Consider the following 52775-nt stretch of genomic DNA (forward strand, 5'->3'; position numbering starts at 1 on the left):
GCCCTTCTTGATGGCGAGTTGGCGTTCATTGCTTGTCAGTCCGCCTTCGGGCCCGATGAGGATTGAGAGGCTGCTTTGGGGAGCATCGATCTGATGCAGGGTAAACCGGCTGCGGTGATCCAGTAAAATCGTCGTGGCACCCTCTATACTACTCAATGCGCTTCCATACTCCACCGGTTTGTCGACAACCGGTATGCGGCATCGCCCCGACTGCTCACAGGCATTGATAACGATACGCCTCCAATGTGCCTGTCGGCGGGTACTCTTTGTTTCATTCAGTTTGACGACACAGCGATCGGTCAAGACAGGTGTAATATGGTTGACACCGAGTTCGGTCGCCTTTTGTATTGCGAAGTCCATGCGTTCGCCTCGGGAGATGCCTAATATAAGGTGAATCGCCAAATTGCTTTTCGCTTCATGCTTGATTAGTTCGCCGATTGTGGCGGTTACCTTTTGTTTGCTGACCTGAGTGAGTGTTGCGCCATACTCCTCACCGTCGGTGTTAAACAGTGCGACATTGTCTCCGGCACGAAGTCTCAACACCTGGTTGATATGGTGTGACGGTTCTTCCTCGAGGGTAATCTGCAAACCATTCTGCAGGGGATGAGAAGTGAAGAATCGATGAATACGCATATTGCGATTGACCTACTTCAAAACAGAGTATGGAAAATGACCGCTAATGAACGCACATCAGGGCACATTTAACACCAATGATATGACAGGTGTAGCCAACAATCAGATGTTACTTTCAAAATTATTGATTGCGAAGTTGTATTAGTTACGATCATCGGGATTCACTTTGTTGTGGCTATCTTGCTATTTCCTCGCTGCCTTCGGGATACTCGGCTTTCTGGATTGCCCGGGCAGCGAGGCGTTGGTCGATAAGATTCTTAACCATAATCAAGAGTCCCAGTCCGATGAATGCGCCGGGTGGAAGGATTGCGATCAGCATACCGGGGAAATTATCGATCTTGATGGTGAATCCCTGTGCGGCCTCGCCAAACATCAGATGCGCCTGATCGAACAGTGTGCCCTGCCCCACCAGTTCGCGCATACCGCCAAGTGTAACCAATACTAAGGTGAATCCGATACCGATACTTATACCGTCCACCAGTGAATGAGAGAGATTGTTTTTTGAAGCAAAAGCCTCTGCGCGACCGATGATGATGCAGTTGGTTACGATCAACGGAATGAAGATGCCGAGTATCTTGTGCAGCTCATGGAAATAGGCATTCATACTCAGTTCAGTGGCGGTGACGAATGAGGCGATTACCAGGACAAATACAGGTAGGCGTACTTCAGGGCGTACAAAGTTGCGTATCAGAGAAACTGTTGTATTGGAAGCAACCAGGACAGCTGTCGTTGCAAGTCCCAGGCCAAGGCCATTGATGGCTGTATTACTCACCGCAAGCAGGGGGCACAGGCCAAGCAGGGCGACGAGTGCCTGGTTGTTGTGCCACAACCCGTCAACGATGAGATTACGGTATTTTTGTTCAGCCATAGCTTATCCCTTATGCTCTATTGTTGGGGATCGATCGTAAAGCGCATCCTTGTTATCCCTTACATAAAGCAGTGTCTTCTTCACGGCCTGGACAATGGCGCGTGGTGTTACGGTAGCACCGGTGAACTGATCGAATACACCACCATCCCGTTTGACGCCCCATTTCTTCAATGGCGGATTGTGTAACGATTTACCGTTGAAACTGTATATCCAGTCTGAGCGCGATTCCTCAAGCTTGTCGCCCAGGCCGGGGGTCTCTTTATGGCTGATCACTCTTACGCCACCCAGCGTACCGTCGTATCGGACCGCCACCAGCAGTTTGATCGGTCCACTGTACCCGTTGGGTACGACAGTGTTCAGTACAACGGCCACCGGTTGTTCCTGTTTGCGGCCGCGATAGACAGTTGTCTCATCCCAGCCGAGAGAATCTTTTGCGCTGACTGTGATGACATCGGAGATCATATCGTTGTCAATGCTCTCAGACGGTACAAGTGCATGCAGCGAGCGTAGCAGGGCTTCGCGTTCGTTCAATTCGATGCGTTCTTTGGTAAATGCATGGGTCATGGTCACCAGCGAGGTGCCTAAAACCGCAAATGATGCAAGGATTGCGGCTGCAATCAGTATTGCATGTCGGTTATTCACGCCTCACCTCACCATGTCCGTAGGTTCGCGGGCGGGTATAGTAATCGATGGTCGGTGCTGCCATATTCATCAGCAGAACAGCAAAGGCCACGGCATCCGGATAGCCTCCCCAGGTGCGGATGACATAGACCAGCACTCCGATTGATGCGCCATAGATCAACTGACCGGTTCGAGTGGTGCAAGCGGTGACAGGATCAGTTGCGATAAAGAAGGCACCGAGAATGGCTCCGCCGCTGAAGACATGAAATAGTGGAAAGGGGAAGCTCTCTGCATCGAACAACCAGAAGATGGCCGCCATGCCGACCAATCCGCTGAGAAATGCCAGAGGTATATGCCAGGTGATTGTGCGCTTGTAGACCATCCAGATACCACCCATCAGGAACCAGTTGCCGATCCACTCCCAACCGAGACCGCCAAAATCACCCCACAAGGGATTCTGCCGGATCTCGCTGATCATGCGGTTGAGATCGAGATTGGTACGCATCTGGTCCAATGGAGTGGCCATGGTGATGGCATCCAGTGTTATCGTCTGAGGTAGTGCGCCGGTGAACTTGTATGCCAGGATTTGTGACAGATTGAGCTGCTGCTCCGCCAATATGAAAGGAGGCAGCCAGCTGGTCATCTCCACCGGATAGGAGATCAGCAACAGGACGTAGGCCGCCATGGCGGGATTGAAAGGGTTATAGCCCAAGCCGCCATACATCTGTTTAACCATAATGATGGCGAAGGCCATGCCAAGAATAACCAGCCACCAGGGCAGCAGCGGTGGGATGGCAACTGCAAAGAGCAGGGCGGTGACAACTGCGCTTAGATCCAACAGTACCGGTGTCACAGGGCGCTTGCGCAGTTTGATCACCAGGGCCTCGAATGCGGTTGCGGCGATGACAGCCAGTATCAAATTGATCAGCACGCCCCAGCCGAAGTAGAAGATCAGGGCAATAATCCCGGGTAAGAGCGCCAATACCACCTGCAGCATCACCTTATCTACCCTGTTGATGCGTTTGGTGTGGGGAGAGCTTGTAGTATGAAATTCCATTATTCGGAATGCTCCTTCTGTTGCTCCTTCTCCTCTCGGGCAACCAGGCGTCTCTTGTCCACAGCCTCGATCTGCGCCTGTTGGTCGGATGTCAGGTTATCGGTATTTTTGGGCCTGTGCTGTTGCCTGGCCTTTTTCTCGGCTGCGCGTTTCATGGCTGCTTCGATGGCAGCTTGTTTGGCATCCTTATCGCTGATTTCCTGTTTGGACGCTTCCCTCTTCTTCGCCGGCGGTTTACTCTTCAGGTCCTGTTTCTTTTTACGCAGCCTTGCTTTACGTTCTGCTTCCAGTCGCTCCAGGCGTGAGACCCGGAAATCGTGCCGCTGTTTGGCGTGCTCGGATTCACGGCGTTCCTGCTCCTGTGCCCAGCTCTCCGCCTTGGCATAACGATAGTACTGGACCAGCGGGATATGGGAAGGGCATACATGTGAGCAACAGCCGCATTCGATGCAGTCGAACAGGTTGTAATCCTGTGCCTGTTCCAGATCTTTGGCCCGGCTGTACCAATAGATCTGTTGCGGCAGCAGATTGGCTGGACAAACATCGGCACAGCGTCCGCAGCGGATGCATGCCCTGGCCGGTTGCGGTGGCGGACTCTCCTCTTCGCTTGGGCAAAGCAGACAGTTGGCGCCCTTGGTGATGGGGACCTGGTCAGTATTCAGATCAAACCCCATCATGGGGCCACCCAGAATCAATTGCTGCGGCTGTTGTTCGATATAGCCGCCGGCCTGGGCGATAAGATCCCCGGCAAGCATACCCAACGGGACTTCAAAGTTACCCGGCTCACCAATCCCCTCGCCGGTGATCGTCACGATACGGGAAATCAGCGGCCGGCCATCGAGCACTGCGTCTGCGATAGCTGCGGTAGTGGCGACATTATGGCAGATTACACCCACTTGGGCAGGAAGGCCGGAAGTGGGGACCTCGCGCCCGGTGAGGATTCGGATCAGCTGTTTCTCGCCGCCACTGGGATAGAGTGTGGGAATACGCACCACTTCGATATTCTCTTCATCCCGCAGCTCCTGAAACATCGCGAGAATCGCTTCGGGTTTGTTGTCTTCGATGGCGATCAGACACTCTTCGCTCTGCAGCATGTGCTGTAGAATACGTGTTCCCTCCATCACGCGACCTGCAAAGTCCCTCATCAGCCTGTCATCGCAGGTGATATAGGGTTCACACTCGGCGCCATTGATGATCAGGGTCTTGATGGGCTTACCCGGATTGAGTTTTATCGCGGATGGAAAGGTGGCGCCACCCATGCCCACGATACCCGACTCACGGATGCGTTGGCGTAACTCCCGAACATCCACAGATTTAAAATCGGTCATCGGTTCAGGTAGATCCACCCAGCTGTCATCGCCGTCGGGTTGGATGACGATACATTGACCGGTCAGCCCTGAAGGATGGGGGACAGCATGTTCGCCTATCGCAATGATCACACCTGAAGTGGGCGCATGCACCGGCGCGGAGACCGGGGCGTTAGAATTGGCAAGGATCTGTCCTTTGAGTACCCTCTCTCCGACGGTGACCAGGGATTGCGCCTGGACACCGATATGTTGCTGTAAAGGCAGCACCAATCGGCTGGGCAGTGTGGCCTGCTGCAACGGCCTATCCAAAGAGATCTCTTTTTTCTCCGGCAGGTGCAGGCCGCCATGAAATTGCCACAGCTTCCGGGTCTTGCCTTTTTTCGACTCAACATACACGGGATTCAGCCTGCCTTCCTGAGTAGGTCGGGAGTGGCAATCTCCTCCAGGCCGCTTTGTGGGAAGGGCCAGCGCCAATTACTCGTATTCAATGCGATCGGTTGCATCACGATGCAGTCGACAGGGCAGGGCGGCAGGCAGCGTTCGCAACCCGTGCACTCGTCAAAGATAACGACATGCATCTGTTTAGCGGCCCCGATAATTGCGTCTACCGGACAGGCCTGCAGGCAGAGGGTGCAACCGATGCACTCCTCCTCCTTGATCAGTGCGATGGATTTAGGTTTCTCCTGTGCAACAGTTTCATCCAGGGGCATGGGATCCCGCCCCAGGAGGTCGGCGAGTGCGACCATGGTGGTTTCTCCACCGGGGGGGCAAAGATTGATCTCCGCTTCGCCGCCGGCAATGGCCTCCGCATAGGGGCGGCATCCTGCAAAACCGCATTGACCGCATTGGGTCTGGGGTAACAGTTGTTCTATCTGATCGGTAATCGGATCTCCTTCCACATGAAACCGAATACTGGCATAACCAAGCAGAAGGCCGAACAGGGCGGCAAGGGTGGAAACAGTTAAGATGGCAACTAACATTGATACGTGATCCTTACGAGGCGACCAGTCCCGCGAAGCCCATAAAGGCCATCGACATCAAACCGGCGGTGATCAATGCGATCGCGTTTCCTTGCAGTGGTTCAGGGACATCCGCAACGGTAACCCGTTCACGAATACCGGCAAATAGTACCAGGACCAGTGAGAAGCCCACAGCGGCACCGAATCCGTAGAGTGCGGACTCAATAAAACCATGTTGCTCCTGGGTATTGAGCAGGGCCACACCAAGCACGGCACAGTTTGTGGTAATCAGTGGCAGGAAGATACCCAGCACCTGGTACAGCATGGGACTGGTTTTATGCATCACCATCTCGGTGAACTGGACCACAACCGCAATCACCAGGATAAAGGCGATGGTGCGGAGAAACTCCAAACCGAGGGGAATCAACAGATACTCGTTGACCAGATAGGAGCAGATAGCGGAGAGGGTGAGTACGAAGGTCGTGGCCAGCCCCATGCCGGTTGCCGTTTCCAGCTTGCGGGAGACTCCCATGAACGGACACAACCCCAGAAATTTCACCAGGACGAAGTTGTTCACCAGCACGGTGCTGATCAGGATAAGGGCGTACTCTTGCATAAAATAAACTGTCGATACGTGTTGGCGTAAGGATAAGCGGCTGTTTAATTGGTTACAACTCGTGTCTAATGGGTAATTTCACGATACTATGCGTGTCCCGGCCATTTACCGCATTGATATGCCGCAAATGGAGCGGTTTATGGCAAAAAAATAGTGTTTCAGGCCATATAGTCAGGCCTGAAACCCTCACGATAGGTGGGTATTTCAATATTTGAGATGTAGTCTTGGGTCAATATTACCTCGCCTGTCCGGAGTGACCAATAACAGGTGCCTGACAGAAAAACAGGCCATAACGAATAATTGAGGATGAGGAGTGAATATGAAATTAGAATCATTGGCGCTACATGCCGGTTATGAATCGGAACCCACTACCAAGGCAGCTGCGGTTCCCATCTATCAAACCACCTCTTATACATTTGACGACACCCAGCATGGTGCAGACTTGTTCGATCTTAAGGTGGTTGGCAACATCTACACGCGTATCATGAATCCCACTACGGCGGTGCTGGAGCAGCGTCTGACCGAGATGGAGGGTGGTATCGGCTCCTTGGCATTGGCGTCGGGAATGGCGGCCATTACCTATGCGATCCAATGTATCGCCAGCAGTGGTGATAATATCGTCAGTACCAGTCAGTTGTACGGTGGTACCTACAATCTCTTCGCGCATACCTTCCCACGTCAGGGAATTGAAGTGCGCATGGCCTCATTCGACGATTATGAGAAGCTCGAACAGCTGATTGACGACAAGACCCGGGCCCTGTTCTGCGAATCCATAGGCAATCCTGCGGGTAACGTGGTGGATCTGGACAGATTGGCCGAGATTGCCCATCGTCACGGCGTTCCTTTGATCGTGGATAACACGGTGGCCACCCCCTATCTCTGCCGTGCCTTCGATCACGGTGCCGATATCATCGTCCATTCGCTCACCAAATATATTGGCGGTCATGGCACCACGGTCGGCGGGGTGATCATCGATTCGGGTAAATTCGACTGGGTGGGAAACAAGGCACGTTTTCCTATGTTGAATGAGCCTGACCCCTCATACCACGGCGTCGTCTATACAGAGGCACTTGGCCCGGCTGCCTATATCGGTCGTTGCCGGGTGGTGCCGCTGCGCAATACCGGTGCCGCGCTCTCCCCGCACAGTGCGTTTCTGATCATGCAAGGCCTGGAAACCCTGGGATTGCGTATGGAACGGCACTGCGAAAACTCCCTCGCCGTGGCGGAATACCTGAAACAGCAGGCGCAGGTGAAGTGGGTCAACTATGCAGCCTTGCCGGAGAGTCCGCACTACGAACGCTGCCAAAAAGTCACCAAGGGACAGGCATCCGGCATCCTCAGCTTCGGTATCGAGGGAGGCCGTGAGGCAGGCGCCCGTTTCATCGATGCATTGCAGATGATCCTGCGCCTGGTCAATATCGGTGATGCCAAGTCCCTGGCATGCCACCCCGCCACAACCACCCATCGCCAATTGAGCGAAGAGGAGTTGGCAACGGCGGGGGTAAGCGCGGACATGGTACGCCTCTCCATCGGCATCGAACACGTGGACGACATCATCGCCGACATCAGTCAGGCATTGGAGGCGGCGAAGGGGTGAACTGGGGTTAACAGATCTCACTAGACAATCTAGCTAACCTCACTCACAACCAACAACCAGCTACAGGATATTAGTTTCTGTGACGTGATCATGTTGCCGCTAGTGGCTGGCAGGGAAGCCGGCTCAGGTGCCACCGTTCCGAAAGGTCACTTTCATAGCTGCCGTCATTCACGCCTCTTAGGCTTCTACTGCAAACGTCGAGGTTCAAAGTCCATTCCATCTTTCGCATTACATAGAATTCATATGAAAAAACCTTCATGTTGACCCTGTCACACCTGCTTTTTGCAGCATTAGGTTTTGCCATGGGTATCTACATGCTGCCAATCCTTACAGCACCTGAGGCACCCAGTGCCGAAGAGGTGGCGGCTGCACTATCGTGGCCATCATCAATCAGACGCTGTTCCTAATCCTGTCTAGTCTGTCAGGCCGGCGACAAGCTCCAATACCTGTTCCGGGGTAAACGGCTTTTCCAGGCAGGGTCGGGCAGTCTCCTTGAGAAATGGCGATATGTTTGCCGAAAGCGTGTCGCCGGTAATGAAAGCAGTGTGCGCAGCGAGATCGGAATAATCTTGACGCAAGATACGCCAGAGTGCCGAGCCGTCCATGTCCGGCATACGGATATCGCATAGCAGGATATCGCACTGGTGATTTTCAAGCCAGTCCAATGCCTCGCGGCCACTGCTGACCCGGGTTGCCATGAGTCCTGCCGATTCCAGAATCTCCTGTAAAAGCTCAGAAATTTCGCTTTCATCATCGACGATCAGGATGTGCTCCTGCAAGTTGCGGTGAGTTCCATCTGCACCAGGCCGCTCGATGACAGGTTTGTCGGAGAGCTTCAGGTCCAGCCACAACACAAAGAGTGCACCCTGTTCATTCTCTTCCAGACAGAGTTCACCACCGTGATCGCGGGCAATGCCTTGGCTAACCGAGAGGCCGATTCCAGTACCTATATCAGCTTCCTTGGTCGTGAAAAAGGGGTCAAAGATGCGCGGTTTGATTTCTTCGGCGATACCCGGACCATTGTCGCCGATTCGACAGAATAGGCGATCATCACGCTGTCCGGTTGTAATCCATATCCGACGTGGTGGTGAGCACTCTTCCAGTACGTGTTGTGCGTTTACGAGCAGGTTGATAATAATCTGTCCAATTTGATCGGCATCCATGAGTGATTCGGGCAGATCCTCATCCAGGTCCATCACCAGGGCGATGTCGGCGGTGCGTAACGCATAGGCCAGCAGATCAACTGCGCTGGTGACGATCTGGTTAAGGTTGGCATGGGTCATTTCCGGTGGTTTCTGCCGCGCCATGGAGAGGAAGGTACGTACGATGCGGCCGCAACGGTCCGCCGCCATGTTTATCTTCTGTACATCGGAACGGATTGCCTCGTCGCTGACCTTGGATTCGAGCAGTGCTGTCCGTCCCATCAGGATGGCCAGGGGATTGTTAAGTTCATGTGCCACGCTGGCGAGCAGCTCGCCCATTGCCGACAATTTTTCGCTCTGTCGCAACACTTCGCGTTGGCGTGCCAGTTCCTCGGCTATCCTTTTTTGCTCGGTGATGTCACGGGTTATCGACAAAAGGTGGGGTTGGCCGCGATAAGGTATTGGAATGCTGCGTGATTCCAGGTCGATCACCGTACCATCTTTGCGAATCGCGCGGATCTCCATACTAGACGCCTTATTGTCCAGCGCTTTAGTACGGTATCGGTTATAGGCATCCATCGAATCAGAATGGATGATTTCATGGAACGGTTTAGAGAAAAACTCTTGTTTGCTATAACCGGCCATGTGCCAGGCTGCCGGGTTGGCGTCAACCATTTGGCCAGTGCTGTCCCACAGGATTAACGCATCACTTGTGGCCTGGAATATGGAACGATATTGTTCTTCACTCGCCTGAAGCGCTGCCTCGGCTTCCTTACGCGCGGTGATCTCGCGTGTGAAGGCGAGGATGCGATCCTGTCCGCCGATTGACGCACGGCGCAGGTATACTTCATCCCAATGCAGGCTGCCATCTCTGTTTTTGCGGTGCCATTCGAAATGCAATTTCTCGCCATCGATCGCGCGCTCGATCAGGCGGGCTGCATCTTTAAGCGTATAGGGAGGCACCCCTGAGCTTAACTGGCCAACATCGATATTGCGCAGTTCCGCCTTACTATAACCATAGGTGCTGCAGGCGCGTTTATTGACGTCGAGGATGGCACCGGTTTCGATGTCGTGGACAAAGATGCAGGCTTCGGATGTCTCGAATATTTCCCGGTAGCTGATTTCGGATTCGCGGAGCTCGTTGTCGGTACGCTCGCGCTCAAGCTCGCTGGCGGCACGGCCTGAAAAGATCTTCAGCAAGGATTCGGTCAATGCCTGATTGCGCAGCGGTCGGCTGTCGAGAATTGCGAGCAGACCAAGGACCCGATCGGCGGAATCGAACAGAGGGATCGCGGCGTAACTATCGGCACCGATCTCGACCAGCAGCTCGTCTTCAGGAAACAGTTGCTGTATATCCCGGGAATAAAAACGGAATTTCTGGCCTATGACATTGTTGCAGGGACTGCCCTGCAGCGGGTAGGTGATGTTGTCCTGTATTTTTCCCTTAGCGTATAACGCACGCGTGCGGATGTGATCCTTGCCTTCCAGAACACCGATCAGGGCATAGTCGGTATTTGTTGCCTGTGACAGGTATGAGACCAGGGTATCGAACAAGTCTTTGCCATGCGCCTTGGAAATCCCAAGTGCGGACTGACGCAACGCTTCCTCAGCTCGCTTGCGCTCGGTGATATCAGTGGAAATACCGCAGACTGCATAAATATCGCCATTACTGTCATACAACGGAAACTTGTTGGAGATATAGGTATGCAAGCCGTCATCGAAGGTAACGGTCTCTTCAAATTCGAGTACCGTGTTACGTTCGATGACCTGCAGGTCATTGGCTCGAAATTCATCAGCTGTCTTTTGTGGAAAAACTTCGTGTAGCTTTTTACCCAAGACCTCTTGGGAGGAGGTGTCCAGTAGTCGCTCGAAGGGCTGGTTGACAAGGATGAAACGGTCCTCGACATCACGCACATAAACGACTGCAGACGAGTTATTCAAAATTTGTTGCAGGCGTTCTTCGCTTTCCCTGACCATCTGTAGTGCGCGATGATTTACCTTGAAAGTATTGGAAATGAGATCCGCCCATTTTTGCCACAGGCTGGGTAATGAAGGTTCTTGCGTTGTCGGGTTTGTCGAAGCGTCATGTATATATTCCACCAGGCTCAGCGCCGGTGCGATATAGTGCTTGCGTAAAATATTAATTGCAATAAACAGAGTTGCTATCAGGGTGGCGAGTATGACTGCATAGGGAAGTAAACGGGGAAACAACAGTGCCAACATTTCGTCATGACTGACCAGATAGATCAGAATCCATGGTGCATGACGGGTTTGCTGTATTACCAGAATATGGCCGTTAGTATCCCGATATTCTTGATCATCCTGTACATACTTCTGTTTCCATTGTTCGCCGAATACGTTGGGAAACAGCTCTGCTGCCGACATGATCGTATCGGGTGGTACACCGTTGGAATCCGCCAGTAACATCTGCTGTTTGTTTAATATCAACAAGCGACCAGCGGTGGGTTTCAAATTCTGCAGAAAACGTTCCAGGGTGATAAGTTTTACATCGGTGCCGACAATGCCGTGAAACTCATTATCAAGGTAGACAGGGGCACCCAGGGAGACCATTGCGCCCGTTCCGCCGGCATCGATATAGGGTGCGGTCCAGTAAGTTTTGCGCTCCGGGTTTTTTTGTGGTGTACCCGCCTGGTAGATTTCATATTCAAACCACTTGTCAATAGATTTCCGTAAAGAGGTTATGCCGCTGGCTGCGAGGATCTCTTCAGTACTGAACCAGGGATAAACTGCGACTGAATTCAATTGCGTGGAAAAGAAATAGGACCATTGAAAATAATCGGAGACATCATGTGTGAGCCTGGCCAGGGAGAAAAATTCCAATGCCTGGTCGATACTGACATCACCTATGCCTGTCTGACGAGGATCCTGGCCATTCCACACCAATTGACCGACAAATGCGCGCTTATCGTTTGGTACGCCATCCAAGGTGTAGGCGTCGAGTTGTCCGTTGAGCAATTTGGGCTTGAAGTGATTACGCAGATCACTGGGATAACTTGGTGGACTGGTAAGATAGTTTTCCGACCAGGCCTTTAATTGCAGTACGTGATCATTGGCCTGCTTGGCGATACCATCAAGTGCAAAGGCATAACTCGATGTGGTTTGTCTGAGGTTGGCAACCACCTGTGCTTGCTGGTCATGGTACTGGTTTGCTGCGAGTACGGTGATAATGATGAACAGTGGCAGGACAACGATGAACAAAGTCCGACGATAGCGTCCATATAGGCGTTTCACTGGAGCCTTTTCGCTGGATAAACTTGTCGTGTCCTGAATAGATTTATTTGGCGTATCCATTATTGAACGTACATGTAACCGACACCGCGAACGGTTTTGATCGTATCCGGTTTTTCCGGATTACGTTCGATTTTACGTCGTAGGCGCATGATGTGCAGATCTATGGAACGATCATACACATCCCAGTCGCGATGATGTGCGAGTTCCATGATTTGATCCCGGTTCAGGGCACGATTGGGATGTTTTGTGAATACACGCAACAGATCGAATTCCATTGCCGTGATAGGTACTTCACGTCCGGAAGCGTCGAACAGTTTGTGCATATCAAGGTCGAGTTCGCATACTCCAATCCGTATTCTGCCTTCTGCAATCTCGGTTGGGTCTGCTTTATGCCGGCGGCGGATCACACTCTTGACCCGGGCCAGTAGCTCGCGTAAATCGAAGGGTTTGGCGACATAGTCATCGGCTCCGATTTCGAGGCCAACAACACGGTCAACAACATCGGCGGCGGTCGTCAGCATAATGATGCCTACATTTGGGTGGGCGTCACGCAGCCAGCGTGCCAGTGATAACCCGTCCTCTCCAGGCATACGGATATCGAGAATGACAACAACTTCAGGGACTTTTTTTTCGAATAGCGGACGGGCCTGTTCGGCGCTGCAGGCACTGACTACCTTAAAGCCCTGCTGTCCGAAATACTCAAGCAGAATTTCGCAAATTTCAGGCTCGTCATCCACGACGAGCAAGGAGGCGCCTTCAGTCATGATGAACCCTGGTCATTATCTATTCCCGATTATGCAGAATTCCAACTCGACGGGATACTTGTTTGAAACAATTAAAACAAAAATAGCAGAGCGTTGAAGATACTGACAAACTCCGGGCTTTCGTCACCCTGAATCGCCCATAGATTATTTCCTTATATAGGCTGGCTTCCGATGGGAATAATTAACAGTAAATTATTGAATGCAAGAGAAGTTTTTTAAACATCGGATCTGATGTTGATGAGGCTGTCCCGGGTTGGACCGATCGATAATTTCATCATCATTTTTGTCAATCCTCTAACCATGGGGTGCTAGGTGTTTCATTTCTGTTTCTTTAACAGGAAACAATTTCTACAAATTGATTCATACCAAGAAATTCTTTTGAAACCTGACCCCGTTATTTTTCTATTCAAGTCATTTATCACGCCATTACAGGGAAAGCTCAAATGCATGGTGTCGGTCAACGTGCAGCCTTGCTGAATAAATTAAAATGGGTGTCACTGTCGCGCAAGGCGACCGTGCTGGCACTCCGGTATGCAGTATGGATCTTACTGCTATTCGGTGGGATAACCCTGTGGGCCGCAATGCAGTTGCCATCATTGCAGATTGATGTTTCACCGCGTTCACTGGCAACCGCCAATGACGACTCCATACTGTTATCTGATGAGTTTCAACAGGGCACCGAGAATATGGCTCTAGTTGCTATCGAGGATAGAGAGTTATTCACGGAAGAGAGCCTGTATACTGTCAACAGTATCATTCAAGAATTGCAAGGCCAACCGTTTGTAAAAAGGATAGAAAGTCTCTTCAATACACCTAATCCCCGGGTGGAAGGCGAAACAGTTCACACGGATCCATTCATTCACCGCATTGACCCGACTCCCGCGGAGATCGATCGGATTATTGGTGATGCCCGTGCAAACGCATTGGTATATCGAAACCTGCTATCTGACAACGGTGAAATGATGGTTCTCACTATTGAGTTGGATGCCGATGAGCTGAAACACGATTCTGCCCATCGGATTGCGACCGAGATCGAGAATCTCCTGGAACCTTATCAGGAAACCTTCGATAAGCTCTTTCAGCTTGGCATGCACTATATCGGGCAACAGGCGAGCAGGTCGATCCAGCAGGATTTCATATTGTTGATTCCACTTAGCCTGGTGCTGCTGTTTACGGTTCTGACGTTGATGTTTCGAAGTTCGATAATGGCATTACTGCCGATTTTAACTTCTATCATCAGCATCATCTGGTTCCTCGGTACCATGGCATTCCTTGGCATCCCGCTTACCATCATGACCTCAATGGTGCCGGTGTTGATTGTAATAATCGGTTCAACTGAGGATATACATCTTATTTATGAGTACCTGAAGGGACACGGTTCAGGTATTGGCGCAGGTGCTGCGATCCGATACATGGTGCGACGTCTGCGCTTGGCAGTCATGTTGACCTTCATTACCACCTATCTTGGTTTTGTGGCAATCGGTACGAGCCCCATTACCATGCTGCGTGAATTCGGCTGGTTGGCCTCAACAGGACTATTGGTCAATTTCCTTGTTACAGTCATCCTGCTTACCGTGATTTTAAAACTTTTTGGAGCCAGGATGACAAGAAACAAACAGGATCGGCACCCTGGGATGGCATTGTTTGAAAAGCTGAGTAATGCCTTATCGAAGTTGATTCTGAAACACAAGAATAAGCTGTTCGCAATCACATGTGTGGTATTGGCGGTGTCACTTTCGAATGGTTTGAATCTGAATTTCAATCATAACCTTCTCGACTATTTTTCTGACGGTTCAGAAGTGAAACAACGTATTGAGTCGCTGGAAGGCCACATGAATGGAACAGAAAACTTTATTATTGTCCTGGATGGACGCAGCGAGGGTACATTCAGCCAGCGTCGATACCTGGATGAGATTAGTAAAATCCAAACCTACGTTGAAACATCTGCTTTTTTCCACAACTCTGTGTCATTGGTCGATTATCTCGTGTTACTGAACCGTGTTATGAACGATGGGCATGGCAATGAACTGCCTCAGGACGATGATATAATCGAAGGCTTAACCAGCCTGGTCGATATGAAAGACATGCGCTCCGTGGTCGCGGAGGATTTCAGCCGCTCGGCGATTATCGTGCGCCACGGGATTGCGGCATCGGAGGAGGTGCACAGGGCGTTGGTGGAGCTGAAGACGTTTCTTGATGAACACATTGATCCAGTACTGGATGTATCCTTAGCTGGTTCAACGATCTCATCCTACGAAGCCCATCAAATTATGTCACAAAGTATGCTGATATCACTGGGGTTAATGTTGGTCGCCATTCTGGCAGTGGTGTCGCTGTTGTTTTCAAGCTATAAGATTGGGTTGGTCGCAACAGTCGCCAATGGATTTCCCATAGTTCTGCTATTTGGTGTGATGGGCTGCTGTGGTATAGAGATGGATGCTGCGACGTCGATGATCGCGGTTATTGCGCTCGGTATCTGTATCGATCACTCCATGCATTTCATGGTTTGTTATCGCTCTGCCTTGAGCGTGCAAAGAAACCCGGTATGGGCGGTGCGCTGTGCAATGAAACACAAAATCATCCCGATTACGACGGCCAGTCTGGCACTGTTTCTAGGACTGGGAGTGCTGGTTTTTTCCGGCTTTGAACCGATTGCCCGCTTTGGTATGTTGAGTGCGTTGGTAATCGTTGCAGCCTATTTTTCCAACCTGGTGATCATGCCTGCATTACTGCTCATGCGGACACCAGCTAAATATGCAGAGGCATGGTTGTACGCCATGGTCAGGCCGATCGGTGGATTGTTGTTGCTGCGAAGAATGGCTAAAAATCCACAGATCAATGCAAATGATTTTTGATTGATGGGTTGGCAGTTAAGCGGCCTCTCGAGACTGTATTACATAACCCGGCTTACCTTTACTTCACCCGCATCCCCGGTTGCGCCCCCTCGTCGGGATTGAGGATGTAGAGCTCCCTGCCGCCAGGTCCGGCCGCCAGCACCATGCCTTCGGAGACGCCGAAGCGCATCTTGCGAGGTGCCAGATTGGCCACCATCACGGTGAGCTTGCCTTCCAGATCCTTTGGAGCATAAGCCGACTTGATACCGGCGAAGACGTTGCGGGTTTCGCCGCCCAGGTCGAGGGTCAGCTGCAGCAGCTTGTCGGCCCCCTCAACGTGCTCTGCCTTGGCAATGCGCGCGATGCGCAGGTCGAGTTTGGCGAAGTCGTCGAACTGAATGGTATCGGCGATGGGGTCTGTGACCAGAGGAGAATCAGCTGCAGGTTTGGCCGTCTGGGCAGGTGCCTGTCCCGCCAGATCCTCTTTCGAGTGCTCCAGCATCGCTTCGATCTGCTTCGGATCGACCCGGGTCATCAGCGGTTTGAATTTGCCGATCTGATGTCCAGTCAATGGTGTTCTCAGCTGTTCCCAGGTCAAGGGCCCGATCTGCAGGAAGGCCTCCGCCATCTCGGCGGTGCCGGGCAGGATCGGTCGCAGATAGCCGATCAGCAGGCGGAAGAGGTTGAGGCCGTCGCTGCAGATGGCCTGCAACACCGCTTCCTTCCCTTCTTCTTTTGCCACCACCCAGGGTTTCTGTTCATCGATATATTGGTTGGCCCGGTCGGCCAAGGCCATGATCTCGCGTACGGCGCGGCTGAACTCCCGCTTCTCGTAGTGTTCGGCAATGACCTCGCCGGCGTTGACGAAGTCGTTGAACAGGGTTTGCTCGGTCACCTGATCCGCCAACTTGCCGTCAAACCTTTTGGTGATGAAGCCGGCACAGCGGCTGGCGATATTGACCACCTTGCCCACCAGATCGCTGTTGACCCGCTGGGCAAAGTCCTCCAGGTTGAGGTCGATGTCGTCCACACCGGAACCCAGCTTGGCGGCGAAGTAGTAGCGCAGGTATTCCGGATTGAGATGATCCAGGTAGGTGCGGGCCTTGATGAAGGTGCCGCGGGACTTGGACATCTTGGCCCCATCCACGGTGAGGAATCCGTGGGCATAGACGGCACTGGGGGTGCGGAAGCCCGCGCCGTGCAGCATCGCCGGCCAGAACAGGGTGTGGAAATAGATGATGTCCTTGCCGATGAAATGGTAGAGCTCGGTCTCGCTACCTTCTGTCCAGTATTCGTCGAAGTCGAGGCCTTCGGTCTTGTCGCAGAGGTTACGGAAGCTGGCCATGTAGCCGATGGGTGCGTCGAGCCAGACATAGAAGTACTTGCCCGGATGGTCGGGGATCTCGAAACCGAAGTAGGGAGCGTCACGGGATATATCCCACTCCTGCAGCCCGGCCTCGAACCACTCGCCCAGCTTGTTGGAGACTTCGCTCTGGACATGCCCGCCACCGGTCCACTCTTTCAGCATGCTTTCGAAGTCGGCCAGTTTGAAAAAGTAGTGGTCCGATTCGCGCTGCTCCGGTACCGCGCCGGAGATGGCTGAGACCGGGTTCTTCAGCTCTGCCGGTGAGTAGCTGGAGCCGCAGACTTCGCAGTTATCGCCATACTGGTCGTCGGCACCGCACTTGGGATTGGGACAAGTACCCTTGATGAAGCGGTCGGGTAGAAATATCTTCTCCACCGGGTCGTAGGCCTGGGTGATGGTGCGTTTGACGATATGGCCGCCATCCCGGTTGCGCTCGTAGATGGTGTTGGCGCAGTCCTGGTTCTCCGGTGAGTGGGTGGAGTGGTAGTTGTCGAAATCGACACGGAAGTCGGCGAAGTCGGCCTGGTGCTCCTTGGCCACTCTCGCGATCAGGGCCTCCGGCTCGATCCCCTCCTGACGGGCGCGCAGCATGATCGGCGTGCCGTGGGCGTCGTCGGCGCAGACGTAGGTACACTGATGCCCGCGCATTTTCTGAAAGCGCGACCAGATGTCGGTCTGGATGTACTCCACCAGATGGCCGATATGGATCGGACCGTTGGCGTAGGGCAGGGCGCTGGTGATCAGGATCTTGCGGGCTGTCTGGTTCATCTGGTTTCCAACTCGTCAGCGGGTCAGTTGTAAAACGAACAATTATCGCACAACAACCGGTTAAATAAACGTGCCATTGGTGGAACAGAGTGTTAACAGGCCCTAGGTAGACAAACCATTTGCGTTTATTCGCGTTCATTTGCGGACTTAAAAACCGATCTGCAATTCGCTACTGGTTAATGCTTTGTCCCTGCTGTTCGATACCGCTGAATACGGCTGTCACTGATCTATCATTCGACTGCAGTCAACTTCTCATCTCGCTGCAAATTATTCGTCATGTCAGTTCGTTATGCTTCCGGTATTTTTAACGTTTTGGAGGCATAGCAGTGCTGAATGTCGAGCAGGTTCTGACCGAACGTTTTCCCGGTTTTTTCAACAATAAACCACAGTTGTTGACCAAGCCGATGTTGACCCTGCTCCGGATGCTCTTCCACGAGCGGGAGATCAACCGCTTTCTGGAAGATCACCAGGGTCTACGCGGTCTTGATTTTATTGAAAAGGTACTGGAGTACTTCGACCTCGATTATCTGGTCTCAAACCGGGATCTGGAAAATATCCCACCTACCGGTCGTGTGGTGGTGGCGAATCATCCGTTAGGGGCGCTCGATGCCCTGAGTTTGATTTTGATGATCAGTCGGGTGCGTACCGATATTCGGGTAGTGGCCAACGATCTGCTCTCGGCCCTGGAACCGCTCGGTGATCTACTGCTTCCGGTGGACAATATGGGCGGCAGTTCCAGCCGCAAGGGTATCAAACAGGTCTATGAAGCCTTGGAGCGAGAGGAAATGGTCATTGTATTTCCAGCCGGCGAAGTCTCCCGGCTGCGTCCCAACGGTGTGCGGGATGTGCGCTGGAAAAACGGATTTCTCCAGTTTATCCGCCGTACCGAAGCCCCCATGCTACCGATTTTCATCGATGCCAAGAACTCCCCCCTGTTCTATGCCGTCTCTCTACTCTATAAGCCCATCGCCGCCCTCTTGCTGGTCGGCGAGATGTTCCACCAGCGTTCCAACACTATCGGCTTTAGGATCGGTGGGTTGGTGCCTGCCGCCCATCTCAATGTGGATGGAATCAGACCTAAGGCGCGGGTGCGTATGGTACGTAAACACTTCTATCGGGTGGCGCAGCGCAAACCGGGTATCTTCACCACCGAGCGCAGCATTGCCCATCCTGAGTCGCGACAAGCGTTGAAAAAAGAGCTGTCCAAAGGGCGGCTGCTGGGTGAGACCCGGGATGGAAAACAGATCGTTCTCATGGATTGGGAAATCGGCTCGGCCTTGATGCGTGAAATTGGCCGCTTAAGGGAACTGAGTTTTCGCAAGGTGGGCGAGGGTACGGGCAGGCGCCGGGATATCGACAAATATGATACCCACTATCGACACCTGGTACTTTGGGATGACAATGAACTGGAGGTTGTCGGATCGTACCGAATAGGCGAGGCTGGGCCGATCATCAACGATCGGGGAATGCAGGGGCTTTATACCACTTCGCTGTTTGATTTTGACGAGAGTTTCCAACCCTATGCGGAGCGGGCCATCGAACTGGGGCGCAGTTTTGTCCAGCCTCGTTATTGGGGTTCAAGGGCATTGGATTATCTGTGGCAGGGCCTGGGCAGCTACCTGCGTCACCATCCTGAGGTTCGCCACATGTATGGCCCTGTCAGTATCAGTGACCGCTATCCGAAGGCCGCACGAGACCTGATGGTGGTTTTCTACAAACACTACTTCGGATGTAAAAGTCGATTGGGCGAAGCAAAAATCCCCTATCAATTGGATAAGGCGTGTCAGGAGGAGTTCTCCCGGCACTTTTGCGGGGATGATTTGGAGAGGGATCTGCAGGAGCTTAAAAATCAGCTGGCGTTATACAACGTCACGATCCCAACCCTGTTCAAACAGTACACTGATCTGTGTGAACCGGGTGGTGTCTGCTTTCTCGATTTCGGTAAGGATCCCGATTTCGCCGGCTGTACCGATGGCATGATCCTGGTTTCCGTGGATAAGGTAAAATCGGCCAAGCGTAAACGCTATATCGGCGATTGATGTCAGTCTTGGTTGTCCGTCCCGTGTCAAGCAGCTATAGAAGCCGAACAGGATGCGCCTCTGTATCGCAATCAAAGGTGGTACATGCTTCTATGATGATATAGGCATCCATGGGCAAGCTGTCGACGATCTCGTCAATATCGAACCTGGTGTCATCGTCCTCGTCACCGCAGTACATCACCAGGTCGTTGCTGAAAAAGCACTCCTCGTCATTTCGTGTATCGTGGTCGCAGGATCCGAAGGCATCACAATTGGCGAACCCAAACTGAATGTCATTAGATTCGTCGAGATTACTGTTCACACTGAGAAAGAATCGGGCGGTATAGCCAAAGGCGCCGTTGTCGTCGACCTTCCAGATCAGATCGAACCTGCCGCCATTGATCGCCGGGTCGATGGATGCGCGGCCATCTTCCAGATCTTCGGTAGAGACGGAAACGTCAAACTCCTTAATATCGACATCATTATCATTGCCGCAGCTTACGACGATCAGGCTGATCAATGAGGTGAATAGTAGATTTTTAATCATAGTGAACCCTTCTTCCATGGACAGGCGGTAATGCCGCATAACTGTGAACTCGACCCCAGAAGCGGTTGATGCTTAGATGATATGACAATCGACGCATTAAGGGTACTCGATTATGGTGCACGGTTAATAGGTACAAAGACGCAGACTAATGATGCGCTGTTTTGCTGGATTCCTGTATCAATATATGCCATTTTGGACGTCTCCAGCTATGACGAAAAGTGGCCAGATCAGACTCCAATGCAAACCCGGTCTTTTCCTGACCATCCAAGAACAGGACCAGATCAAGCTGTTGCTTGTGTGTGTCGTAGTTCTGGTCGAACTGCTTCACGATCTCGTTGGCGGGTGTTGCAAGCCGTCCCAGGATCTCCACCACCGGCAGTGTCAGGCCGGCTTTTTCCCCATTGGCTTCATAGGCCTTATAGACCAGTTCAGTACAGACTAATTCCCTGTCGGTGATAAAATCAAAGTTGAAATCATAGGGTCTGCCGCTGTAGTGAAACGCCTGCAGGATCGCTTTCGCCTTGCCAAGTCTGCTGAGTCTCGGGCGTAGAACCGCCAGAGAGTCGGCGGCTGCGGAGTGTTCCAGCGAGGTGAAAACAACCCCTTCGCTGACGGCTTCGATTACCCGGACCAGAAAATTATTCTCCCGCATTCCGAGGCTCTCTGCGTAGGCCTCGGGATAGCGATGTTGGAGGAGTGCTTCGAACTCCCCACTGTCGACCCCTTGCTGGCGTACCCACGCCTTGATGTCGGCGGATTGAAAGTAGCGTTGACGTTGTTCAGGGGTGCCGATGAGGAGTGCGGCATGGGGCCAGAATCCTGGTAGTCCGATATTCGAGAGATACCATTCACGCCGTTCCAGTAAAATATCACCTGGTTCCAAACGGGATTGCAGGGATCTGACCTGTTCCAGTGTGATCAGTGACTGATGGGGTCTGCGAACGCGTACATCACCCATCCATTGGGAGATCCCTTTCTGAATCGGAAAAAGGGCCTTGAAGCTACTGTCCTTGACGATCTGGACCCCATTCTTGATCGTCTGCTTGATTCCCTTCCCCCTGCCATAGTCCCAGATCTTGGCCTGATCCCGCCGGATTCCCGGGTTCAGCCGGAACCCAGGCTCTTCGCCATGCAGGCGATAGGCAAGGGCAAGTCGGGCGAACTCCGTCGCAATGGCAATATTCAGGTAGTGGTATTTCACCTCTGCATAGGTGTCATGTTTGAGTCCAAGCTCAGGGATGGGCTCATTCAGCAGGGTGTGAAACTGAGCATTGCGCTCGGTTATCTGCAGAAAATCGAGCACATATCGATAGCGGGCCAGAAAAGCGGCATAGGCAATACGAAATGCCATTTTACGAACCCGTTCATCATGATGCTGTTCGTAGCCCGCGTAGGATTGACTGATCGAGTCTAGGATAATCAGGCGATCCAGAAAACTGATCCAGGTCGATAAGATCTTCTGCCGTTGCGCCCGATTGACGAGTCGATTGTCAGACGTCCTGGCAGGTGGGAATAGGTCACCGTTCAATCCCATGTAGCGGAGTGTGTCGGCCAGGCCGTTGCGTTGAATGAATACCACATCCCGGTCATTGATCAGTTGCTGTTGCAGGGATGTCTCAATGGAGGGTGAGGCCAAAGTCGCCTGGCCAACTGCGGATATGAGCAGTAAAAGGAGAATTGAACGATTCGGTTTTTTCACCCTTACACTCCTTGTGTTCGCATGCTGTGTGTCCTGCTCCGGTCAGACCAGAAACAGTAGTATCAGTCCACCTAAAATAAAGCGGTAAACGACAAAGGGCAACATACCGATTGTTTCGATAAAGCGCAGAAAGTAGTGGATGCAGAGATAGGCTGTGATAAAGGCAAGCCCGGCCCCCAGGCCCAGTGAGAGCCAATCGGCAGGTGTGTCACTGGACATCAGGTCCAGGGTCAGCAGTCCACCTGACAACAGGATGGTGGGAATCGAGATCAGGAATGAAAAGCGGGATGCGGCTCTGCGGCTCAGTCCGAGAAAAAGTCCGCCGGTAATGCTCGAACCGGAGCGGGAGGTACCGGGTATGATGGCCAGCGCCTGAAAGAGACCGATCACCAGTGCATCGAGCCAGCGGATATCATATTCATCCCGCTGACGCTTGCCGATGCGATCGGCAACCAGTAACAGGATGCCGAAAACAATGGTGGTAATGGCAATCACCAGGGGTGAGCGCAGATCGGTCTCCACCAGGGATTTCATCAGCAGACCGAACACCCCGACAGGCAGGGTGGCAATGATGATCATCCAGCCCAGGCGGGACTCTCTGGAACGGGCCGCGGGACTAAGCAAGGCACGGAAAAAGTCACTGCTTATGGAGACGACTTCGTGACGGAAATAGCCAACCACAGCGGCTAGAGTTCCAACGTGCACAGCCACATCGAAGGCAAGTCCCTGATCCGCATAATCGGTGACAACGGGTGCCAGGATCAGGTGAGCGGAGCTGGAAATCGGCAGAAATTCAGTCAATCCTTGCAATGCGGCAAGGGTGAATATCTGTATCAGTTCCATAACAGGAACGGCACCTGTCAGTTATTGGACCAGGGGGCATCCAGCTGTTTCCTCTCCCATGCAAGAGATGAGCTGGCAATGGTCGCAAGGTCATCGTAGCGTGGTGTCCAGCCCAGTACCTCGCGCACCTTTTCGGCCCCTGCCACCAGTTCCGGCGGGTCGCCCGCACGTCTCGCCGCCTCGATGATGTTAAGGGGTGATCCATTGGCGGTTTCCACTGATTTCAAAAGCTCACGCACAGAATAACCATGACCGTAACCGCAATTGAGGGTGGTCGATTCGCCGCCATTGCGCAGATATTGAAGGGCCTTGACGTGGGCATCCGCCAGATCTTCCACATGAATATAATCGCGTACCCCGGTGCCGTCCTTGGTGGGATAGTCCGTACCGAAGATGTAGACCGCCTCACGCTTGCCCACGGCGGCTTCACAGGCCACTTTGGTCAGCAGGGTCGCCTTCGGTGTCGACTGGCCGATCCGGCTCTCCAGGTCGCAGCCCGCCACGTTGAAATAACGTAGGGCGACATAACGCATATCGGAGGCGGCAGCAAGATCACGCAACATCATTTCGGACATCAGCTTCGAGGTGCCATAGGGATTGATCGGATTGGTGGGCGCCTCTTCGTAGGCGATACCCGATTCGGGTATGCCGTAAACCGCCGCCGTGGATGAAAAGACAAAATGCTTGACCCCGGCTTCGGCACAGCAGGCCAGCAGATTCCTGGTATTGCAGGTGTTGTTGGCGTAGTACTTGAGTGGATTTTCCACGGATTCGGGGACGATTGTGTGAGCGGCGAAATGCATGACCGTATCGATATCGTACTCATTGAGTATGTGATTCACCAGATCCGGGTCGCCTGTATTGCCGACGACCAGCTCGCCATGCAGAACGGCTTGGCGAAAGCCGGTGGAGAGATTGTCAAGGGTGACCAGCTTCTCACCGGCCTCACCCAGCTGACGGGCTGTGTGACTGCCGATATAACCCGCACCACCGGTAACGAGAATCCCTTTTTGTGACATTTGACACTCTCCTTAACTTATATTGAATGGCCGTTGCTAAAAATGAGGCACATGATAGCGGGGCTTGGGGGCGGAGTCATGTTTTGGGTGGTTGTGGTTAGCAGCCAGCAGTCAGCAGTCAGGGGGCAGGGGTGATCGGATTTTGAATAGCTTTCTGGTGTTGGCCGCCGTCTGCTCTGCGATCAGTTGCGGCTGTTGATTACGCAGTCGGGCGACCGTCTGCAGGATCTCGGGTAGGAAGGCAGGCTCGTTGCGTTCTCCCCGATGATGGCTGGCGGGCTGGTCGGGCGAGTCTGTTTCCAGCAGGATCGCATCCAGCGGCAGTGATTTGATCAGGCGGTGAAGCCGTTTGGCCCGTTCGTAGGTGATCGGTCCACCGAAGCTCAGATAGAACCCCATGTCGATCAGCCGGTGAGCCTGTTGTTCACTGCCGGAAAAGCTGTGCAGCATGCCTTGCAATCCTGCAAAGCGGCGCAGCGTGTTGATCACCTCTTCCACCGATCGCCGTGCATGGATGATTACCGGCAACCCCTGTTCCTCGGCGACCTGAAGCTGTTGTTCAAAATAGTGTTGCTGCAGTGCCGGTTGGGGATCCTCGATAAAGAAATCGAGACCGCATTCGCCGATCGCTACGGGGTGCTCCTGTTTAATCCAGTTCAGTAACAAGGTCAGGTGTTCATCGCGATGGTCGGAGAGATACATCGGGTGAAGGCCGTAGCTTGGATAGAGCTCGCTGTTCTGCTTACACAGCTGTTTTATTCTTGGCCACCATGCTGCCTTGATGGCAGGAATGATCTGTTCCAGGACGCCTGCGTTATGGGCGCGTTGCAGGGCCTGTTCTCGGTCAGCATCGAAGCTGACATCGTCAAAGTGGCTATGGGCATCGATCAACCGCGGGTGAATACCCATTGGTCTTCCTTGGAGAGTCGTTTGTTAAAACGGTAACCGTCCCAGTCGAAGCCCTCGATCTCCTGGGGATCCTGCAAACGGTTGTCGATGATATAACGACTCATCAATCCGCGGGCGCGCTTGGCGAACACGCCTATCATGCGATAGGCGCCGCTCTTTTTTTCCTTGAATTGCGGGGTGATGATACGGCCCTGAATCAGCTTTGGTTTGATCGATTTGAAATACTCGTTGGAGGCCAGGTTGATCAGGATGTCGTCACCCTGGGCCTTGAGATCCTTGTTGATGGCCTGCGTGATCTGTTCACCCCAGAAGGCGTATAGGTCCTTGCCTCGCTCGTTGGGCAGCTTGGTTCCCATTTCCAGGCGATAGGGTTGCATAAGATCGAGGGGGCGCAGCACGCCATACAATCCCGAGAGGATTCTCAGGTGACGTTGGGCGAATTTGAAGCCCTCTTTGTCTAATGTCTCGGCATCCAGTCCGCCGTAGACATCCCCCTTCATCGCCAGTGCCGCCTGTTTGGCATTTTTCAGGGTGAAGGGTGTCTTCCAGTCATGGTAACGATCGAAGTTGAGTTCCGATAACTTCATGCTGAGTTTCATCAATTCGGCCAGGTCCATGGCCGAGTAGTTTCGCAGGTTGTTGATCAAACTGCGCGACTGTTTGAGAAACGCGGGTTTGGTATGGGTTGTGGTAACCGGCGGTGACTCGTAATCGAGGGTTTTTGCGGGGGAGATCGTAATCAACATCTGACTCTACTACCTGGATCATGTTAACCCTTCAATGATCGCCAGTGTCGGGATCAATTACAACCGTTGTATACTCAGGGAAAACCCCGAAAGATTCGGGGCTACTGACGCTGATCTCCAGGGATAGGCAGTATCCTTATTGTCCCTGTCAGTCAGATACGATACCCATCCCATGCTAGGCTTGTGCTTCTGTACCCGTCTGACTTGGTCTACCATGATAAAAGCACAGTATAGATGTAAGGCTATAAACCGTCATGAGTGAGGAGATACTTCAGCGGCTATTGCAGGTGGTTCAGGAGCTGTATGCGGAAACCGCATCCTTGACGGAAAATGATAGTGAGCTGCAACTCTGGTACAACCGGGGTTATGCGGACGGCATGGTCGAGGCGATGCAAAAATTGGGTTACTCTGCTCCACTGGAGACCGCTGGTGTTGTCGTTGATAGGTCGTTGATTGCCGGCCACGAATTGCTGCCATGGGGAAAGGCCTACCGGCATGGGTTTGAAATGGGTGAAAAAGAGACTGGAGAGGTGCTGTAGCCAGGCCCTGTTGCCCCTGGAAAAGCGCCAATCGAGGCGCACCCCAAGGGCACTTCCTTCGGGGCGCAAGGAGAGAAGTTTGCTGATTCCAAATGAACATAGAAAAATCACACATCGCTCATTTTGCCTTGCCGGACGAAAAACCAGTCCCGGCAGAGCCGGTCGGTTGAGTGTTAACTGGTCCTTATGAAAGTCGTCTCATTCAATACCAACAGCATTCGTGTACGCGAGCATCAGTTGAGTCAGCTCAAGGCTGTCTATGATCCGGATATCATCGGCATCCAGGAGACCAAGGTGCAGGATGCGGACTTTCCTGTTGCGATGATCGACGGGCTTGGCTACAAGGCTGGATACCATGGCCAAAAGACCCACTATGGCGTGGCTTTGCTCTCCAAGGCAGACCCGATGCTCATTGCCAAGGGGTTTCCCGGGGATGATGAGGATGCCCAGCGCAGATTGATTGTCGGTCGCTACAATTCGCCCAAGGGTCGGCCCCTGACCGTGATCAACGGCTACTTTCCTCAGGGTGAGAATCGCTCTCACGAGGTCAAGTTTCCCGCCAAGCGTCGCTTCTATGCCGATCTTCTCGATTACCTGAAAAGCGAGCATGATCCCGACGAGGCGCTGTTGATTATCGGTGACATGAATGTGGCGCCGCTCGACAGCGACATAGGTATTGGTGAGGATAATGCCAGACGATGGCTGAAGACGGGTAAGTGCAGTTTTCTGCCGGAGGAGCGTGATTGGCTCAAGGCGCTGCAATCCTGGGGATTGCAGGATAGTTTTCGAACCCTCAAACCGGACGTGAGTGACCTTTTCAGCTGGTTCGATTATCGCAGCCGGGGATTTGAGCGTGAACCGAAAAGAGGGTTACGCATCGACCTGGTGTTGGCTACCTCCCCATTGATCGAGTGCTGTACCGATGTGGGTATCGCCTACGATGTCAGATCGATGGAGAAACCCTCAGATCACTGCCCCGTCTGGGCCGATTTCGATTATTGACACCTTAGGGCCAATTGGATTAGTGCAAACAGGCCCTAACCTTTGTATTCGGGTAAAGTCGATGCCAGAGGCCAGTCTGCGGTTTTACGAAGAGCTCAACGATTTTCTGCCACAAGCCTTGCGCAAGCGCTGCTTCACATATAGTTTCGACCAGCTGTTGAGTATCAAGCATTTGATAGAGAATCTTGGTGTACCCCACACCGAAGTGGAGGTGATTCTGGTCAATGGGGAGTCAGTCGATTTTACTTATGTGGTGCAACCGGATGACTGCATCAGCATCTATCCTGTGTTTGAGTCCATGGATATCACTCCCTTGCTGCATCTTCGATCCCGGGCGTTGCGCTCGCTTCGGTTTGTTGCCGATGCGCACTTGGGGAAGCTTGCACGATATCTGCGTCTACTCGGATTCGATTGCCTGTTTTTCAACGATGCCGGTGACAAGAACCTGGTCCGCATCTCGGTTGAACAGGGAAGGGTATTGTTGACCCGTGATCGGGATTTGCTGATGCATCGGCCCATTACCCATGGTTGTTTCATACATGCAACCGAACCGAAGCAGCAATTGGTGGAGCTAGTGCGGCGTTTGCAATTGGAAGGCATGTACAATCCTTTTACCCGCTGCATGGAGTGCAATGGTCAGATAGTGACAGCGGAAAAGTCGCGTATCGAGGATCAGCTGCCAGATCGCGTCCGTCGACACTATAATGATTTTTGGCGCTGTGATGAGTGTGGACGTATATATTGGAAAGGGAGTCACTACCGTGAAATGCAGGCATTCATCGGCTCCCTGGCCACTCCGCAAACGAAACAGTAGGAAATGACTGTGATGCCGCAATGGATAGTATTGATTCTACTCAGCCTCTCTTCTGCGCTACTTCCTGCCGAAGAGTTACACGACGGATGCCTGAAACGGGTCTTCATGCACTATTGCCTGGGGGAGAGTTTGGATCGGTTGTTGCAGCGGCGTCCGGTCGATATGGATCCCATCGTCAATGGCGACCGCGCCGGCATCATCTATACCAAGGGGCGTGAGCGGATCTATGTAATGGCCTTTCAAGGCCGTATCTACAAGGTGCTGAAGACCTACGAGCCTTCGAACCAGGTAACCCTGCAAAGGCTTCAACGTACGCTGAGCGAGAAGTATGGCAAGCATCGGGATATTAGTCATCTACCCAAGTATGCACGAAACATGGCGGGAAAAATCGGTGCCGTGCGCAGAGGTGAGGGGGAGCTCAGGTATCGCTGGCAGCTCCCTGCTTCGCCCTGGCGCGTCGAATTGACCTGGACCCGCAAATTGGGAATCTCCCTTGCCTATCTGGTGAACACACTGGACAGGCAGCAGCGTGAGGCCGATGAGAGCAGTCTCTGAATCCGATTCATTTGTGACACCGGCCAAAAAAACACATAGTCCTTACGCCGACACCGGGTACCGAGTGTTAAAACCATATATAATTTATGGACTTAAAAGGAAAGGATACAGGAATTAAAATCATGAAGCACTTATCGGTTAGTTTACTCAGTCTACTCCTTTCACTACTGCTGTTGCAGGGATGTGGCGGTGGCGGCGGTGGCGATAGCGACGGCCCCAACTCGTCAGGCGGTACGACCTACACTGGCTCGACCGCGGAAGCCACCATCGATGCATCGAATGCCAAGGACCTCGCCACAGGAGCGGCTTCAGGCACACAACAAGCGGTCGTATCGGATGCCTTGTCGGAAGTTGCGATGCGCCCACAGGAGACTCCCACATCAAAGCTTATGGATGTGGCTCCCAGGATTGCCCAATGGATAGACCGGCTGAGAAGTCCCAATGCCGCCAAAACGACCGACTTGACGGCGGAGATCTGTGATGCGGGCGGTCGCGCTATTGCGGATACCAATGAGGCCGAGACCGAAGGCAGCATAACCTTCACCAATTGCGCCCTGAGTGATATGGAGGGCGGTACATTGGTGGCCAACGGCTCAGTCACATTCAGCGCCAATACCGGTACCGACAGTTTGCGCATGGTTTTCAATGTCACTGTCACCTACATCGGTGATTCACAGGCAATCAACCTGACCCTTGCCTGCAGCAATATCTCCAGCGCCTCTGTGGCCTGCTCCATGACATCGGATTTCACCGGTATCGACGGCAGGGTCTATCGCGTGGAGGATCTATCGGTAAGCGGCAATGAGTTTTCCGGGTTCTATGTCAGTATGACCTTCTATGACCCGGATCACGGACGGGGCGATGTGACAACTTCCCAGCCACTCACCTACGATTGCGCGGAAGCCGTTCCCGGCAGTGGCATGCTTACCCTGAGTGGAGGCAGTGGCACCTTCGCAACGGCCAGTTTCGACAATTGCAGTGCATATACCGTTACCGTCGACGGAGTGGGCATAACCTATAACTGGTGAGTCGACAGAGAGTCGTCTGAACGCATCTTCGGTTGCGTTCAGATTCTCTTTCAGTTGATTTGACTCCACGGTTGGCAAGTGGCTTCCAAGCCTTGGGTAGTGCCTTGGAGCTGTAACAACTCCTCATCGATAGCGGTTATCAATACATCGACAATGCGGTTTTTCAAATCGACCCCGGCGGGTCCCTCTGCCGTTACTCGCAGATAGTTTGGTGTATAGCCTCCCCAGCCGTTCTCATCACCGCCTTCAATTAAAATCGGTAGGGTGCGGCCGAGATGGCTGCTCAAACTCCTTCGTTTCAATCGCTCACTCAGTTGGTGCAGTGCTTGGCTGCGTTGCCGTTTTATTTCCCGAGTGAGCGCTCCCGGCATGCTGGCCGCTTTGGTGCCCTGACGGGGTGAATAGGCGAAGATATGCAGGTCGCCGAAACCGACCTCTTCGACAAATTCGAGGGTATCCTGCCACTCCGCTTCGCTCTCGCCGGGGAAGCCGACGATGATATCGGTGGTGATATTGATATCCGGAACCTGCTCTCTGGCCTGATCGACCAGTCGGCGATACTCATCCCTGCGGCAGCGCCTGGCCATACGTCTCAATACACTGTCCGATCCACTCTGCAGAGGCAGGTGCAGATGGGGCATGAAGCGGGGATTGTCGAACAGACGCCAGAAATCTTCCGGGAGATCCCAGGGTTCGATGGAGCCGATACGCAGACGGGGGATATCCGTTTCCTGCAGAATCCGACGGATCAACTCGGGGATGGAGGCGTCGATGTCGGCGCCATACCCCCCGATATGGACCCCGGTCAGTACCGCTTCCTGAATCCCCTGGCTTTGCAGATGCCTGATCTCCGAAATGATCTCTGCGGCCGGGCGACTGCGTTCTTCACCTCTGGCCAGGGTGACGATGCAGAAGCTGCAGCGATAGCGACAACCGTCCTGGATTTTGATGAAGGCGCGCTGGCGTCCTCGGGAGAGCAGGCCGGTAGCGTCTGGTTCGGTGGCGCTCTGGGGCATCACCCAGAGATCGAGTCTTTCGCTGACTATCTCCACCAGACGCCCCTTGTCCCGGTTATTTACCACCAGGTCAACACCCTCGATTCCCGCCGCGGCATCGGGATTCAATGAGGCGTAGCAACCGCTGACCACCAGCCGGGCATGAGGATTTTGCCGGCAGCTGCGGCTTAACAGCTTACGCGATTTGCGTACCGCCTCTTCGGTCACGGCGCAGGTGTTGACTACAAGCAGGTCAGCCTCTTCCACCTGTTTTGTCATGGCATGGCCAAGGGCCTGAAAGTCGCGGCTCCAGGTCTCCATCTCCGCCTCGTTGAGACGGCAGCCCAATGTCATCAGGTGTATGCGCATGTGAGATCGGTCCAGAAGTCTATCTATGGGGTTTGACTGGTGGGCAAAGGTAATCTCTGCACTGCTCGGATGCAAGCACGGACTCAGGTTTTGAGTCACCGGATGGGGTATAGTTCTGTCATGGAATGGTTTACCCAAGCTTCGACCCTGCTGCAGGTCTTGCTGATCCTCGGATTCGTCTGCCTCATACTGTTGGGCTGGGTGCTCTATTGGCTGGCGCGGCTGCTCGATACCCAGCAGCGAGAACAGCGCGCCCGTATTCATCATCAGCAGTCGCTGCTGGAATCACTGCATGCGCAGGAGCGCCACTACACCCGGGAGCAGAGTGAATTGCGCGATCTGATGACCGAGCGGATCGCCCGTGGTACCTTGGCCCAGCAGCGCCTGCTGCACGGTATGCAACAGGCCCTGATGGATCGTTCGGACAGGCTCTATCAGGGTATGGAAAGACGCTATGGCGAGATGCAACAGCACCTCCCCGATGGTACGGGACGTCTGCGAATTGAACTGCTGGAACAGTTTGAAGGATTGAAAAAGGCGGTTACCGAGGGTCTCGGTGAGGGACGACTGCAGCAGCAGGAGAAGCTTGGCGAGCTGCGTGAATCCCTGGCGCAGTCTCTGGTGCGGCATCGCGAGGCCTTCGGCGAACGTCAGCTCGAAAGCATGCGACAGCAACATGAAACCCTGCAATCCGGGATGGGCGAGGTGCGTAAACAGGTGGCTGAGGCGTTGACCCAGCACGCTGATAATCTGGGAAAGAAGGTGCAGGGCTTGACAGAGTCAACTGACAATCGGCTCAAGGAGATAAGCGGCCAGGTGGAGAAACGCCTCAACGAAGGTTTTGAAAAGACCACGGAGACCTTCAATCAAGTACTCACACACCTGACCCGTATCGATGAGGCGCAGAAGAAAATCACAGAACTCTCCACCAATGTGGTCAGCCTGCAGGAAGTGCTTGCGGACAAACGTTCCCGTGGCGCCTTCGGTGAGGTGCAGCTGTCGGCGCTGGTACGCAATGTGATGCCGGAATCGGGTTTCGCCCTGCAACACACATTGAGCAATGGCCGGCGGGCGGACTGCGTGCTGTTTCTGCCCGATCCCACGGGCAATGTAGTGATCGATGCCAAGTTTCCACTGGAATCCTATCAGCGTATGCTGGATGACCAGCTGGCGGAAACTGAGCGTGTTCAGGCGCAACGGCAGTTCCGCAACGATATCAAAAAACACATGGAGGATATTGCATCCCGCTACATCATCCCAGGAGAGACGTCAGATGGAGCAGTGATGTTTATCCCTGCGGAGGCGGTATTCGCTGAGATCCATGCCCACTTCCCCGATCTGGTGGAGGAGGCGTTCCGCAAACGGGTCTGGCTGGTATCGCCGACCACCATGATGGCGATTCTCACCACCGCCCGCGCTGTACTCAAGGATGCGGCCACCCGAGAGCAGGTACATATCATCCAGGAGCATCTGCGCGCCCTGTCGAAGGATTTCGGTCGTTTTCAAAACCGTATGGATAACCTGGCGAGGCACATCGGCCAGGCCCACCAGGACGTCAGTGACGTCAATATCTCAGCACGCAAGATCACCAATCGCTTCGAGAAGATCGAGAAGGTCGAACTCGAGGAAGAGCAGAGCCCGGATCTGCCGGTGTTTCGCAAGGCTGCCCTATCCGACTCGGAGGATGACTAGTAATCCCTGGCCAAAAGAAAAGCTGCTGGAAAAGCTTTGAGTTTTTAGTGTTGAGTTTTGAGTTGCTTGGGCAACACTTACTAAAAACTAAATACGCCAGGAAGCCGCTGATGAAATGGTTGAGTAAAACGCGCAGTCCGGTAAGTTATTATTTTCAAATAGGTTGTTTCTTCCCCTGATCATCCAGGCAGACATAGGTGATCGTGGTGGTGAAGACACTCTCTTCCTTGCCGCTCTCCGGATCCTGGGCAAACACCTTGGCCAGGTATTGCACGGATGTCAGCCCTTTGTGGCTTTGTTGAATATCGAAGCGAAGAATGGTCCCTTTTCGCACACTGCGATGAAACTCCACGCGATCCATGCCGATGGTGACGAATCGTCGTCCGGGATAGTCATGAACCGCGGCTATCCAGGCGTATTCATCCACCCATTGCAGCAGATTACCGCCAAAGAGGTAGCCGTATTGGTTGAGATGTTGGGGTATGACCAGCTTATGGTTTTCCATCACATCTCCATCCCCGGAACATGCAGGCCGGGTGGTGGAGGCGTGGGTGAGTTCTGATGCATCAGCAGTCGCCAACCCTCTCCGGTTTTGCGGAAGATGTTGGTGGCGTAGACAGGTTGTGGCTCATCTTGCCCGGGGCTCTTCACCAGCTCCTCAATCAGGTGGATTGCAAGTTCGGGGGTTTCGATCCATGCCAGGTGTTTGGTCTGGATGTCTAGGTCAACATCACTTTGCATCAGTGGTTCCCAAACCTTTCTGATCGCATCTTTACCTCTTTGCGCCGTCATCATCGGCAGTAGACAGAGCACCTCTTCACTCTCCTCCCAAACTTGCATGAATGCCTGCAGATCCTTCTCTTCTATAGCGTCGTAGTAGGCGTCTTCGGCATCTTGCGGTGTCGTATATGGGCTGCTCATTGTTTTTCCTGTGTGGTGTCTGTCGCTCAGCACTTCAACCCCGGCTGAAAGCTGATCGGTCTGTAGATGCGGAATAGATGAATGATACTCATTGATGGAAATCATGGCGAGGGGCGGATGACGATGGTCGGATGTCGCCTGAAATGTGCTTCATTATTCTGTTATCCACCAATTTCGAACCTAGCCGAAAGACACCCCTCTGATATTGCCTGACGAAGTCTCCCCTCAGATTGATGTCGGCGGGAGGGGGTGTTTCTCTGATTCTGGGATTGTTGCACCGGCTATCCGACGCCCTCGTCGAAGCTATTCCCTAACTTCACAGCTTTCCGTATGATCTGGCCTCGCTTTCCAAGTCAGTGACCCGGAATCAGATAGGACAATATATGTCTGACACAATCGACCAAAGCCTTGAGGGAATTGAACAGGTTCCACTGAGCCAGTTTACCGAGCAGGCCTATCTCAACTACTCCATGTATGTGATTCTCGATCGCGCCCTGCCCAACATCGGCGACGGCCTGAAGCCGGTCCAGCGGCGTATCGTTTACGCCATGTCGGAATTGGGGCTGAGTGCCACGGCAAAGTTCAAGAAATCGGCCCGTACCGTGGGTGACGTGCTGGGTAAATTCCATCCCCATGGCGACACTGCATGTTACGAAGCGATGGTGTTGATGGCACAGGGCTTCTCCTATCGATACCCACTCGTCGACGGTCAGGGTAACTGGGGTTCAGCGGACGATCCCAAGTCGTTTGCGGCTATGCGTTACACCGAGTCGAGGCTGACCGCCTACGCCCAGCTGCTGCTTTCAGAACTTGGCCAAGGTACCGTGGAGTGGGTGCCGAATTTCGACGGCACCCTCAAAGAACCGTCGATCCTACCCGCCAGAGTACCTAACCTGCTGCTCAATGGCACATCCGGCATTGCAGTCGGTATGGCAACCGATATTCCACCCCACAATCTACGGGAGGTGGTAAGTGCCTGTATCCATCTGCTGGAGTCACCAAAGGCAAGTGTTGCTGAATTGATGATGCACATTCATGGGCCCGATTATCCCACTGAGGCCGAGATCATCACACCGGCGGATGAGCTGTTGAAGATCTATGAAAACGGCAGTGGTTCGATACGTATGCGTGCCCGATATGAACGAGAGAACGGTGATATCCTCATCACAGCCTTGCCGCATCAGGTCTCCGGCGCCAAAGTGCTGGAGCAGATTGCTTCCCAGATGCAGGCGAAAAAACTGCCGATGGTCGACGATCTGCGAGATGAGTCGGATCATGAGAATCCGACCCGCCTGCTCATCGTGCCACGCTCCAACCGGGTCGATGTGGAACGGGTTATGTCGCACCTTTTCGCGACGACCGATCTGGAAAGGACCTATCGGGTGAATATGAACCTGATCGGTATCGACGGACGACCGGCGGTCAAGGATCTTCGCTCCCTGCTCAAGGAGTGGTTGCAGTTTCGCACCGAAACAGTGCGCAGGCGCTTGCAGTATCGGTTGGACCAGGTGTTGGATCGTCTGCATATCCTAGAGGGCTTGATGATCGCTTACCTCAATATCGACGAGGTGATTGCCATTATCCGCCATGAAGAGAATCCCAAGGCCGAGTTGATAAGGAGATTTTCCCTCTCGGAGACTCAGGCAGAAGCGATTCTCAACCTGCGCCTGCGCCATCTGGCCAAGCTGGAAGAGATGAAGATTCGCGGTGAACAGGAGGAGTTGGAGCAGGAACGAAAGTCTCTGGAATTGACTCTCGGTTCCAACCAACGGCTGCGTACCCTGATTCGCAAGGAACTCAAGGCCGATGCTGAGCAATATGGGGATCAACGCCGCTCACCCATTGTTCAGCGTGAGTCGGCGGAGGCGCTGGCGGAGACTGATCTGACCCCGAGTGAGGCGGTTACCGTGGTGTTGTCCGAAAAGGGGTGGGCGCGTAGCGCCAAGGGCCATGAAATCGATCCGGCGACACTCAACTACCGGGCGGGTGACAACTTTTTGGCCGCTGCGCGTTTGCGCAGTAATCAACAGGCGGTATTTGTCGATTCCAACGGGCGTAGCTATTCACTGCTGGCCCATACCCTACCTTCCGCCCGCAGTCAGGGAGAACCCCTGACTGGCCGTCTCTCACCCGCTACCGGTGCGACTTTCATGGCCGTTGTCGGTGGCGATCCTGATGGGGAATATCTGCTCGCCTCCGATGCGGGGTATGGATTTCGGGTCAAATTATCCGATATGCTGGCCAAGAACAAATCCGGTAAGGCCCTGTTGTCGTTGCCGAAAGGGGCCCGGGTTCTGCAGCCTGGCGTCATATCGGACCATAGCCATGATAGAGTCGTGGCTATCTCCAATGAGGGCCGCATGCTGGTTTTCCCTCTCTCCGAACTGCCGCAACTCGCGCGTGGCAAGGGTAACAAGATTATCGGTATTCCCGCCAAGCGTGTGGCTTCGCGGGAGGAGTTCGTGGTCGCTCTGGCAGTGGTGCCCCAAGGTGCCAGCCTGACCGCCCATGCAGGCAAACGGTATATCGTACTCAAGCCGTCAGATCTGGATGGTTATCAAGGTGAGCGTGGGCGTCGGGGAGGTAAGCTTCCTCGTGGATTTCAACGTGTCGACAGGGTTGAGGTGAACAGCTAAGCGACACCCCCCCGCCGGTTTGGTGGAATCTGCCGCATAGGCTCAACGAGGCCGTCTGTTTGCATGATGGATAGATCGCACTAACGAAGTGGGACAGCATGATTTCAGGCCAGTGGTAATAGGCGGATAACGCTGTTTAGAAGCAATTGGCTTGGAGACTTCCTCCGTTCATCGTTATAATGGTCAGTTCACAGCAGGGCTATGGTGTTTTTTACCGCGTCCAAGCTGCAAGCGAAAGTGGCGGAATTGGTAGACGCGCTGGATTTAGGTTCCTGTGGGGCAACCCGTGAGAGTTCGAGTCTCTCCTTTCGCACCAGTTTTTTCCTCGTGATTGCCAATTGCAATTTCCAGGATATTTCCAGTTTTTACAAATATATAGTGACAGATCAAGGCTGTCAGGAGAAGAACCATGCAAGTTTCGGTGGAATCGGGTGAAGGGCTAGAGCGACGCGTTACGGTCGAATTGCCGGCTGAGCAGATCGAGGTGGAGGTCACCAAGCGTCTGAAGCAGATTGGTCGAACCGCCAAACTGGATGGCTTCCGTCCGGGAAAAGTACCTATGAATTTGTTACGCCGTAACTATGGTGGTCAGGTCCTGCAGGAGGTCTATGGTCAAATGATCGAGAGCAGCTACCAGGAGGCGATCCAGCAGGAGAAGCTGCAACCCGCGGGGATGCCGAAGATCGAGCCCAAAGAGAGCACCGAAGAGGGATTGTTCAGCTATGTGGCCACCCTGGAGGTCATGCCTGATATCAAATTGACCGAGCTCACGGGAGAGATCAAGCAGCCTGTTGCCGAGATCACCGCGCAGGATGTCGAGGATATGATCGAAAAACTGCGCAAACAGCGTGCTACCTGGAACAACGTAGACCGTGCCGCTGCTGAGGGTGATCAAGTGAAGATCAGCTTCAAGGGTTTGGTCGACGGGGAGGCGTTCGAGGGCGGCAGTGCCGAAAACGTGGATCTCGTGCTTGGTTCCAATCGGATGATCGAGGGCTTTGAGAGTGGTCTGGTGGGAATGGTCAAAGAGGAGAAACGCTCCATTGACCTGCAATTCCCCGAGGATTACCGGGTGGAAGAACTGGCGGGAAAACCGGTAACGTTCGAAGTCGAGGTGAATGAGGTTGCGGAAGAAGTGCTTCCCCAAGTCGATGATGATTTCGCCAAAGACTTTGGTGCCGGTGAAGGTGTGGATAAGCTGAAGGAAGATATCCAGGAAAACATGCGGCGTGAACTTTCACAGCGTGTCAAGGCTCGGATAAAGAGTCAGGCGATGGATCTTATTTTCGAGCAGAACAAGATCGACATTCCCAAGGCGCTGATCGAGGAGGAGATCGAGGCGCTGCGTAAACAGACTCGAGAGCAGATGGGACAGGGAGCCGGTAGTTTCGAATTGCCCCGTGAGATGTTTGAAGATCAGGCCAGGCGGCGTGTAACCCTGGGCCTGTTGATTGGTGAGATCATTAAACAAAACGAGATTCAGGTCGATAACGATCGTGTACGCCAGACAATTGAAGAGTATGCGGCCAGCTACGAGCAGCCGGAAGAGGTTGTCAAGTTCTACTATGGCAATCAACAACAATTGGCTTCGGTACAGAACGTGGTTTTGGAAGACCAGGTAGTCGACTGGGTCATGGAACAGGTGGAAGTAGTGGATGATGAGACCACATTCGCCGCGTTGACAGAGCAGGGTTGACCCTGAGGAAAAAGCAGCTATGAACGAACAGTTTTCATCAGGAATGCCGGATGCGCAAAACCTTGGTCTGGTACCGATTGTCATTGAGCAAACAGCCAGGGGCGAGCGCTCTTTCGATATCTACTCGAGGCTGCTCAAGGAGCGGGTTATCTTTCTGGTTGGGCCGGTCGAAGATCATATGGCCAATCTGGTTGTTGCCCAGCTACTGTTTCTAGAGTCGGAGAATCCTGACAAGGATATTCACCTCTATATCAATTCACCTGGAGGATCCGTCACTGCGGGCCTCTCTATCTACGATACCATGCAGTTTGTCCGTCCTGATGTCAGTACCATGTGTATCGGTCAGGCAGCCAGCATGGGGGCGTTGTTATTGGCGGGGGGCGCAAAGGGAAAGCGGTATTGCCTGCCAAATTCCCGTATGATGATCCACCAACCCCTGGGCGGTTTCCAGGGACAGGCGACAGATATAGAGATTCATGCGAAAGAGATTCTGTTGTTGCGGGAGCGTTTGAATTCTATCCTGGCCCATCATACCGGTCAGAGTCTGGAGAAGATCGGAGAGGACACCGAACGCGATAATTTTATGGGGGGCGAGGAGTCTGTAGCCTACGGCCTGATTGATTCCGTACTGAGCAATCGCGAAGGGGCGGCAGACTGAATAACCTGTCTCTGAAGGCGGTTACCGACTGTAACGCAGGCCTGATACACAGATCAGAGTTTCGTGACTCTGACCTTGCCATCTATGCGCAGTTAGATATGATTGAGTTAAAAGCAGGTTGATTTCGGTTCGAGGAGTGAGATATGGGCAGTGACAAGAGCGGAAAAGGCGACGACGGCAAGCTGCTGTATTGCTCCTTTTGCGGCAAAAGCCAGCATGAGGTACGCAAACTGATCGCCGGTCCTTCCGTCTTCATCTGTGACGAATGTGTCGAACTCTGCAACGACATTATCCGCGAGGAGATGCAGGACCCCGGGGAAGAGAGTATCAACAAGCTTCCCAAGCCTCACGAGATCAAAAAGACCCTGGATCAATATGTCATCGGCCAGCATCGGGCGAAGAAGGTGCTGTCCGTCGCGGTTTACAACCACTACAAACGACTCGATACCATCGGTAAAGAGAGTGATGTGGAGCTGGCCAAATCCAATATCCTGCTGATTGGGCCCACCGGATCGGGCAAAACCCTCCTGGCTGAGACACTCGCCAGGCTCCTGAATGTACCGTTCACGATTGCCGATGCGACCACTCTCACCGAGGCGGGCTATGTGGGCGAGGATGTGGAAAACATCATCCAAAAGCTGTTACAAAAGTGTGATTATGATGTGGAAAAGGCCCAAACAGGCATAGTCTACATTGATGAGATCGACAAGATTTCCCGAAAATCAGACAACCCCTCAATTACCCGGGATGTATCGGGTGAGGGCGTACAGCAGGCCCTGTTGAAACTGATCGAAGGCACGGTGGCCTCCGTACCCCCCCAAGGTGGGCGCAAGCACCCCCAGCAGGAGTTCCTGCAGGTCAACACCTCGAATATCCTGTTTATTGTCGGTGGCGCCTTCGCCGGATTGGAAAAGGTCATCAAAGATCGTTCCGAGAAAGGTGGTATCGGATTCTCCGCGGAAGTAAAGAGCAAGGACGACTCACGCTCCATCGGCGACATTATCGTCGATGTGGAACCCGAGGATCTGATCAAATATGGTCTGATTCCCGAATTCGTCGGTCGTCTGCCTGTTGTGGCCACGCTGCAGGAGCTTGATGAAGCCTCGTTGGTGAAGATCCTCACCGAACCGAAGAATGCCCTGACCAAGCAGTACAGCCGCCTGTTTGAGATGGAAGGCTGTGAGCTCGAGATCCGTGAAGACGCACTGCGCGCCATTGCCCGCAAAGCCATGCTTCGCAAGACAGGCGCACGGGGATTGCGCACCATCTTAGAACAAGTGCTGCTTGACACCATGTACGATCTTCCCTCAATGGACGAGGTGACGAAGGTCGTGGTGGATGAGGCAGTGATCGCCGGCGAGTCTGAACCGCTGATGATTTATGAAAACAGCGACAAGCAGATCGCCGCATCCGATTAGCATAACATCACATAAATAGTGGTCTGTCCTAGATGCGAAAGCCTGACCGGCCGGATTGACTGATAGATGCTGGTATGTTCTTGAATTCATAACATATCCATTGGGTAAATTCGTCACCAGAGGGTATATATCTGCGCTATTCATTGCATTGCAGGCTTGAAACATCCAGATTCCACCCTTATATATGTCCTTTATAGTGTTGATCCGAATAAATGGATGCGGATTGAACATAGTTACCCGCCAGTATCAAATCCCTGTACTGACTGTCATACCTGAGGTTGAAGGTTTTTAGGCAGAGAGACTGCCGAAATGAGGATAATTTAATGGGCCACGAGTACACAGATTCCATGAAGACGATCAGCCAGAATAATCTCGTACCGGTTTTACCGTTGCGCGATGTGGTCGTCTATCCCCATATGGTCATTCCTCTGTTTGTCGGCCGTGATAAGTCGATCCAGGCACTGGATTCGGCGATGCAGAGTAATAAGCAGATTCTGCTGGCAGCGCAAAAGAGCGCTGATGTGGATGATCCGGACGTAGTTGATATGTATGCAATCGGCACCCTGGCAAACATACTCCAACTACTTAAATTACCCGACGGTACTGTCAAGGTGCTCGTCGAAGGCGGAGAGAGAGCGCGTATCACCGAATTCGTAGATACGGATGAGTTCTTTACCGCCAGGCTTGAAACCCTGACTGACACGATCGATGTGGCGGGCCGTGAGAGCGAGGTATTGATGCGCTCGGCCACCAACCTGTTTGATCAGTATGTCAAGTTGAACAAAAAGGTGCCCCCGGAGGTGCTCACATCACTTTCGAGCATCGATGATCCCAGCCGTCTTGCAGATACTATCGCTGCGCATATGTCATTGAAGCTGGAAGAGAAACAACATGTTCTTGAGATGCCCAACGTACGCGAGCGCCTGGAACATCTGATGGGATTAATGGAGGGTGAAAACGATATCCTGCAGATGGAGAAACGGATCCGTGGCCGCGTAAAACGCCAGATGGAGAAAAATCAGCGCGAGTACTATCTGAATGAACAGATGAAGGCGATTCAGAAGGAGCTCGGCGAGATGGAGGATGCGCCGAACGAGATTGAGGATCTCACCAAAAAGATAGAATCCGTCGGTATGACCAAGGAGGCCAAGGAAAAGGCTGCCAATGAGTTGAACAAACTCAAGCTGATGTCCCCCATGTCTGCTGAAGCCACAGTGGTGCGTAACTATATCGATACTCTGGTCGGTCTGCCCTGGAAGAAACGGACCAAGATACGTAACGATATCGGTGCGGCCGATGCGGTGTTGAATGAGGACCACTACGGTCTGGAGAAGGTCAAGGAGCGTATCCTTGAGTATCTCGCGGTACAACAACGTGTACGAAAACTGAAAGGACCGATACTCTGTCTGGTGGGGCCTCCCGGTGTCGGTAAGACCTCCTTGGGTCAATCGATAGCTCGTGCCACCAATCGCAAATTCACCCGCATGGCCCTGGGCGGGGTAAGAGACGAGGCGGAAATTCGTGGACACAGGCGTACCTACATCGGCGCATTGCCCGGTAAAATCATCAACAATTTGAGTAAGGTCAAGACCCGTAATCCGCTGTTTCTCCTTGACGAGATAGACAAAATGGCGATGGATTTTAGGGGTGACCCGGCATCGGCCCTGCTGGAGGTGCTCGATCCGGAACAGAACCACACATTCAATGACCACTATCTCGAAGTCGACTTCGATCTGTCCGAGGTAATGTTCGTTGCGACCGCGAATACCTTGAACATCCCTCCGGCGTTACTCGATCGCATGGAAGTGATCAGGCTCTCCGGTTATACCGAAGATGAAAAGGTCAGTATTGCCGAACGCTATCTGGTGCGTAAGCAGATGGAAAATAACGGATTGAAGCCCGATGAACTCATCATCAGGGAGTCCGCGATACGCGATATCGTCCGTTACTACACACGTGAAGCGGGTGTGCGAAATCTGGAACGGGAGATTGCCAAGATATGCCGTAAAGTGGTGAAGGATATACTGCTGAAGAAACCAAAAGGCAAGATCACCGTTACCCCCAAGAAGCTTGAAGACTATTTGGGTGTTAAAAGATTCCGTTATGGCCGGGCGGACGAACACGATCAGGTCGGGCAGGTTACCGGACTGGCCTGGACCGAAGTGGGCGGTGAACTGCTGCGCATCGAGGCGGCATTGATGCCTGGTAAAGGCCGGCTCAGTCATACCGGTCAATTGGGTGAAATCATGCAGGAGTCCATTCAGGCAGCCATGACTGTTGTCAGGAGTCGTGCGGATTCTCTCGCATTAGAAGAGGATTTCCACCAAAAATGCGATGTTCATATCCACGTGCCCGAAGGTGCGACGCCGAAAGACGGCCCCAGCGCAGGTGTCGGTATGTGCACCAGTCTGGTATCCGCTTTGACAAAAATACCGGTTCGGGCGGATGTGGCAATGACGGGGGAAATCACCCTGAGAGGTGAGGTTTTACCGATCGGTGGACTCAAAGAGAAGCTGCTTGCCGCGCATCGCGGAGGTATCGCAACGGTTATCATTCCCGAAGAGAATGAACGAGATCTTGTTGATATACCGAAGAATATTAAACAAAATCTTGATATCAGGCCGGTTCGCTGGATCGATGAAGTGTTGCAGGTGGCACTCAAGGAGATGCCGCAACCGAAAGAGGGAAAGTCAGCGGATGCGACACCGACTAAGGGCGGACAACAGCAGGATGGCGACGAGGTCAAGAAACGGGGTGCGCCGACCAAGCACTAGTGTGATCCGAGATGCTATATCTCTGTCACAACAGTAACAAATGTTAAGAATTGGTCTTCTGAGTTGCTTGACAGGGTATCTGGCAGCCGGTATAAATTCTGGCGTTTCGGGCCCCAAGCGGGCCATTACATAACGCTTCTAAAGGCGGTAATTCCGCCAAGACCACCACAGGGGAAAATGATTAATGAATAAGGCCGAACTAATTGAGGCAATGGCGGAATCTGCGGACATTTCCAAAGCGGCTGCCGGGCGTGCGCTCGACGGTATGGTTGACGCAGTAACAAAAGCGATGAAAGAGGGTGATACGCTTTCGTTGGTAGGATTTGGCACCTTCTCAGTGAAGGAGCGGGCCGCTCGTGAAGGCCGCAATCCGCAAACTGGCGAGACGATTAAAATCAAGGCCTCAAGAATCCCGTCATTCAAGGCTGGTAAAGCATTGAAGGATGCAATAAACTAGCGCGCCTTCAGGTGAGGTATCTCTAACCGGTTGACGATATACCCCACTAGCAGGGTGCTTAGCTCAGCTGGGAGAGCATCGCCCTTACAAGGCGAGGGTCGCAGGTTCGATCCCTGCAGCACCCACCAACTCGGAGCGGTAGTTCAGTTGGTTAGAATACCGGCCTGTCACGCCGGGGGTCGCGGGTTCGAGTCCCGTCCGCTCCGCCAACTTAAGATGATAAACCATTGAAATATATGGTTTATGGTAACGACCACTGACGTTCTGCCCCTACTCTGTCACTAACTTAGCAGGGTTATGGGTGTATGAAAAGGTTTGACGAATGCCTGGCCTTGCACCTTCAGCTGAACGCTGAGGGGCAGTGGGAGGTGGTGTACCGGGAGCCAGGAGAGCGAGGCCCACACAAGGTATGCAAGTCTAACATGTTGATTGAAGCGCACTACAAACTGACGTTTGTTGAATTACGGGTTGTGCTGTTGGGTGTTGCCCAGCTGAATCCGCGTGAGCCCGTGCCCGATGAGATTGAGATCACGGCGGAGGAATACGCTAACACCTACCAGGTCACCGACGATAGAGCTTACCAATCGTTTACAGAGGCAGCTGGTCGGCTGCCTAAGCGCAAGCTAGAGGTGTTTGATAAAGCGGGTACGGGCAAGCGCATTTCTTGGCTTAAACCGAACACAACGGACGCTGAGCTTTACCCTAAAGGGAGCGGTGCCTTCAATTTATGTTTTTCTGACGAAGTGAAGGCCTATCTAGCGGGTCTAAGCCGCTGTTTTACGGTCTACGAGCTGGAAAAGATCGCGCCGCTAAACTCCTATTATTCCATGCGACTTTATGAGCAGCTCTGCCAGTGGCGCAGTACCGGCAAACTGGTAGTTACGCTGGAGGACTTCAGGGGCCGCCTGGGCCTTGAAGACAAATACTCGGAATTCTTCAATTTGAAGCAGCGTGCGATCGATGTCGCAGTCAAAGAACTGTGCGAGAAATCAGGGTTGAGGATCTCCTGGGAGGTCAAGCGGCGGAACAATAAGGTTGTCGGCCTGACATTCAATTTTGAAGAAAAGAGCCTGAAGGGGTCCAAGCTGGCGCGTTTCCCGAATTCCTAAATTCGCTTTAAAACGAGGTAACTTAATGAGTAAAAAAATCCTCTTAGTGGTGTTGTTGTTTCCATCGATCCTATGTGCCGGGCTAGACGGAGGCGACTGCTATATCGTTGGCAACCAAAAAGGTTACAGCGCAAAGCACTACAAAAATAACTATAAACCTTTTCCAGATGAAGTATCTGATGTTACTGTTAAGGTGAGAGTTGCTGGCGATAGTAGTGAAACTAGTAGCTCGCATCGTGATGCCTCTGCCTCACGTTGTTTTGAAATTGCTAGTAATACAATTTTCTGTGTAGCTGGGACCATGCGTGTTTCCGAAATCACGGCTGTATATCCCACGGAAGGTAAAGTCATCACGACTACCGTGTATCCTGAAGAACACCCTTTTGCTGGTGCGAGCTTGCTTGTCGGCGACATCTTAAGCCGTTGTAATTAGCTCACCCATCCTGAAAACCCGATCAATCAACTGAAAAGCGAGCGACCGCTCGTTTTGTGGATGATTACGGGATAAGCTGCGAACTTAGCGAAGGATTTGTAAGGGTTAGCTATGGATTTGTAAGGAACCTCTCTAATAACCATCTGTATTTAATACCGAATCCCGCCCTTAAAAACAAGATTAAAAACAAGATAAAAAATTATTGGTGGTGAGCGCTGTACAAAAATTGGACAGTTCGGCGAGTTATTCACAATTTCTGTGGATAGGGCTGTTGTTTTATTGGCGGGTTGAGGGGCAAAGGCTTGACCCTATTGATTTTCTTTTAGATTGTACAATTTTTATACAAATGAGTGCCTTCGGCACAGCTCAAGCAGTTTGATCCCTACCCTCCGCCCCAGTCGCTCAGGCGACTGGCCTGGAGAAGGTGTCTACGCCTTCGGCTTCGACGTTTTTGTGTTGGCTTCACGGCTGTTCAGCCACCGTGCGGGTCGGCTTGGCAGGCGGCTTCGCCGCTCTCGTTCATGGATCACCCTGACCGACAAAAGGTCTACAGGCGCGTGTCCGGCTTGGGGGCTAGCATCACGTCAAAACGCCGCGCCAGAGCGCCTCAGTGGCCCCGAGTGCGGTTTTTTTGGGTTTTGAATGGGGGGATATGTCCGGCGTATTTTGAACGCCTAGTTTGGACGTCCTTGTCCTGAGCGGGATCTGGCGTGTGGCTAATAGGCATCGCCATAGGCATAGCCATAGCCATAGCCATCGCCAAAGCCAAAGCCAAAGCCAAAGCCATCGCCAAAGGAATAGCCATAGCCATAGCCGTTACCATGGCCAAAGCCATCGCCAAAGCCATAGCCAAAGCCAGCGCCAGCGCCAGCGCCAGCGCCATAGCCATAGCCAGCGGGATCGGGTGTGTGGTTAATTGCCATAGCCAGCTCCATCGCCATCGCCATCGCCATAGGCATAGCCATCGCCATCGCCATCGCCATAGGCATAGCCATCGCCAAAGCCATCGCCATAGCCATTGCCATCGCCAAAGCCAAAGGAATAGCCAGAGCCATCGCCATAGCCATCGCCAAAGCCAAAGCCAGCGCCAGCGCCATAGCCAGAGCCATAGCCATCGCCAGCGGGATCGGGTGTGTGGTTAATTGCCATAGGCATAGCCAAAGCCAAAGCCAAAGACAAAGCCAAAGCCAGCGCCAGCGCCATCGCCAAAGCCAAAGCCATCGCCATAGCCAAAGCCATCGCCATAGCCAAAGCCAGCGCCATTGCCATCGCCAAAGCCATCGCCAAAGCCATCGCCAAAGCCATCGCCAAAGCCATAGCCATCGCCAAAGACAAAGCCAGCGCCAGCGCCGTTACCATAGCCATAGCCCTCGCCAAAGCCATAGCCAAAGCCAGCGCCAGCGCCAGCGCCAGCGCCATAGCCAGAGCCAGCGGGATCGGGTGTGTGGTTAATTGCCATAGCCAGCGCCATCGCCGTTACCATAGCCATCGCCTATGCCTGTGCCGTTGGGGAAGCTGTTGCCAGCGCCGTCGCCATTCCCAAAGAGCAGGCCAAAGCCATCGCCATAGCCGCTGCCGGCTTCGAGACCGAAACCGGCGCCATAGCCGTAGATGGGGCCGGTGACATAGGCACTGACGTAGCCCAGGGATTTAAACATGCTTTTTCCCATTAAATGGTTTAGAGGGATAGAGGCAAATAAACGACTCGAAGTGAATCGCATCCGTTACCTCATCGATGACATTCGTCTTCTTATCCGTCTCATTCGGGGCTAGCATGAAGCCTTCGTTTGCGAGTTGCGGCAGGCCGCCCTCGCGTTGTCGCCAATAACGGATGTTTCTAGCGTCGTCCAAGCAAAACCGGTTGCCCAAGTCCACCAGTTTTCCATGGTGGACAAACCCAAAAGGGAGAATGGCGATGACGTAGCTGTTGTGCAGTGGATGTCGGTCGGTTGTTTGTGTTTTAGATTCGGACATGGTCGTCTCCACGTTAGATGGTTGTGTCAATGATCGCTGATTACCCCCATTAACCCGTTTCGAGCGACGGCATTAAGCTAAGGAAAAGTGGGTGAATTGTCCAGTTACAGGGTTTTTCCCTATTGTTGCTGGGATTTCTCCTAATTAATGATATGGGTTATCATGATTGACGTGACTATATTCTTCTTACCTTGGGGACTGATAATCATGCTGGTCATCTTTGCCGGCGGGTTATTGTTAGTCTCGGCTGAGGACAGGGTAAGTCTGAAGCGTGCCCAGCGAGAGATTGCGCGTTTACAGTCTGAACTTTCTCGGATCAAGAGGGAATATAATTTAACGCTGTTGCGTATTAACGAGAAGAAACAGTCGGAAAAGGAGAAGCTGGCGGAGGTGGTGAGTCAAGTTTATGTCAACCAAACCGAATCGGGCGGCATAGGCGATAGGGAGTTCTCCGATAACAAGGGGAATTATCCTGACCAATAAGCGGATCATTTTTGCAGCGATAGCGAACATGAAAAAGATCATTCAATTTTCTATCGCTGCGGCACTGATCGCAGCAACTGGATCTGCCACGGCATGGTGGAACGGGCCTGGCTGGGGAAGCGATCGCAACGTTTTTTGTGGCGATTACACCCTTGGCATGAGCGGTAAGCGTGGGTGCGAATGCAGTCTACCGGTTCTTTCTTTACCAGGCCTCCAATATGATGGTTGCAATAGGCGCGGCTACTACGGCTACGGTCCCAACGGTCCCTACTACGGCTACAGTCCCAAAGGTCCCTTCCACGGCTACGCTCCCAACGATACTTATGATTACGACTATTAGTTTCTTTCTTGTTGATTTATTCAGGCTGGTTATGTACCGCATGAATAATGAAGTACATATATTCGGTGTGGAAGCTACCGCTCGCCAACAACAGCGTGCATTACTGGACGGTAATGAGCATGTATTACCTGCACGTGAGAGATGTAGCATCATATTATTTATGCGCCAAAAGAAAGGCACGGATTCTGATTGGGACTTGGCCAAGAAAACGTTGAGTGAGGCAGGGTGGGGGAACATCGAAATTATTCAATCAGGCCGTACTACATTGGAAAAGCTGAATGAAGCTGAAGATGACCCGGTATCGACTTGTTGTTATACCGAAGCCTTGACTGGAGGGAAGGCGTTTTTGGTCTATCAAGATATTGAAGATTGATCGCCCATCGCCTCATCGACAAGCGTGACGATGCCAACCCACTGAAGTAGTGAGGGCTTGCGTTTCCCGTCAGAATACGCCAGACTTATCCACAAAAAGCCCCGCCATTGCGGGGCGGGCGCCTTTATAAAGGTTAATAAAAACAAGAAGATGCCAATGCCACATCCTTTTATCGACCAAAAAGTAATCATCTTGTCTAACGCGGCCGACACGGAGGCGAATTCTGTGATTGTGGGCCAGCTTAAAGCGTCTGGTTTGCGTGATGTTTACTACGTGACGGGGTGTTATGCCTTGGACAGTACGGCGTTGGCATCGAGCCGGTTGATGCCGGATAAGGTGATCGCGATGGGCGAGGTCTGTATAGAGCGGGGTTCGGTCGCCCTGATGTTGGCGGATTCGCGCGGCTTTCATGCCAAGCTTGCGGCGTTAGCGAGGGTTAAGGATACGGTGTCCGGGACGGTACCGCGTAGTCCTGCGGCGGTCCGTCGACTTAAGGAAGCGGTGGGTAAACAACCATAACTAAAGCAATGCGAAGGAGCGTACGGCATGAGTCTTGTGTCATTTGTGAAGAGGATTGATTTTGTGGAAGCGCAGCGTTTTGTCGGTTTGATCGATACGGGGCTGGACGTGCTTAAGTTTGCGGCGGAGAAGATGAAGGATGATGGCCGTATTTCGGGCCAAGAGGGTCTTGAGATACTGGACAAGGCGTTGGGCCATCATGGGATTTGTCTGGGGTGTGACGGGCATGGGATTCGAGAGGCGGTTGATGAGCCGGATGAGCCGGTTCGGGCGAAGCGGCCGCGTCGTCGCCGGGATGACCGGGGTTATGCGTTGCGTTTCAAGGCAAGTGACGAGACGCCCGAGGCGCTGGCGGAGAAGTTGGCGGGACTGGAGACCTTGGTGGATCGCGGGGTGTGTTTGGAATGTGATGGCGAGGCGTCCTATCGAGTGAGTCAGCAGCCGAGCGAACGGCACAGTTAAGTTTTCAGGCACAGCGCCCTGGTTGATGTCGAGTCTGCCACCCCCAACCACCCAGGCAGGTTTTACGGATGCCGGGGCGCTTTTTTTTGGAGTTGAGGTGAAGCATGGGTATTTTCACCGATGAGCGCCAGGCGAAGGCGGATCGCTACAATGCGGCGCGCCAGCGCACGGTTGAGCGGTTTTTGAATCGGACGTACTATGAGCGAAAAGCCGGGCAGGATCTGATTACGCGGATATCGACGGAGACGGCGGAAGAATACGTGCTGCGCCAAAAGGGTTATCGGGCGGTAATTGAGCGGTTGCTCGAGGAGACGGGGGCGTTTCGTGATAGCTATTATGGGCAGTACGAGGCTGAGCCTGCGCCGGTGTATTTAGTGACGGCGAAGTTGCTGGATCAAGAGTATGCGTATCTTGAGATCTGTTTGCGGATTGTGGAGGAGAACATGCTGCGGGCGGAGGATGCGTCGTTTTATGCGAACCGTTTGGCGTGGATCATGCGTAAGGTGAGAAAAGGCTGGTTGCAGGCGTTGGCGAAGCAGCATGACCTGCCGGATGAGGTAAAGCGTTTTATTGCGCGGGTGTAGCGCGCATCACAAAAACACAGCGGAGCAAGACACAATGGACGTGTTGTTTTCGAAGCCGGTTGTTGGTCTGATGCTGATGGCGTTGGGTTGTTGGGCGTCGATTGCGCAGGAGGGGGCGGTTGAGCGCGTCCCGGCGCGGTAAGGCCGAGGCATCTGCTGGGGGTAAGCGCCGCCCGGGTCGCCCGAAGGGTTCGAAGAACAAGTTTTCGGTGGCGGCGGCGCGCAAGGCGGCGGCGGACCAGGGTCAGTTGCCGCATGAGTATTTATTTTCGTTGGGGTTATCGGGCGATTTAAGTCCGGGCCAACGGATAGCGGCATTGAAGGCGGCGGCGCCGTATTATGCGCCGAAGCTTTCGTCGATTGAGGCGAAGTTGGAGCCGGTGCGGGTAGAGCTGACGGATAGTGAGCTGAGTGCCCGCATTGAGGCGTTGCAAAAGGCATTGCGAGGCGAAGCGGATGGACCCGGTATCGAGAGCGAGACAGCTTGAGCTTGAAGGGCTGCTGCAAGAGCAGCTGAGACGCCGATCGCGGCGTAAGCTTGAAAGTTATTATCCTGAGACGGGCCCTTTGCGGCGCGCGTTATATCCCAAACATTTAGCGTTTTTTGAAGGTGGACGTCACTACCGGCAACGGTTGATGCTGGCGGCGAACCGTATTGGCAAGACGGAGGGGGTGGGCTTATACGAGTTGGTGTTGCATCTGACGGGGGCTTATCCGGCCTGGTGGCGGGGTCGGCGTTTTAGTCGGCCGATCCGTGCGTGGGCGGCGGCGGACACGATCAAGAATGCGCGCGAGATTTTGCAGGCGAAGTTGCTGGGGGCGTCGGCGTCGGATTGGGGGACGGGTTTAATCCCGGGTGACAGTTTGCAGGGGGTGAGTAAGGGGGCGACGGGGACGGTGGACACGATTGAGGTGTCGTCGGTGTCCGGGGGGACGTCGGTGCTGCTGCTGAAGAGTTACGAGCAGGGTCGCAAGGCGTTTCAGGGGACGGAGCAGGATGTGATCTTGCTGGATGAGGAGCCGCCGTACGGGGTGTATACGGAGGCTTTGATGCGGACGATGACGACGGATGGTTTGTTGTTGTTGACGTTCACGCCGTTGCAAGGGGTATCGGAGGTGGTGCGGGCGTTTTTGGGGGATGACGTTTCGCCGGCGGCGGCGTTGTCGGGCGAGGGGCATTCGACGTCGGGGCGTTGGGTGGTGCGGGCGAGTTGGGATGATGTGCCGCATCTTTCTGCGGAGGTGAAGGCGGAGTTGCTGCAGTCGATCCCGGCGTACCAGCGGGATGCGCGGAGCCGGGGCGTGCCGCAGTTGGGATCGGGGGCGATCTATCCGATTCCGGAAGCGGATTTTGTGGTGTCGGATTTTGAGATACCGGCGCATTGGCCGCGGGTGTATGGGCTGGATGTGGGTTGGCGCAAGACGGCGGCGTTGTGGTGCGCGCGCGATTTGGATGGGGGGGTGGATTATCTGGTGAGTGAGCACTACCGGGGAGAAGCAGAGCCGGTGGTGCATGCGGCGGCGATCAAGGCGCGGGGCGATTGGATTCCTGGCGTGATTGATCCGGCGGCGCGCCAGCGTAACCAGAAGGATGGTGAGCGTTTATTGGATGACTACAACCGGGAGGGGTTATGGCTGACGCCGGCGGTGAGTGCGGTGGAGTCTGGGATTTACCGGGTGTACCAGGCGTTGTCGACGGGGCGCTTGAAGGTGTTTGGGAGTTTGCGCAACTGGTTGGATGAGTACCGGTATTACCGGCGGGATGAGCAGGGTCGGATCGTGAAGGAGCGGGATCATCTGATGGATTGCACGCGGTATGTGTACAACAGTGGTTTGTCGTTAGCGGCGTTGTCGCCCGCGGTTGAGCGTTTGAAAGCGCGTGGCCGTGGGCGGCGGGTGTCGAGCGAGGGCTGGATGGGCTAGGCAGGCGTTGGGCGATGGAAAGATTGGTCAAGGATGCGCAGGCGGTTTTTGAATTGGCGTCGGAGGTGGAGTCGGAGAACCGCGCGTCGGCGTTGTCGGATTTGCGGTTTGCGAAGTTAGGTGAGCAATGGCCGTCGGCGATGCGCAAGAAGCGGGAGGATGAGGGGCGGCCGTGTTTAACGATCAACCGGATGCCGGCGTTTATCCGTCAGGTGGTGAATGATGCGCGGCAGAACCGGCCGAGCATCCAGGTGCATCCGGTGGATGATGGCGCGGATGTTGAGACGGCGGAGATTTACAGTGGATTGATCCGGAACATTGAGTACACGTCGGATGCGGAGGTGGCGTATGACACGGGGATTGAGCATGCGGTGACGTGTGGTTACGGGTACTGGCGGGTGGGGATTGATTATGCGTCGGACGATACGTTTGAGCTGGATTTGCGGATAGAGCGGATCCCGAACATATTCAGTGTCTATGGCGATCCGTATTCGTTGCGTGCGGATTCGAGTGATTGGCAGGATGCGTTTGTGCTGGATTATGTGCCGAAGGCGGTGTTTAAGCGGCGTTATCCTGGTGCGAAGTTGTCGGATTGGCCGGTGACGCAGCAGCATCATCAGCGTGTGGACCGGGCGGGCGTGTGGTTATCGGAGTATTGGCATCGTTCGGAACGTGATGAGGTGGTGTTGGGGTTATCGGACGGGACGGTGTTGGCTGAGGGGGATTACCGGCGGGCGGCGGATGTTTTGCAGGCGGAGGGGCTTGAGGTGGTGGATGAGCGCGAGGTGACGCGTTCGTCGGTGAAGCAGTATTTGCTTTCTGGGGTTGGGGTGTTGGAGGAGCGGGATTGGCCGGGGCGTTACATCCCGCTGATTCCGGTGTATGGGGATGAGACGGTGGTGGATGACCGGCGCTATTTTCGGAGTTTTATCCGGGATGCGAAGGATCCGCAGCGGATGTACAACTACTGGCGAACGGCGTCGACGGAGTTGGTGGGTTTGGCGCCGAAGGCACCGTATATCGGGCCGCGGGGTGCGTTTCAGACGCAGCGGCACAAGTGGCGTAATGCGAACCGTGAGAGTTATGGTTTTTTGGAGTATGACGGGGCTGTTGCGCCGACGCGCCAACCGTTTTCGGGGCCGCCGATGGGGACGATCCAGGAGGCGAAGAGCGCGGCGGATGACATGAAGGCGGTGACGGGGATTTATGATTCGAGTTTAGGGGCGCGCAGTAATGAGACGTCGGGTGTGGCGATCGCGATGCGTCAACGGGAAGGGGATGTGAGCACGTTTCATTTTATCGACAATTTGTCGCGTGCGATCCGGCACACGGGTCGGGTATTGATTGATTTGATTCCGAGGGTTTACACGGGTCCGCGGATGGTGCGTGTTTTGGGGCCGTCGGGGAATGATCCGCGGACGGTGCGTTTGGGGGGTGGTGGGGCTGAGGCTGAGGG

Annotated in this window: 49 protein-coding genes and 3 tRNA genes (1 of these 52 cut by a window edge); 29 read left to right on the forward strand and 23 right to left on the reverse strand. The window is 53.5% G+C overall.

Annotated elements, in window-relative coordinates; translation table 11 throughout:
- The 7 genes from CODIS_RS06965 to rsxA form a co-directional block, all read right to left on the reverse strand.
- On the reverse strand, nucleotides 1-633 hold the 5' portion of the coding sequence (locus CODIS_RS06965) for a 16S rRNA (uracil(1498)-N(3))-methyltransferase (protein WP_069122768.1). Its footprint begins 102 nt before the window's first position; only the first 633 of its 735 coding nucleotides appear in the window; it begins with the start codon at nucleotides 631-633; the stop codon falls past the left edge of the window.
- A 175-nt stretch (nucleotides 634-808) separates the two neighbouring features.
- Complete coding sequence (locus CODIS_RS06970) at nucleotides 809-1501, reverse strand: electron transport complex subunit E (RefSeq protein ID WP_069122772.1); 693 nt, start codon at nucleotides 1499-1501, stop codon at nucleotides 809-811.
- Between the two features lie 3 nt (nucleotides 1502-1504).
- On the reverse strand, nucleotides 1505-2143 hold the full coding sequence (rsxG, locus tag CODIS_RS06975; RefSeq protein WP_069122776.1) for an electron transport complex subunit RsxG: 639 nt from the start codon (nucleotides 2141-2143) through the stop codon (nucleotides 1505-1507).
- A complete protein-coding gene (rsxD, locus tag CODIS_RS06980) occupies nucleotides 2136-3179 on the reverse strand; it encodes an electron transport complex subunit RsxD (protein ID WP_069122780.1) in 1044 nt (347 codons plus the stop codon). Before rsxD ends, rsxG begins: the two co-directional genes overlap by 8 nt.
- Nucleotides 3179-4882 carry an electron transport complex subunit RsxC gene (gene rsxC / locus CODIS_RS06985; RefSeq protein WP_069122783.1) on the reverse strand — a complete coding sequence of 568 codons (1704 nt, stop codon included), beginning with the start codon at nucleotides 4880-4882 and terminating at the stop codon, nucleotides 3179-3181. The genes rsxD and rsxC overlap by 1 nt, the downstream gene beginning before the upstream one ends.
- A 5-nt stretch (nucleotides 4883-4887) precedes the next feature.
- Complete coding sequence (gene rsxB / locus CODIS_RS06990; RefSeq protein WP_069122787.1) at nucleotides 4888-5466, reverse strand: electron transport complex subunit RsxB; 579 nt, start codon at nucleotides 5464-5466, stop codon at nucleotides 4888-4890.
- Between the two features lie 13 nt (nucleotides 5467-5479).
- On the reverse strand, nucleotides 5480-6061 hold the full coding sequence (gene rsxA, locus CODIS_RS06995) for an electron transport complex subunit RsxA (protein WP_069122795.1): 582 nt from the start codon (nucleotides 6059-6061) through the stop codon (nucleotides 5480-5482).
- Nucleotides 6062-6380: 319 nt separating this feature from the next.
- Between rsxA and CODIS_RS07000 the strand changes: the two genes are divergently transcribed.
- Nucleotides 6381-7658, forward strand: coding sequence for an O-acetylhomoserine aminocarboxypropyltransferase/cysteine synthase family protein (locus tag CODIS_RS07000; RefSeq protein ID WP_069122797.1), 1278 nt, complete (start codon nucleotides 6381-6383; stop codon nucleotides 7656-7658).
- A gap of 413 nt (nucleotides 7659-8071) precedes the next feature.
- Here the strand turns inward: CODIS_RS07000 and CODIS_RS07005 are convergent, their stop codons facing one another.
- Complete coding sequence (locus CODIS_RS07005) at nucleotides 8072-12052, reverse strand: PAS domain S-box protein (protein ID WP_069122800.1); 3981 nt, start codon at nucleotides 12050-12052, stop codon at nucleotides 8072-8074.
- A gap of 59 nt (nucleotides 12053-12111) precedes the next feature.
- Nucleotides 12112-12816 carry a response regulator gene (locus CODIS_RS07010; protein ID WP_069122804.1) on the reverse strand — a complete coding sequence of 235 codons (705 nt, stop codon included), beginning with the start codon at nucleotides 12814-12816 and terminating at the stop codon, nucleotides 12112-12114.
- Between the two features lie 443 nt (nucleotides 12817-13259).
- Between CODIS_RS07010 and CODIS_RS07015 the strand changes: the two genes are divergently transcribed.
- The gene (locus CODIS_RS07015; protein WP_069122807.1) at nucleotides 13260-15671 is read left to right on the forward strand and encodes an efflux RND transporter permease subunit; all 2412 of its coding nucleotides are present in this window, start codon (nucleotides 13260-13262) and stop codon (nucleotides 15669-15671) included.
- Nucleotides 15672-15729: 58 nt separating this feature from the next.
- Here the strand turns inward: CODIS_RS07015 and metG are convergent, their stop codons facing one another.
- A complete protein-coding gene (gene metG, locus CODIS_RS07020) occupies nucleotides 15730-17784 on the reverse strand; it encodes a methionine--tRNA ligase (RefSeq protein ID WP_069122809.1) in 2055 nt (684 codons plus the stop codon).
- Between the two features lie 326 nt (nucleotides 17785-18110).
- Between metG and olsF the strand changes: the two genes are divergently transcribed.
- Nucleotides 18111-19823 carry a bifunctional ornithine lipid synthase OlsF gene (gene olsF / locus CODIS_RS07025; protein ID WP_069122812.1) on the forward strand — a complete coding sequence of 571 codons (1713 nt, stop codon included), beginning with the start codon at nucleotides 18111-18113 and terminating at the stop codon, nucleotides 19821-19823.
- 34 nt (nucleotides 19824-19857) lie between these two features.
- On the opposite strand, the gene CODIS_RS07030 is transcribed toward olsF, so the two are convergent.
- The 6 genes from CODIS_RS07030 to yaaA all read right to left on the reverse strand — a co-directional run bounded on the left by CODIS_RS07030 (nucleotide 19858) and on the right by yaaA (nucleotide 25565).
- Entirely contained in the window at nucleotides 19858-20349 is a 492-nt protein-coding gene (locus CODIS_RS07030; RefSeq protein ID WP_154723037.1) for a hypothetical protein, read from the reverse strand.
- A gap of 145 nt (nucleotides 20350-20494) precedes the next feature.
- Nucleotides 20495-22048 carry a YiiX/YebB-like N1pC/P60 family cysteine hydrolase gene (locus CODIS_RS07035; RefSeq protein ID WP_069122817.1) on the reverse strand — a complete coding sequence of 518 codons (1554 nt, stop codon included), beginning with the start codon at nucleotides 22046-22048 and terminating at the stop codon, nucleotides 20495-20497.
- A 42-nt stretch (nucleotides 22049-22090) separates the two neighbouring features.
- Nucleotides 22091-22891 carry an undecaprenyl-diphosphate phosphatase gene (locus CODIS_RS07040; protein ID WP_069122820.1) on the reverse strand — a complete coding sequence of 267 codons (801 nt, stop codon included), beginning with the start codon at nucleotides 22889-22891 and terminating at the stop codon, nucleotides 22091-22093.
- Between the two features lie 17 nt (nucleotides 22892-22908).
- Nucleotides 22909-23910, reverse strand: coding sequence for a UDP-glucose 4-epimerase GalE (galE, locus tag CODIS_RS07045; RefSeq protein WP_069122823.1), 1002 nt, complete (start codon nucleotides 23908-23910; stop codon nucleotides 22909-22911).
- Nucleotides 23911-24021: 111 nt separating this feature from the next.
- Nucleotides 24022-24819, reverse strand: a complete 798-nt coding sequence (locus CODIS_RS07050; protein WP_069122826.1) for a TatD family hydrolase — start codon at nucleotides 24817-24819, stop codon at nucleotides 24022-24024.
- Entirely contained in the window at nucleotides 24798-25565 is a 768-nt protein-coding gene (yaaA, locus tag CODIS_RS07055; RefSeq protein ID WP_069122829.1) for a peroxide stress protein YaaA, read from the reverse strand. Before yaaA ends, CODIS_RS07050 begins: the two co-directional genes overlap by 22 nt.
- Nucleotides 25566-25819: 254 nt before the next feature.
- Here yaaA and CODIS_RS07060 point away from each other — a divergent pair, with 254 nt between their 5' ends.
- The 5 genes from CODIS_RS07060 (at nucleotide 25820) to CODIS_RS07080 (ending at nucleotide 29503) form a co-directional block, all read left to right on the forward strand.
- Nucleotides 25820-26104, forward strand: coding sequence for a hypothetical protein (locus CODIS_RS07060; protein ID WP_069122832.1), 285 nt, complete (start codon nucleotides 25820-25822; stop codon nucleotides 26102-26104).
- 186 nt (nucleotides 26105-26290) lie between these two features.
- Nucleotides 26291-27106, forward strand: coding sequence for an exodeoxyribonuclease III (gene xthA / locus CODIS_RS07065; protein ID WP_069122835.1), 816 nt, complete (start codon nucleotides 26291-26293; stop codon nucleotides 27104-27106).
- A 61-nt stretch (nucleotides 27107-27167) separates the two neighbouring features.
- Entirely contained in the window at nucleotides 27168-27920 is a 753-nt protein-coding gene (locus tag CODIS_RS07070; protein ID WP_069122837.1) for a Mut7-C RNAse domain-containing protein, read from the forward strand.
- A 12-nt stretch (nucleotides 27921-27932) separates the two neighbouring features.
- On the forward strand, nucleotides 27933-28475 hold the full coding sequence (locus CODIS_RS07075; protein WP_069122984.1) for a hypothetical protein: 543 nt from the start codon (nucleotides 27933-27935) through the stop codon (nucleotides 28473-28475).
- A gap of 122 nt (nucleotides 28476-28597) precedes the next feature.
- Complete coding sequence (locus CODIS_RS07080) at nucleotides 28598-29503, forward strand: hypothetical protein (RefSeq protein WP_069122843.1); 906 nt, start codon at nucleotides 28598-28600, stop codon at nucleotides 29501-29503.
- Between the two features lie 50 nt (nucleotides 29504-29553).
- On the opposite strand, the gene mtaB is transcribed toward CODIS_RS07080, so the two are convergent.
- Nucleotides 29554-30867 (reverse strand): tRNA (N(6)-L-threonylcarbamoyladenosine(37)-C(2))-methylthiotransferase MtaB, encoded by a 1314-nt coding sequence (gene mtaB / locus CODIS_RS07085; RefSeq protein ID WP_069122846.1) that lies wholly within the window; start codon nucleotides 30865-30867, stop codon nucleotides 29554-29556.
- A gap of 102 nt (nucleotides 30868-30969) precedes the next feature.
- Between mtaB and CODIS_RS07090 the strand changes: the two genes are divergently transcribed.
- Nucleotides 30970-32559, forward strand: coding sequence for a DNA recombination protein RmuC (locus CODIS_RS07090; RefSeq protein WP_235615150.1), 1590 nt, complete (start codon nucleotides 30970-30972; stop codon nucleotides 32557-32559).
- A 154-nt stretch (nucleotides 32560-32713) separates the two neighbouring features.
- Here CODIS_RS07090 and CODIS_RS07095 read toward each other — a convergent pair whose 3' ends face one another.
- Both CODIS_RS07095 and CODIS_RS07100 read right to left on the reverse strand, forming a co-directional pair.
- The gene (locus CODIS_RS07095) at nucleotides 32714-33064 is read right to left on the reverse strand and encodes an acyl-CoA thioesterase (RefSeq protein ID WP_069122850.1); all 351 of its coding nucleotides are present in this window, start codon (nucleotides 33062-33064) and stop codon (nucleotides 32714-32716) included.
- Nucleotides 33064-33480, reverse strand: a complete 417-nt coding sequence (locus tag CODIS_RS07100; RefSeq protein WP_069122987.1) for a YybH family protein — start codon at nucleotides 33478-33480, stop codon at nucleotides 33064-33066. Before CODIS_RS07100 ends, CODIS_RS07095 begins: the two co-directional genes overlap by 1 nt.
- 383 nt (nucleotides 33481-33863) lie before the next feature.
- On the opposite strand from CODIS_RS07100, the gene parC reads away from it, so the two are divergent.
- The 11 genes from parC (at nucleotide 33864) to CODIS_RS20880 (ending at nucleotide 44661) form a co-directional block, all read left to right on the forward strand.
- A complete protein-coding gene (gene parC, locus CODIS_RS07105) occupies nucleotides 33864-36116 on the forward strand; it encodes a DNA topoisomerase IV subunit A (RefSeq protein WP_069122853.1) in 2253 nt (750 codons plus the stop codon).
- A gap of 231 nt (nucleotides 36117-36347) precedes the next feature.
- Nucleotides 36348-36432, forward strand: a tRNA-Leu gene (locus tag CODIS_RS07110).
- 93 nt (nucleotides 36433-36525) lie between these two features.
- Nucleotides 36526-37812: a trigger factor gene (gene tig / locus CODIS_RS07115; protein ID WP_069122856.1), complete on the forward strand. Its 1287-nt coding sequence runs from the start codon at nucleotides 36526-36528 to the stop codon at nucleotides 37810-37812.
- A 43-nt stretch (nucleotides 37813-37855) separates the two neighbouring features.
- Nucleotides 37856-38470, forward strand: coding sequence for an ATP-dependent Clp endopeptidase proteolytic subunit ClpP (gene clpP, locus CODIS_RS07120; protein WP_305782092.1), 615 nt, complete (start codon nucleotides 37856-37858; stop codon nucleotides 38468-38470).
- A gap of 143 nt (nucleotides 38471-38613) precedes the next feature.
- Complete coding sequence (clpX, locus tag CODIS_RS07125; protein WP_069122861.1) at nucleotides 38614-39888, forward strand: ATP-dependent Clp protease ATP-binding subunit ClpX; 1275 nt, start codon at nucleotides 38614-38616, stop codon at nucleotides 39886-39888.
- A 323-nt stretch (nucleotides 39889-40211) separates the two neighbouring features.
- The gene (gene lon / locus CODIS_RS07130; protein WP_069122863.1) at nucleotides 40212-42662 is read left to right on the forward strand and encodes an endopeptidase La; all 2451 of its coding nucleotides are present in this window, start codon (nucleotides 40212-40214) and stop codon (nucleotides 42660-42662) included.
- A gap of 184 nt (nucleotides 42663-42846) precedes the next feature.
- Nucleotides 42847-43119, forward strand: a complete 273-nt coding sequence (locus CODIS_RS07135) for an HU family DNA-binding protein (RefSeq protein WP_069122866.1) — start codon at nucleotides 42847-42849, stop codon at nucleotides 43117-43119.
- Between the two features lie 52 nt (nucleotides 43120-43171).
- A tRNA-Val gene (locus CODIS_RS07140) sits at nucleotides 43172-43247 on the forward strand.
- Between the two features lie 4 nt (nucleotides 43248-43251).
- A tRNA-Asp gene (locus CODIS_RS07145) sits at nucleotides 43252-43328 on the forward strand.
- Nucleotides 43329-43424: 96 nt separating this feature from the next.
- Nucleotides 43425-44228, forward strand: coding sequence for a replication initiation protein (locus CODIS_RS07150; protein ID WP_069122869.1), 804 nt, complete (start codon nucleotides 43425-43427; stop codon nucleotides 44226-44228).
- 25 nt (nucleotides 44229-44253) lie between these two features.
- On the forward strand, nucleotides 44254-44661 hold the full coding sequence (locus CODIS_RS20880; protein WP_154723038.1) for a hypothetical protein: 408 nt from the start codon (nucleotides 44254-44256) through the stop codon (nucleotides 44659-44661).
- 716 nt (nucleotides 44662-45377) lie between these two features.
- Here the strand turns inward: CODIS_RS20880 and CODIS_RS20885 are convergent.
- From CODIS_RS20885 to CODIS_RS07175, 4 genes are read right to left on the reverse strand one after another with little or no spacing between them, the layout of a single operon-like run.
- Nucleotides 45378-45584 (reverse strand): hypothetical protein, encoded by a 207-nt coding sequence (locus CODIS_RS20885; RefSeq protein WP_069122871.1) that lies wholly within the window; start codon nucleotides 45582-45584, stop codon nucleotides 45378-45380.
- Entirely contained in the window at nucleotides 45574-46080 is a 507-nt protein-coding gene (locus tag CODIS_RS21510) for a hypothetical protein (protein WP_201259014.1), read from the reverse strand. The genes CODIS_RS20885 and CODIS_RS21510 overlap by 11 nt, the downstream gene beginning before the upstream one ends.
- Before the next feature lie 29 nt (nucleotides 46081-46109).
- The gene (locus CODIS_RS21515; RefSeq protein ID WP_154723040.1) at nucleotides 46110-46319 is read right to left on the reverse strand and encodes a hypothetical protein; all 210 of its coding nucleotides are present in this window, start codon (nucleotides 46317-46319) and stop codon (nucleotides 46110-46112) included.
- A complete protein-coding gene (locus tag CODIS_RS07175; protein WP_069122881.1) occupies nucleotides 46312-46635 on the reverse strand; it encodes a hypothetical protein in 324 nt (107 codons plus the stop codon). The genes CODIS_RS21515 and CODIS_RS07175 overlap by 8 nt, the downstream gene beginning before the upstream one ends.
- A gap of 162 nt (nucleotides 46636-46797) precedes the next feature.
- Here CODIS_RS07175 and CODIS_RS07180 point away from each other — a divergent pair, with 162 nt between their 5' ends.
- From CODIS_RS07180 to CODIS_RS07215, 9 genes are all read left to right on the forward strand, one after another.
- Nucleotides 46798-47118 carry a hypothetical protein gene (locus CODIS_RS07180; RefSeq protein ID WP_154723041.1) on the forward strand — a complete coding sequence of 107 codons (321 nt, stop codon included), beginning with the start codon at nucleotides 46798-46800 and terminating at the stop codon, nucleotides 47116-47118.
- Nucleotides 47119-47146: 28 nt separating this feature from the next.
- Nucleotides 47147-47458 carry a hypothetical protein gene (locus CODIS_RS20895; RefSeq protein ID WP_154723042.1) on the forward strand — a complete coding sequence of 104 codons (312 nt, stop codon included), beginning with the start codon at nucleotides 47147-47149 and terminating at the stop codon, nucleotides 47456-47458.
- A gap of 40 nt (nucleotides 47459-47498) precedes the next feature.
- The gene (locus CODIS_RS20900; protein WP_154723043.1) at nucleotides 47499-47831 is read left to right on the forward strand and encodes a hypothetical protein; all 333 of its coding nucleotides are present in this window, start codon (nucleotides 47499-47501) and stop codon (nucleotides 47829-47831) included.
- Nucleotides 47832-48086: 255 nt separating this feature from the next.
- The gene (locus CODIS_RS20905) at nucleotides 48087-48350 is read left to right on the forward strand and encodes a hypothetical protein (protein WP_154723044.1); all 264 of its coding nucleotides are present in this window, start codon (nucleotides 48087-48089) and stop codon (nucleotides 48348-48350) included.
- A gap of 27 nt (nucleotides 48351-48377) precedes the next feature.
- On the forward strand, nucleotides 48378-48812 hold the full coding sequence (locus CODIS_RS07195) for a hypothetical protein (protein WP_069122897.1): 435 nt from the start codon (nucleotides 48378-48380) through the stop codon (nucleotides 48810-48812).
- A gap of 104 nt (nucleotides 48813-48916) precedes the next feature.
- Nucleotides 48917-49396: a hypothetical protein gene (locus tag CODIS_RS07200; RefSeq protein ID WP_069122901.1), complete on the forward strand. Its 480-nt coding sequence runs from the start codon at nucleotides 48917-48919 to the stop codon at nucleotides 49394-49396.
- A gap of 119 nt (nucleotides 49397-49515) precedes the next feature.
- The gene (locus tag CODIS_RS07205; RefSeq protein WP_069122905.1) at nucleotides 49516-49884 is read left to right on the forward strand and encodes a hypothetical protein; all 369 of its coding nucleotides are present in this window, start codon (nucleotides 49516-49518) and stop codon (nucleotides 49882-49884) included.
- Nucleotides 49885-50032: 148 nt separating this feature from the next.
- Entirely contained in the window at nucleotides 50033-51319 is a 1287-nt protein-coding gene (locus tag CODIS_RS20445; RefSeq protein WP_083220603.1) for a terminase large subunit domain-containing protein, read from the forward strand.
- 14 nt (nucleotides 51320-51333) lie between these two features.
- The coding region (locus CODIS_RS07215; protein ID WP_069122908.1) for a portal protein at nucleotides 51334-52775 on the forward strand (1442 nt) is incomplete at its 3' end.

This window comes from Candidatus Thiodiazotropha endolucinida (assembly GCF_001715975.1).
Lineage (GTDB): Bacteria > Pseudomonadota > Gammaproteobacteria > Chromatiales > Chromatiaceae > Thiodiazotropha > Thiodiazotropha endolucinida.

What these genes read in the sequence shown, in the direction of transcription:
- yaaA (WP_069122829.1), bottom strand. Translation starts at nt 25,565, where the DNA reads ATGTTGATTACGATCTCCCCCGCAAAAACCCTCGATTACGAGTCACCG.
- CODIS_RS07095 (WP_069122850.1), bottom strand. Translation starts at nt 33,064, where the DNA reads ATGGAAAACCATAAGCTGGTCATACCCCAACATCTCAACCAATACGGC.
- CODIS_RS07075 (WP_069122984.1), top strand. Translation starts at nt 27,933, where the DNA reads ATGCCGCAATGGATAGTATTGATTCTACTCAGCCTCTCTTCTGCGCTA.
- CODIS_RS20900 (WP_154723043.1), top strand. Translation starts at nt 47,499, where the DNA reads ATGAATAATGAAGTACATATATTCGGTGTGGAAGCTACCGCTCGCCAA.
- CODIS_RS07090 (WP_235615150.1), top strand. Translation starts at nt 30,970, where the DNA reads ATGGGGTATAGTTCTGTCATGGAATGGTTTACCCAAGCTTCGACCCTG.
- CODIS_RS07200 (WP_069122901.1), top strand. Translation starts at nt 48,917, where the DNA reads ATGGGTATTTTCACCGATGAGCGCCAGGCGAAGGCGGATCGCTACAAT.
- xthA (WP_069122835.1), top strand. Translation starts at nt 26,291, where the DNA reads ATGAAAGTCGTCTCATTCAATACCAACAGCATTCGTGTACGCGAGCAT.
- clpX (WP_069122861.1), top strand. Translation starts at nt 38,614, where the DNA reads ATGGGCAGTGACAAGAGCGGAAAAGGCGACGACGGCAAGCTGCTGTAT.
- galE (WP_069122823.1), bottom strand. Translation starts at nt 23,910, where the DNA reads ATGTCACAAAAAGGGATTCTCGTTACCGGTGGTGCGGGTTATATCGGC.
- CODIS_RS07150 (WP_069122869.1), top strand. Translation starts at nt 43,425, where the DNA reads ATGAAAAGGTTTGACGAATGCCTGGCCTTGCACCTTCAGCTGAACGCT.
- CODIS_RS07100 (WP_069122987.1), bottom strand. Translation starts at nt 33,480, where the DNA reads ATGAGCAGCCCATATACGACACCGCAAGATGCCGAAGACGCCTACTAC.
- CODIS_RS07050 (WP_069122826.1), bottom strand. Translation starts at nt 24,819, where the DNA reads ATGGGTATTCACCCGCGGTTGATCGATGCCCATAGCCACTTTGACGAT.
- CODIS_RS07000 (WP_069122797.1), top strand. Translation starts at nt 6,381, where the DNA reads ATGAAATTAGAATCATTGGCGCTACATGCCGGTTATGAATCGGAACCC.
- CODIS_RS20895 (WP_154723042.1), top strand. Translation starts at nt 47,147, where the DNA reads ATGAAAAAGATCATTCAATTTTCTATCGCTGCGGCACTGATCGCAGCA.
- CODIS_RS07060 (WP_069122832.1), top strand. Translation starts at nt 25,820, where the DNA reads ATGAGTGAGGAGATACTTCAGCGGCTATTGCAGGTGGTTCAGGAGCTG.
- CODIS_RS21515 (WP_154723040.1), bottom strand. Translation starts at nt 46,319, where the DNA reads ATGTTTAAATCCCTGGGCTACGTCAGTGCCTATGTCACCGGCCCCATC.
- CODIS_RS20445 (WP_083220603.1), top strand. Translation starts at nt 50,033, where the DNA reads ATGCTGGCGGCGAACCGTATTGGCAAGACGGAGGGGGTGGGCTTATAC.
- parC (WP_069122853.1), top strand. Translation starts at nt 33,864, where the DNA reads ATGTCTGACACAATCGACCAAAGCCTTGAGGGAATTGAACAGGTTCCA.
- CODIS_RS07040 (WP_069122820.1), bottom strand. Translation starts at nt 22,891, where the DNA reads ATGGAACTGATACAGATATTCACCCTTGCCGCATTGCAAGGATTGACT.
- CODIS_RS20885 (WP_069122871.1), bottom strand. Translation starts at nt 45,584, where the DNA reads ATGGCAATTAACCACACACCCGATCCCGCTGGCTATGGCTATGGCGCT.
- CODIS_RS21510 (WP_201259014.1), bottom strand. Translation starts at nt 46,080, where the DNA reads ATGGCGCTGGCGCTGGCGCTGGCGCTGGCTTTGGCTATGGCTTTGGCG.
- CODIS_RS20880 (WP_154723038.1), top strand. Translation starts at nt 44,254, where the DNA reads ATGAGTAAAAAAATCCTCTTAGTGGTGTTGTTGTTTCCATCGATCCTA.
- rsxA (WP_069122795.1), bottom strand. Translation starts at nt 6,061, where the DNA reads ATGCAAGAGTACGCCCTTATCCTGATCAGCACCGTGCTGGTGAACAAC.
- CODIS_RS07135 (WP_069122866.1), top strand. Translation starts at nt 42,847, where the DNA reads ATGAATAAGGCCGAACTAATTGAGGCAATGGCGGAATCTGCGGACATT.
- clpP (WP_305782092.1), top strand. Translation starts at nt 37,856, where the DNA reads ATGCCGGATGCGCAAAACCTTGGTCTGGTACCGATTGTCATTGAGCAA.
- rsxD (WP_069122780.1), bottom strand. Translation starts at nt 3,179, where the DNA reads ATGGAATTTCATACTACAAGCTCTCCCCACACCAAACGCATCAACAGG.
- CODIS_RS07015 (WP_069122807.1), top strand. Translation starts at nt 13,260, where the DNA reads ATGCATGGTGTCGGTCAACGTGCAGCCTTGCTGAATAAATTAAAATGG.
- CODIS_RS06970 (WP_069122772.1), bottom strand. Translation starts at nt 1,501, where the DNA reads ATGGCTGAACAAAAATACCGTAATCTCATCGTTGACGGGTTGTGGCAC.
- CODIS_RS07080 (WP_069122843.1), top strand. Translation starts at nt 28,598, where the DNA reads ATGAAGCACTTATCGGTTAGTTTACTCAGTCTACTCCTTTCACTACTG.
- tig (WP_069122856.1), top strand. Translation starts at nt 36,526, where the DNA reads ATGCAAGTTTCGGTGGAATCGGGTGAAGGGCTAGAGCGACGCGTTACG.
- metG (WP_069122809.1), bottom strand. Translation starts at nt 17,784, where the DNA reads ATGAACCAGACAGCCCGCAAGATCCTGATCACCAGCGCCCTGCCCTAC.
- CODIS_RS07175 (WP_069122881.1), bottom strand. Translation starts at nt 46,635, where the DNA reads ATGTCCGAATCTAAAACACAAACAACCGACCGACATCCACTGCACAAC.
- rsxB (WP_069122787.1), bottom strand. Translation starts at nt 5,466, where the DNA reads ATGTTAGTTGCCATCTTAACTGTTTCCACCCTTGCCGCCCTGTTCGGC.
- mtaB (WP_069122846.1), bottom strand. Translation starts at nt 30,867, where the DNA reads ATGCGCATACACCTGATGACATTGGGCTGCCGTCTCAACGAGGCGGAG.
- CODIS_RS07010 (WP_069122804.1), bottom strand. Translation starts at nt 12,816, where the DNA reads ATGACTGAAGGCGCCTCCTTGCTCGTCGTGGATGACGAGCCTGAAATT.
- CODIS_RS07030 (WP_154723037.1), bottom strand. Translation starts at nt 20,349, where the DNA reads ATGATTAAAAATCTACTATTCACCTCATTGATCAGCCTGATCGTCGTA.
- CODIS_RS07070 (WP_069122837.1), top strand. Translation starts at nt 27,168, where the DNA reads ATGCCAGAGGCCAGTCTGCGGTTTTACGAAGAGCTCAACGATTTTCTG.
- CODIS_RS07195 (WP_069122897.1), top strand. Translation starts at nt 48,378, where the DNA reads ATGAGTCTTGTGTCATTTGTGAAGAGGATTGATTTTGTGGAAGCGCAG.
- lon (WP_069122863.1), top strand. Translation starts at nt 40,212, where the DNA reads ATGGGCCACGAGTACACAGATTCCATGAAGACGATCAGCCAGAATAAT.
- CODIS_RS07180 (WP_154723041.1), top strand. Translation starts at nt 46,798, where the DNA reads ATGATTGACGTGACTATATTCTTCTTACCTTGGGGACTGATAATCATG.